58 protein-coding genes, 1 tRNA gene and 1 pseudogene (2 of these 60 running past the window's edge) are annotated in these 55694 nt (G+C 70.8%); 35 read left to right on the top strand and 25 right to left on the bottom strand.

Annotation, left to right across the window (positions count from 1 at the left end; all coding sequences use genetic code 11):
• A protein-coding gene (locus tag IRY44_RS02190) for an inositol monophosphatase family protein (protein ID WP_194798777.1) crosses the window boundary here: on the bottom strand, window positions 1–767 show its 5' portion. It extends 40 nt beyond the left edge of the window; the window shows 767 of its 807 coding nt (coding positions 1–767); its start codon is at window positions 765–767; its stop codon lies off the left edge, out of view.
• A gap of 14 nt (window positions 768–781) precedes the next feature.
• Between IRY44_RS02190 and IRY44_RS02185 the strand changes: the two genes are divergently transcribed.
• The 5 genes from IRY44_RS02185 (at window position 782) to IRY44_RS02165 (ending at window position 5387) form a co-directional block, all read left to right on the top strand.
• Window positions 782–1852, top strand: a complete 1071-nt coding sequence (locus IRY44_RS02185) for a Gfo/Idh/MocA family protein (protein WP_194798776.1) — start codon at window positions 782–784, stop codon at window positions 1850–1852.
• Window positions 1849–2781 (top strand): ribose-phosphate diphosphokinase, encoded by a 933-nt coding sequence (prs, locus tag IRY44_RS02180; protein WP_194798775.1) that lies wholly within the window; start codon window positions 1849–1851, stop codon window positions 2779–2781. The genes IRY44_RS02185 and prs overlap by 4 nt, the downstream gene beginning before the upstream one ends.
• Window positions 2781–3776, top strand: coding sequence for an isocitrate/isopropylmalate family dehydrogenase (locus IRY44_RS02175; protein WP_194798774.1), 996 nt, complete (start codon window positions 2781–2783; stop codon window positions 3774–3776). Before prs ends, IRY44_RS02175 begins: the two co-directional genes overlap by 1 nt.
• 106 nt (window positions 3777–3882) lie before the next feature.
• A complete protein-coding gene (locus IRY44_RS02170; RefSeq protein ID WP_194798773.1) occupies window positions 3883–4443 on the top strand; it encodes a hypothetical protein in 561 nt (186 codons plus the stop codon).
• Window positions 4440–5387, top strand: coding sequence for a type II glyceraldehyde-3-phosphate dehydrogenase (locus IRY44_RS02165; RefSeq protein WP_194798772.1), 948 nt, complete (start codon window positions 4440–4442; stop codon window positions 5385–5387). The genes IRY44_RS02170 and IRY44_RS02165 overlap by 4 nt, the downstream gene beginning before the upstream one ends.
• Window positions 5388–5460: 73 nt before the next feature.
• Here the strand turns inward: IRY44_RS02165 and IRY44_RS02160 are convergent, their stop codons facing one another.
• Window positions 5461–6744 carry a glucose-6-phosphate isomerase gene (locus IRY44_RS02160; RefSeq protein ID WP_370584822.1) on the bottom strand — a complete coding sequence of 428 codons (1284 nt, stop codon included), beginning with the start codon at window positions 6742–6744 and terminating at the stop codon, window positions 5461–5463.
• Window positions 6745–6819: 75 nt separating this feature from the next.
• Between IRY44_RS02160 and IRY44_RS31215 the strand changes: the two genes are divergently transcribed.
• The 7 genes from IRY44_RS31215 to IRY44_RS02125 all read left to right on the top strand — a co-directional run bounded on the left by IRY44_RS31215 (window position 6820) and on the right by IRY44_RS02125 (window position 14994).
• Window positions 6820–8355 (top strand): ArsR/SmtB family transcription factor, encoded by a 1536-nt coding sequence (locus IRY44_RS31215; protein WP_370584821.1) that lies wholly within the window; start codon window positions 6820–6822, stop codon window positions 8353–8355.
• Between the two features lie 278 nt (window positions 8356–8633).
• Window positions 8634–10829, top strand: a complete 2196-nt coding sequence (asnB, locus tag IRY44_RS02150) for an asparagine synthase (glutamine-hydrolyzing) (protein WP_194798770.1) — start codon at window positions 8634–8636, stop codon at window positions 10827–10829.
• Window positions 10822–11598, top strand: coding sequence for a hypothetical protein (locus IRY44_RS02145; protein WP_194798769.1), 777 nt, complete (start codon window positions 10822–10824; stop codon window positions 11596–11598). The genes asnB and IRY44_RS02145 overlap by 8 nt, the downstream gene beginning before the upstream one ends.
• Window positions 11599–11616: 18 nt before the next feature.
• Window positions 11617–12870 (top strand): MFS transporter, encoded by a 1254-nt coding sequence (locus IRY44_RS02140; protein ID WP_194798768.1) that lies wholly within the window; start codon window positions 11617–11619, stop codon window positions 12868–12870.
• 1 nt (window position 12871) lies between these two features.
• Window positions 12872–13876 (top strand): diiron oxygenase, encoded by a 1005-nt coding sequence (locus tag IRY44_RS02135; RefSeq protein WP_194798767.1) that lies wholly within the window; start codon window positions 12872–12874, stop codon window positions 13874–13876.
• Window positions 13877–13901: 25 nt separating this feature from the next.
• On the top strand, window positions 13902–14705 hold the full coding sequence (locus tag IRY44_RS02130) for a nucleotidyltransferase domain-containing protein (protein ID WP_194798766.1): 804 nt from the start codon (window positions 13902–13904) through the stop codon (window positions 14703–14705).
• Window positions 14689–14994 (top strand): PqqD family protein, encoded by a 306-nt coding sequence (locus IRY44_RS02125; RefSeq protein ID WP_194798765.1) that lies wholly within the window; start codon window positions 14689–14691, stop codon window positions 14992–14994. Before IRY44_RS02130 ends, IRY44_RS02125 begins: the two co-directional genes overlap by 17 nt.
• An 18-nt stretch (window positions 14995–15012) precedes the next feature.
• Here IRY44_RS02125 and tmk read toward each other — a convergent pair whose 3' ends face one another.
• Window positions 15013–15636: a dTMP kinase gene (gene tmk / locus IRY44_RS02120; protein ID WP_194798764.1), complete on the bottom strand. Its 624-nt coding sequence runs from the start codon at window positions 15634–15636 to the stop codon at window positions 15013–15015.
• A gap of 370 nt (window positions 15637–16006) precedes the next feature.
• Here tmk and IRY44_RS02115 point away from each other — a divergent pair, with 370 nt between their 5' ends.
• The 5 genes from IRY44_RS02115 to IRY44_RS02095 all read left to right on the top strand — a co-directional run bounded on the left by IRY44_RS02115 (window position 16007) and on the right by IRY44_RS02095 (window position 20654).
• The gene (locus tag IRY44_RS02115) at window positions 16007–16522 is read left to right on the top strand and encodes a peroxiredoxin (protein WP_194798763.1); all 516 of its coding nucleotides are present in this window, start codon (window positions 16007–16009) and stop codon (window positions 16520–16522) included.
• A 129-nt stretch (window positions 16523–16651) separates the two neighbouring features.
• The gene (locus IRY44_RS02110; RefSeq protein WP_194798762.1) at window positions 16652–17014 is read left to right on the top strand and encodes a hypothetical protein; all 363 of its coding nucleotides are present in this window, start codon (window positions 16652–16654) and stop codon (window positions 17012–17014) included.
• Window positions 17015–17055: 41 nt separating this feature from the next.
• Window positions 17056–17646: a SigE family RNA polymerase sigma factor gene (locus IRY44_RS02105; RefSeq protein ID WP_370584819.1), complete on the top strand. Its 591-nt coding sequence runs from the start codon at window positions 17056–17058 to the stop codon at window positions 17644–17646.
• A gap of 34 nt (window positions 17647–17680) precedes the next feature.
• Window positions 17681–18874 (top strand): hypothetical protein, encoded by a 1194-nt coding sequence (locus IRY44_RS02100; RefSeq protein ID WP_228531250.1) that lies wholly within the window; start codon window positions 17681–17683, stop codon window positions 18872–18874.
• Window positions 18875–19214: 340 nt separating this feature from the next.
• Window positions 19215–20654 carry an alpha/beta hydrolase gene (locus IRY44_RS02095; protein ID WP_194798760.1) on the top strand — a complete coding sequence of 480 codons (1440 nt, stop codon included), beginning with the start codon at window positions 19215–19217 and terminating at the stop codon, window positions 20652–20654.
• Between the two features lie 350 nt (window positions 20655–21004).
• On the opposite strand, the pseudogene IRY44_RS31210 reads toward IRY44_RS02095, so the two are convergent.
• Window positions 21005–21550 (bottom strand): annotated as a pseudogene (locus tag IRY44_RS31210) (hypothetical protein).
• A gap of 218 nt (window positions 21551–21768) precedes the next feature.
• Between IRY44_RS31210 and IRY44_RS02090 the strand changes: the two are divergent.
• Window positions 21769–21841 (top strand) — tRNA-Arg (locus IRY44_RS02090).
• 187 nt (window positions 21842–22028) lie between these two features.
• Here the strand turns inward: IRY44_RS02090 and IRY44_RS30570 are convergent.
• Window positions 22029–22196 (bottom strand): hypothetical protein, encoded by a 168-nt coding sequence (locus IRY44_RS30570; protein ID WP_228531249.1) that lies wholly within the window; start codon window positions 22194–22196, stop codon window positions 22029–22031.
• A 233-nt stretch (window positions 22197–22429) separates the two neighbouring features.
• On the opposite strand from IRY44_RS30570, the gene IRY44_RS02080 reads away from it, so the two are divergent.
• Window positions 22430–23122 (top strand): hypothetical protein, encoded by a 693-nt coding sequence (locus IRY44_RS02080; protein WP_194798759.1) that lies wholly within the window; start codon window positions 22430–22432, stop codon window positions 23120–23122.
• A 336-nt stretch (window positions 23123–23458) separates the two neighbouring features.
• Here IRY44_RS02080 and IRY44_RS02075 read toward each other — a convergent pair whose 3' ends face one another.
• The 5 genes from IRY44_RS02075 to IRY44_RS02055 all read right to left on the bottom strand — a co-directional run bounded on the left by IRY44_RS02075 (window position 23459) and on the right by IRY44_RS02055 (window position 26758).
• Window positions 23459–23848, bottom strand: coding sequence for a hypothetical protein (locus IRY44_RS02075; protein ID WP_194798758.1), 390 nt, complete (start codon window positions 23846–23848; stop codon window positions 23459–23461).
• A 173-nt stretch (window positions 23849–24021) separates the two neighbouring features.
• Window positions 24022–24321: a hypothetical protein gene (locus IRY44_RS02070; protein ID WP_194798757.1), complete on the bottom strand. Its 300-nt coding sequence runs from the start codon at window positions 24319–24321 to the stop codon at window positions 24022–24024.
• Between the two features lie 167 nt (window positions 24322–24488).
• The gene (locus IRY44_RS02065; RefSeq protein ID WP_194798756.1) at window positions 24489–25151 is read right to left on the bottom strand and encodes a DUF6882 domain-containing protein; all 663 of its coding nucleotides are present in this window, start codon (window positions 25149–25151) and stop codon (window positions 24489–24491) included.
• Window positions 25152–25225: 74 nt separating this feature from the next.
• The gene (locus IRY44_RS02060; RefSeq protein WP_013283846.1) at window positions 25226–25399 is read right to left on the bottom strand and encodes a hypothetical protein; all 174 of its coding nucleotides are present in this window, start codon (window positions 25397–25399) and stop codon (window positions 25226–25228) included.
• Window positions 25400–25687: 288 nt separating this feature from the next.
• Window positions 25688–26758, bottom strand: coding sequence for a family 43 glycosylhydrolase (locus IRY44_RS02055; protein WP_194798755.1), 1071 nt, complete (start codon window positions 26756–26758; stop codon window positions 25688–25690).
• A 231-nt stretch (window positions 26759–26989) separates the two neighbouring features.
• Here IRY44_RS02055 and IRY44_RS02050 point away from each other — a divergent pair, with 231 nt between their 5' ends.
• On the top strand, window positions 26990–27766 hold the full coding sequence (locus IRY44_RS02050) for an HAD-IIB family hydrolase (RefSeq protein WP_194798754.1): 777 nt from the start codon (window positions 26990–26992) through the stop codon (window positions 27764–27766).
• Between the two features lie 120 nt (window positions 27767–27886).
• Window positions 27887–29674, top strand: coding sequence for an adenylyl cyclase (locus tag IRY44_RS02045; RefSeq protein ID WP_194798753.1), 1788 nt, complete (start codon window positions 27887–27889; stop codon window positions 29672–29674).
• A gap of 50 nt (window positions 29675–29724) precedes the next feature.
• Here IRY44_RS02045 and IRY44_RS02040 read toward each other — a convergent pair whose 3' ends face one another.
• The 3 genes from IRY44_RS02040 to IRY44_RS02030 all read right to left on the bottom strand — a co-directional run bounded on the left by IRY44_RS02040 (window position 29725) and on the right by IRY44_RS02030 (window position 32388).
• Window positions 29725–30315 (bottom strand): ATP-dependent Clp protease proteolytic subunit, encoded by a 591-nt coding sequence (locus IRY44_RS02040; protein WP_194798752.1) that lies wholly within the window; start codon window positions 30313–30315, stop codon window positions 29725–29727.
• 126 nt (window positions 30316–30441) lie between these two features.
• Entirely contained in the window at window positions 30442–31083 is a 642-nt protein-coding gene (locus tag IRY44_RS02035; RefSeq protein ID WP_194798751.1) for a helix-turn-helix domain-containing protein, read from the bottom strand.
• A gap of 105 nt (window positions 31084–31188) precedes the next feature.
• Window positions 31189–32388, bottom strand: coding sequence for a hypothetical protein (locus tag IRY44_RS02030; RefSeq protein WP_194798750.1), 1200 nt, complete (start codon window positions 32386–32388; stop codon window positions 31189–31191).
• A gap of 174 nt (window positions 32389–32562) precedes the next feature.
• On the opposite strand from IRY44_RS02030, the gene IRY44_RS02025 reads away from it, so the two are divergent.
• The gene (locus IRY44_RS02025; protein WP_194798749.1) at window positions 32563–33576 is read left to right on the top strand and encodes a TrkA family potassium uptake protein; all 1014 of its coding nucleotides are present in this window, start codon (window positions 32563–32565) and stop codon (window positions 33574–33576) included.
• A gap of 25 nt (window positions 33577–33601) precedes the next feature.
• Here the strand turns inward: IRY44_RS02025 and IRY44_RS02020 are convergent, their stop codons facing one another.
• On the bottom strand, window positions 33602–34084 hold the full coding sequence (locus tag IRY44_RS02020) for a MarR family winged helix-turn-helix transcriptional regulator (protein ID WP_174361689.1): 483 nt from the start codon (window positions 34082–34084) through the stop codon (window positions 33602–33604).
• Window positions 34085–34170: 86 nt separating this feature from the next.
• On the opposite strand from IRY44_RS02020, the gene IRY44_RS02015 reads away from it, so the two are divergent.
• Window positions 34171–34818, top strand: a complete 648-nt coding sequence (locus IRY44_RS02015) for an FMN-dependent NADH-azoreductase (RefSeq protein WP_194798748.1) — start codon at window positions 34171–34173, stop codon at window positions 34816–34818.
• Window positions 34819–34898: 80 nt separating this feature from the next.
• Here the strand turns inward: IRY44_RS02015 and IRY44_RS02010 are convergent, their stop codons facing one another.
• The 3 genes from IRY44_RS02010 to IRY44_RS02000 form a co-directional block, all read right to left on the bottom strand.
• Entirely contained in the window at window positions 34899–35933 is a 1035-nt protein-coding gene (locus IRY44_RS02010; protein WP_194798747.1) for a 2-oxoacid:ferredoxin oxidoreductase subunit beta, read from the bottom strand.
• Window positions 35926–37773: a 2-oxoacid:acceptor oxidoreductase subunit alpha gene (locus tag IRY44_RS02005; protein WP_194798746.1), complete on the bottom strand. Its 1848-nt coding sequence runs from the start codon at window positions 37771–37773 to the stop codon at window positions 35926–35928. The genes IRY44_RS02010 and IRY44_RS02005 overlap by 8 nt, the downstream gene beginning before the upstream one ends.
• 196 nt (window positions 37774–37969) lie before the next feature.
• Entirely contained in the window at window positions 37970–39382 is a 1413-nt protein-coding gene (locus tag IRY44_RS02000; protein ID WP_194798745.1) for a hypothetical protein, read from the bottom strand.
• Window positions 39383–39507: 125 nt separating this feature from the next.
• On the opposite strand from IRY44_RS02000, the gene IRY44_RS01995 reads away from it, so the two are divergent.
• Window positions 39508–39885: an NADH-quinone oxidoreductase subunit A gene (locus IRY44_RS01995; protein WP_030273665.1), complete on the top strand. Its 378-nt coding sequence runs from the start codon at window positions 39508–39510 to the stop codon at window positions 39883–39885.
• Between the two features lie 17 nt (window positions 39886–39902).
• Here the strand turns inward: IRY44_RS01995 and folP are convergent, their stop codons facing one another.
• Window positions 39903–40772, bottom strand: coding sequence for a dihydropteroate synthase (folP, locus tag IRY44_RS01990; RefSeq protein ID WP_194798744.1), 870 nt, complete (start codon window positions 40770–40772; stop codon window positions 39903–39905).
• A 152-nt stretch (window positions 40773–40924) separates the two neighbouring features.
• Here folP and IRY44_RS01985 point away from each other — a divergent pair, with 152 nt between their 5' ends.
• The 5 genes from IRY44_RS01985 (at window position 40925) to IRY44_RS01965 (ending at window position 44178) form a co-directional block, all read left to right on the top strand.
• On the top strand, window positions 40925–41566 hold the full coding sequence (locus IRY44_RS01985; protein WP_194798743.1) for a DivIVA domain-containing protein: 642 nt from the start codon (window positions 40925–40927) through the stop codon (window positions 41564–41566).
• Complete coding sequence (locus IRY44_RS01980) at window positions 41563–42063, top strand: SRPBCC family protein (RefSeq protein ID WP_194798742.1); 501 nt, start codon at window positions 41563–41565, stop codon at window positions 42061–42063. Before IRY44_RS01985 ends, IRY44_RS01980 begins: the two co-directional genes overlap by 4 nt.
• Window positions 42064–42114: 51 nt before the next feature.
• Window positions 42115–42699, top strand: coding sequence for a DNA-3-methyladenine glycosylase I (locus tag IRY44_RS01975; RefSeq protein ID WP_194798741.1), 585 nt, complete (start codon window positions 42115–42117; stop codon window positions 42697–42699).
• Window positions 42700–42735: 36 nt separating this feature from the next.
• Window positions 42736–43359 carry a hypothetical protein gene (locus tag IRY44_RS01970; RefSeq protein ID WP_194798740.1) on the top strand — a complete coding sequence of 208 codons (624 nt, stop codon included), beginning with the start codon at window positions 42736–42738 and terminating at the stop codon, window positions 43357–43359.
• 66 nt (window positions 43360–43425) lie between these two features.
• Window positions 43426–44178: an SDR family NAD(P)-dependent oxidoreductase gene (locus tag IRY44_RS01965; RefSeq protein ID WP_194798739.1), complete on the top strand. Its 753-nt coding sequence runs from the start codon at window positions 43426–43428 to the stop codon at window positions 44176–44178.
• A gap of 28 nt (window positions 44179–44206) precedes the next feature.
• On the opposite strand, the gene IRY44_RS01960 is transcribed toward IRY44_RS01965, so the two are convergent.
• Together IRY44_RS01960 and IRY44_RS01955 are read right to left on the bottom strand one after the other, a co-directional pair.
• Window positions 44207–44998 (bottom strand): enoyl-CoA hydratase/isomerase family protein, encoded by a 792-nt coding sequence (locus IRY44_RS01960; protein ID WP_194798738.1) that lies wholly within the window; start codon window positions 44996–44998, stop codon window positions 44207–44209.
• A gap of 3 nt (window positions 44999–45001) precedes the next feature.
• The gene (locus IRY44_RS01955) at window positions 45002–45820 is read right to left on the bottom strand and encodes a PaaX family transcriptional regulator C-terminal domain-containing protein (RefSeq protein ID WP_018788949.1); all 819 of its coding nucleotides are present in this window, start codon (window positions 45818–45820) and stop codon (window positions 45002–45004) included.
• Window positions 45821–46010: 190 nt separating this feature from the next.
• On the opposite strand from IRY44_RS01955, the gene IRY44_RS01950 reads away from it, so the two are divergent.
• Entirely contained in the window at window positions 46011–46178 is a 168-nt protein-coding gene (locus tag IRY44_RS01950; protein WP_013283866.1) for a DUF3117 domain-containing protein, read from the top strand.
• Window positions 46179–46323: 145 nt separating this feature from the next.
• Complete coding sequence (locus IRY44_RS01945; protein ID WP_194798737.1) at window positions 46324–47823, top strand: M17 family metallopeptidase; 1500 nt, start codon at window positions 46324–46326, stop codon at window positions 47821–47823.
• A 66-nt stretch (window positions 47824–47889) separates the two neighbouring features.
• Here the strand turns inward: IRY44_RS01945 and IRY44_RS01940 are convergent, their stop codons facing one another.
• Window positions 47890–48540 carry an O-methyltransferase gene (locus tag IRY44_RS01940; RefSeq protein ID WP_082171245.1) on the bottom strand — a complete coding sequence of 217 codons (651 nt, stop codon included), beginning with the start codon at window positions 48538–48540 and terminating at the stop codon, window positions 47890–47892.
• Between the two features lie 212 nt (window positions 48541–48752).
• Between IRY44_RS01940 and IRY44_RS01935 the strand changes: the two genes are divergently transcribed.
• Window positions 48753–50057 (top strand): S1C family serine protease, encoded by a 1305-nt coding sequence (locus IRY44_RS01935; protein ID WP_194798736.1) that lies wholly within the window; start codon window positions 48753–48755, stop codon window positions 50055–50057.
• 72 nt (window positions 50058–50129) lie between these two features.
• Window positions 50130–50546, top strand: coding sequence for a preprotein translocase subunit TatB (locus IRY44_RS01930; RefSeq protein ID WP_194798735.1), 417 nt, complete (start codon window positions 50130–50132; stop codon window positions 50544–50546).
• Between the two features lie 155 nt (window positions 50547–50701).
• Here the strand turns inward: IRY44_RS01930 and IRY44_RS01925 are convergent, their stop codons facing one another.
• The 3 genes from IRY44_RS01925 to IRY44_RS01915 form a co-directional block, all read right to left on the bottom strand.
• The gene (locus IRY44_RS01925; RefSeq protein WP_013473894.1) at window positions 50702–51850 is read right to left on the bottom strand and encodes an Mrp/NBP35 family ATP-binding protein; all 1149 of its coding nucleotides are present in this window, start codon (window positions 51848–51850) and stop codon (window positions 50702–50704) included.
• Window positions 51851–51924: 74 nt separating this feature from the next.
• A complete protein-coding gene (locus IRY44_RS01920) occupies window positions 51925–52533 on the bottom strand; it encodes a DUF1003 domain-containing protein (protein ID WP_194798734.1) in 609 nt (202 codons plus the stop codon).
• Window positions 52526–53812, bottom strand: coding sequence for a magnesium transporter MgtE N-terminal domain-containing protein (locus IRY44_RS01915; RefSeq protein WP_194798733.1), 1287 nt, complete (start codon window positions 53810–53812; stop codon window positions 52526–52528). The genes IRY44_RS01920 and IRY44_RS01915 overlap by 8 nt, the downstream gene beginning before the upstream one ends.
• A gap of 33 nt (window positions 53813–53845) precedes the next feature.
• Between IRY44_RS01915 and IRY44_RS01910 the strand changes: the two genes are divergently transcribed.
• Together IRY44_RS01910 and IRY44_RS01905 are read left to right on the top strand one after the other, a co-directional pair.
• Window positions 53846–54715, top strand: a complete 870-nt coding sequence (locus tag IRY44_RS01910; protein ID WP_194798732.1) for a PhzF family phenazine biosynthesis protein — start codon at window positions 53846–53848, stop codon at window positions 54713–54715.
• A gap of 10 nt (window positions 54716–54725) precedes the next feature.
• Complete coding sequence (locus IRY44_RS01905) at window positions 54726–55259, top strand: hypothetical protein (protein WP_194798731.1); 534 nt, start codon at window positions 54726–54728, stop codon at window positions 55257–55259.
• Between the two features lie 58 nt (window positions 55260–55317).
• Here IRY44_RS01905 and IRY44_RS01900 read toward each other — a convergent pair whose 3' ends face one another.
• Window positions 55318–55694: the 3' portion of an HAD family hydrolase gene (locus tag IRY44_RS01900; protein WP_194798730.1), read on the bottom strand. The gene runs 319 nt beyond the window's last position; only the last 377 of its 696 coding nucleotides appear in the window; its start codon lies off the right edge, out of view; its stop codon occupies window positions 55318–55320.

Here is a 55694-nt window from a genome sequence, read left to right as displayed (position 1 = left end):
ATGACGATCTCACCCGGGGCCCACTCCCACGGGGAGCCGTCCAGCGAGGAGACGAGGTAGCCGGCCTCCTCGGTGACGAGCTGGCCGGCGGCGAGACCCCAGGTCGACAGGATGCCGTTGCGTTCGGTCACCGGCTTGACGAGTCCGGCGATCCGGCCCTCGACGATCCAGCAGAGCTTCAGCGAGGTGCACGCCATCCCCTCGACGAGGTAGCCGTGGCGGGACAGCTTCTCGGCAGCGAGCGCCATCGGCCCCGTCCGGTCGCGTTGCCGGATCGCCACCCGCCGCGACCCGGTGCGACGCGGCTCCAGCCGCCGGGAGCCGAGATACGCGCCGAGGCCCCGAGCCGCGGCGTAGGTGACCTGCTCGGCCGGGTGGTGCACGAGGCCGAAGAGGGGCCGGCCGTCGAGCAACGCGGCCAGCGTGATCGCGTACGTGGCGCTGCCGTCGGCGTACGAGCGCGACCCGTCGACCGGATCGAGCACCAGTTGCAGCCGTCCCGGCGTACCCACCGGGCGGCCGGTGCGGTGGAAGGTTTCCTCGGCGAGCACGCTGACGTCACCGAACTGCGCCCGCAGCAGCTCGATGAGGTCGCACTCGAGCTCGTACTCGAAGGCGCCGAGCGCCGCGGCGTCACTCATGAACATCTGCTGACGGACGACCAGCATTCCTCCCCAGTGGGTCAGACGGGCCAGCAGCGCCGGCCAGTCGATCGAGGTGGGCGTCGGCAGATCCACGAGGCAGGGCGGCACGTCATCGGCGGGCATGAATGGAGACTAACGTGACGAATGCCATTCCACTTGTACTCATCGGCGCGGGGCGGGTGGCCCACGCCGCCTACCTGCCGTCGCTCGTCCGGATGACCGACGAGTTCCGGCTGGTCTCGGTCGTCGAGCCGGATCCGGCCCGGGCGGGGGAGGTCACCGCGTTGTTCCCGTCGGTACGGGTCGACCCGGATGTCGCCGCCGCGGTGCGGGCCGGCGCCCGGGCGGCGATCTGCGCGACACCCTGGTACACCCACGTCGCCGTGGTCGGCGAATGCCTCGACGCGGGCATACCGGTCCTCTGCGAGAAGCCGGTCAGCGTGGACCCGGACGAGGTCGAGGCGTTACGCGAGCACAGCGTACGCACCGGCGTCCCCGTCGGCGTCGGCTACATGAAACGCCACTCGCAAGCGGTCGTGCGCTTCCTCCAGCAGGCGGAGCCGCTGGTGGAGGAGGCCCGCGAGGTGATCGTACGGGTGCTCGATCCCAACTCGCCCGCGCAGATCGAGCACCTCGTGCCCGAGATCGTACGGCGCCGGAGCCTGCCGCCCTCCTCGGCGATCGAGGTCGCAGCGCGAGTGGCCGGACCCGAACGGGCCGAGATCGTGATGCACGGGTTGGGTGGTTCGCTGGTCCATCACGTGAACCTGGCCCATGTTCTGCTGCGCAAGGCCGGCCTGGACCTGGTCGGAGGGGTGGCTTACGCGGCCTCCTGGGCGAACGGCTCGGCGGTGACCTGCGGCTGGCGTCCGCGCCCGGACCTCATGGTCCGGATGACCCACACCCGGGTGCCGGAACACGGACGCTACCGGGAAGTCGTGCAGCTCGTCGCCGACCGAGCCGTGGTGGAGCTGACCATGCCGTCGCCGTACGCGCACGACGGTGGCGCATGCTCCGTCACGCACTGGGACGCCGCGGGACGGGAGGAGACCGTCGTGTTCAGGTCCACCCGGCCGGAGTCCACCTTCGCCCGCCAGCTCCTCGCCTGGGCGGCGATGATACGAGGGAACGGCCCCGCCCTGCCGGACCTGGCCGAGGCGTGTGTCGATGCGCTGGCGATCCGGGAAGCCGCGAGGAGCTTGGCGTGAGCGGATCCTCCAGCCGCGCCATCGTGTTCGGGCCGGACGACCACTTCCGCGTCCGCGACCTGCCGGAACGGATCGACGCCGTGTTCGCCGATCGGCGCGTCTTCCCCGACGGCGAGCAGATCGTGTCCGTCCCGGACGGCACGGACCTGTCCGGTCGCGACGTCATGGTCGTGCACTCGACCTCCGGCAGTCAGGACGGTCGCCTGATCAGCCTGCTCCAGCTGCTCGACGCGGTGGCAGGCGTCGGGGGAGCCGCGCCGACGTGCTTCGTGCCGTACCTGGCGTACCAGCGGCAGGATCGGCGAATGCGCCCGGGTGAGCCGCGCAGCGGCCAGCTGGTGCTGGCCTTGCTCAGGGCGGCCGGCGTGACCACGCTGATCACGGTTGACCGGCACAGCGCGCGGCCGGCGGTGCCGGGGCTGACCGTTCGGGACATCGCCGCAGGTGAGGAGTTCGCCCGCCGGCCTCCCGACTGGGTGCGTGAGGTCGATGTGGTCGTCGCGCCGGACGCGGGAGCGGCGCTGCGGGCTTCGGAGGTCGCGCGGCTGCTCGGGCTCCCGGTGGTGGTTCTCGCCAAGTACAAGGACGCCTCGGGCACGTTCTACGCGCGGATCGGGGACGAGGTGCGGGGGAGGCACTGCCTTGTCGTGGAGGACGTCTGTTCCAGTGGGTCCACCTTGGTCCCGCTGCGCGACGCGCTGTTCGCGGCGGGCGCTCGGATGAGCGTGTTCGTCGCGCACCTGCTGGCCGGTCGCGAGGTGATCCGCACCCGACTCGGTCCGACGGTGCAGGTGGCGACCTCGGACACCGTCGGCGACGCCAAAGCCGAGGTGGCGCTGCTTGCCGCGGCGATCGACCAATGGTGCGGGAGTCCGCCCGGCGAGTGCCGGACGGGTGATGGCAAGGACGAGGAACGGGGGTCGCCGTAGTGCGTACGATCGTGAGAATTGCGGGTGACGGTGTCGGTCCCGAGCTGGTCGCCGCCGGCAGCCGGCTGGTCGAGGCGACCGGGCTGTCCGTCCACTGGCTCGACATGCCGGCCGGTCTGGGCGCGTACCATCAGTTCGGCGCCACTGCCCCGGCCGAGACCATCGAGGCGGTGCGACACCACGGAGCGGCGCTCAAGGGGCCTTTCGCGACACCCAGTGGCGGCTCGGTGCGTAGCGCCAACCACTATCTGCGGCGGGAACTCGACCTCTACGCGTGCATCCGTCCCATTCCCGTCGACCCTTCGCTGCCGATCCTGCTCGTGCGCGAGAACGTCGAGGACATGTACGCGGCCATTGAGTGGTGGGCGGCTCCCGGCGTCGCCCAGGCGGTCAAGATTGCTACTCGGCGCGGCTGCGAACGGATTGCCGAGACCGCCTTCGCGCTCGCCCGCCGGCAGGACCGCCGGAAGGTCACGCTCGTGCACAAGGCCAACAACCTCAAGCTCACCGAAGGGCTGTTCCTCGAGGTGGCCCGGGAGGTGTCCGGCCGCCATCCGGAGGTGGCGTTCGACGACATGCTGGCCGACACCGCGTGCTCCACCCTGGTGCTGGACCCCGGCGCCTTCGACGTCATCCTCACCTCGAACACCTTCGGCGACCTGCTGAGCAATCTCGGCGCGGCGGTCGCCGGCAGTCTGGGGCTGGTCGGAAGCCTCAACAGCGGGACCGGGGTACACATCGCCGAGGCGGCGCACGGCGACGCCGGCCACCTCGCGAACCGTCGGCAGGTGAACCCGATCGCCTTCTTCGAGAGCGTCGCCATGCTCCTCTCCGCACTCGGCGAGGATCGCCGCGGGGAGGCGGTCTCGGCGGCCATCCTCGCGGCGAAGAAGGACGGGCCGACCACGCTAGACCTCGGCGGCCTGGCGACCACCGACGCGGTGACCGACTTCGTCTGTGACTCCGTCACGAAGAGGATGGCAGAGGATGGCTGAACGGCGACATGTCCGTGTCGATCCCTCCTGGCCGCTGGCCCGCGCACTGACGTCGGTAGCCCACGGACGGGGCTGGGACGTCGCACCGGCCGAAGGTGCGGCGAGCGTGCTGTCGATCGGCGGGCGCCCGGTCGACCTACCGGACGGCGCCGATCTCGCGAGGCTGCGCATCGAGGTCATCCTCGGCGCCCTGATCGACGGCCTGGGCATCGAGCCCGTCTTCGGCTCCGCCACGGTGATCGCACCAGCAGCGGGAGTGTGCGGGCCCGCTACGGCGGGACCCGTCGACGCCGTACGGATCGGGGATTCGTGGTCGGGGGACACGGTCGGCGTGCGACCGGTCGCCTGGTCGGCGCGCGTGATCACGGTCCAGCAGTCGCGGTGCTGGCTGGTGGTGGCCGACTTCGTCGGCGGATGGCCGGACGGGACAGCGATCACCGGTGATCTGGCCGTGTTGCCTGCGATGGTGTGTGCGGACACCGCCCGCGCGAGCCAGTTTCAGCTCGACCGGGGTCGAGGCCCCGACTGGCCCGAGGCCCTGCTGCTCGACACCCCCCGGGCCCGCGGGCGTCGGCTTCCGGTTCTGGCCATGTGCAGCGACGGACTGGTGGCGGCCCAGATCCTCGACCGGGCCCTGTCGAAGGCGGAGGCGGTGGGTCGGGCATGAGGATCGCCGTACTGGGGATGGGTGTCATCGGGAAGCGTCTGGTGGACGCCGTGACCGAGCATCCGGATCTCGAGCTGGTCGGTGTCGGCATCCGTCGGCTCACCGGTGGGGTGCTCGCCCGACCGGACGTGCCTTACTTCCTTACCGACGACGGGACACCGGAGCGGTTCAAGGGCACCGGAATCACGGTCGCCGGGTCGTGGAACGACGCGCTCGCGCAGGCCGACCTGGTCGTCGACGCCGGGCCCAGCCGCAGCGGCGCCGGGCGTGCGGCCAGCTATCGAGCGGCGCGGGTCGCGGTGCGGTACTGCGGGGGCGAGCGCGATCGCTCACTCGGGCCGGTCCTGCACCCGGCCCTGAACCGGGAGATCGGATTCGGATTACGAAGTGCCCGGCTGGCCAGCTGCAACACCACGGCGATCGGGCGGACGCTGGCCGCGATCGGCGTCGGCCACATCGCGCGCGCTCACGCCACGATCATTCGGTGTTGCACGGACACCGACAAGGCGGCCAAGGGCGTGACCAACAGCGCGGTCTTCGACGCCCGCCCCTCGCACCACGCCACGGACCTGCGAGAGATCATCCCGGAGATGTCGCTGTCGACCAACGCGGTGACCGTGCCGATGGTGTCCGGACATGTCATCCTGCTGCGTCTGCACCTGACCGACTGCGAACTCGACGCCGCGGTCTCACGGCTCGGCGCAGCCCAGGGTGTGACCCTCCTGACGGAGGGCACGCATGACAGCGCGCTCATCCGGGAGCGGGCGATGCGGAGCGGCATGCCCCGTGGCGACCGGTACGACATCGCCGTGCAGGCGTGCCGGGACGGCGACGCGCTCAGCCTCGCGGTCTCCCTGGACAATGAGGCCATCACCGTTCCGGAGACGATCGACGCGATCCTCGCCTACGCGGCCACGCCGGCGGTTGCGGCGTCGCTGAGCTGACCGCGGGGCGAGCATGGGAACGTGGCGCGACGCATCGGCCGATCGCGGGTACCGCGTCGGTAGAACGGCCGGCTCACGACAGGTGGCGAGCCGCGGCGGTCAGCTCGTCGAGGCCGGCCCGGCGATCCCGCAGATGCATCCGGACAACGGGCCGGCCACGGCGGGCGAGCGCGAGTCGGTCGCCCTCGGCCTGCGCGGCCTGAAGCCGGGCGAGTCCGAACGGTCGGCCGGGCACCCGCACATCGTCCTGCGCCGCAGCAGTGATTTGCAGAAAGGCGCCGGTGGGCGGGCCGCCCTTGTGGAGCTGACCGGTGGAGTGCAGGAACCGCGGGCCCCAGCCGAAGGTCACCGGCCGGCTCGTGCGTTCGCGCAGCCGCTGCGCCACCTCGGCGACGCGCTGGTCGCCGGACCGGTCCAGGAAGGCCATGACGGCCAGGTAGCCGGCGGGTTCCGAGATCGTGAGAAGCCACTCGAACACTTCTTCCAGGCGCTCACACAGAGCAGGGCCGGCGGCCTGGCCCGGGTTGAGGTGCACCTCCACGGCATCGGTCACGATCAGGGGAACATCACCGCCGTCGCGATGGTCGCCGGCCAGCACCGCCTGAGTGTTTGCTTTGGACTCCTCGACGTTCGGCTGATCGAACGGATTCACCCCGAGCCGGTACGACGCCACGGTCGTCGCGTATTCCCAGAGGAGGAACTGCGCGCCCAGCGGGGCGTCGACGACGATGTCGGCGGTGCCGCGCGGGTCGACGCCGAGGACCACCCGGACGGCATCCGCGGGCGCGGCGGTCCGGGCCGAGCCGATCACCGGCAGGATGCCCCGGCCGTCCTTGCCGGTCGACTCCGATACCAGCTGCTCGATCCAGTTCGGCAGTGCGCGTACCGCGGCGCCCTCCGCGCACAGGAGCACCTTGTCCCGCCCACGTTCGGCCGCCGCGGCCAGCGCCGCGCCGAGCAGCAGTCCTGGATTGTCCGCGTCGTTCGCCAGCGAGGGCCGGACGGCTGCGGCCGCCCGGACGACGGCGGCGATGTCCGCGCCGAGCAGACCGGGCGCCACCAGGCCGAACGGTCCCAGGGCGCTGAACCGACCACCCACCATCGGATCGCTCAGCACGCAGGCGTAGGCCTCGCGCATAGCGGTCGCGTGCAGACGGGATCCGGGGTCGGTGATCACCACGATGTGTCGTGCCGTCGCGGCCTTGCCCAGGTGCCGGTGCAGGTGGTCGACGAACACGCGGCCGAGGCTCTCCGACTCGACGGTCTCACCGCTCTTGCTGGCGAGCACCACGAGGAGACGTGCGGGATCCTCGGCCAACGCCGCCCGGACCTGGTGCGGATCGGTGGTGTCCAGCACGCGCAGTGGTTGCTCCGCGGCCACGGCGACCACCTCCGCGGCCAGCGACGAGCCACCCATGCCGAGCAGTACGACGTGGTCGAGCTCCGCGCGTTCGGCGGCGAGCTCGTGCACGACCGAGGCCAGGTCGGCGGAGGACGCGGCGAGGTCGAGCCATGTCGTGCGACGCACGATGTCGGCCGCCACGGCCTGGGGCCACATCGACAGCCTCCGTTCGCTGAGGCTGGTCGGTACCCGCTCGTCGACGAACTGGTCACGCAGGTGTCCAGCGACCTCGGCGAGGGGAACGTGCACACCGACCCGGGCACCACCTGCGACCGCCTCGATCACTCGGCGACCATCCTTCCGCTGAGGCCTCGATCGCGGCCGGTGAGTGATGCTGCGGGCGTGGACGACGGCGACGGGCTCGCCGGAGCGGGCCGGCCGTCATCGCAGCATAGCTTCATCGATGCGTCCTTTCCGGACCAGAGACGAAAACCTAGGCTCGTACGCAGTCGGCGCGGAGACCACGAGGTGATCGATCCCGCCGCCCGCACAGGGCCGTCGATGCAGTCCGACAACACTTCGGGGGTGTCCGTGGGAGCAGCTCAACCATTGCCGTACGACGTGTGGACGGGTACGACGGGCGACCGCCAGGTGCAGGTCCTCATGGACGACGCCACGCTCGGCCGGATCCGGATCGCGTTCAGTCCCCTTTGGGAGCTGGCCGCGAGTCTGGTCAGCCTCCGTCGTGGCCCCCATTACATGCGCTGGCCGTTCAGTGACTGGGCACGCGCCGCCTGGCAGCACTTCCCACCCGAACTGGCTGAGCTCTACGCCGTCACGGCGCCGCAGCTACCCGGCTTCATCGCCCCCATTCCCGATGGATCGGCCAACGCGCCGGTCGACGAGCTGGCCAGGTCCACGGCGACCGCGCCGGACGAGGTACGTGCCGAGATCGTCCGGCTCTTTCCCGACGAGGTCCCGGCCCCGCTGGTCCGCTTCGTCGCTGATCCGGACGGATCGCTGCGGTGGTACACCGACGAGGTGTCACGCTTCTGGGAGCACGCGCTGGCCTCGCGGTGGGGAGCCATCCGCTCCGTCCTCGACGAGGAGCTGCTGCTGCGTTCCCGGATGCTGGCCACTCGGGGTGGAGCCAGCCTGCTCGCTGATCTGCACGGCATCTTCACATGGAACCCGCCCCTGCTGGAGGTGCCCGGGACCCTGGGCGCCGTCCCGAGCCGGGACGCCTGTCCGGTGCTCGTGCCGATGATGTTCGCTCGCGGCCTGAGGATGTCGGCGACCGATTCTCGTGGCCGGATCGCGATTCCGTTCCAGGCCCGGGGCGCTTCGGTGCTTAGCGACAGCCCGGACCTGACCCGACGGCTGCGGGAGGACGCTCTCACCATGCTCATCGGCGGTGGGCGAGCCTCCATCATGCGTGCCGTGGTCGTGCCCTGCACGACGTCGGTGCTGTCCCGCCGGCTCGCGCTCGCGAAGAGCACCGTCTCGGAGCACCTGAAGACGCTGCACGCCTGCGGTCTGGTGCTCCGAAGGAGGGTCGGGGGGCAGGTCCTCTACGAACTCGACCAGGCCGGACGCTCGCTTCTCGACCTGCTGGACCTCTGCTAATCCCGGCCCTGACGCGCGCGGCACCCGGACGACGTGTTCGGCGTGGACCGAATCGCTGGTGGGGATTCGCGCGGCCGACTTAGGGTTTCGTCGTCCCCGAGACATCGAAGGGAGGAATACCATGAAGAAGTACCAGAAGCCGGCCGCCACCAAGGTGACCTACGGCACCGTCCTGCGCGACAACAAGTGATGTATCCGGCGCTGCGGCTACCAGGCCGCAGCGCCGGCACATCGTAGACCACGGAACGATGTGATTCGCGGGAAGAAGGGGTGCGACCATGTGTGGTCTCGGAGGGCTTGCGCGTGTTGACGGGTGCCCGCTGACGGACGCGGCGGATGCCGTTCTCAGCACAATCGCGACCACCATCGGGCACCGTGGTCCGGACGACCGCGAAGTCACTCGCGAAGGCCCTGTGGGCCTCGCGTTCACGAGACTGTCCCTGATCGATCCGGAGGGTGGCGCACAGCCCCTGGTCAGCCCCGACGGGTCGTTGGTCCTGATCGCCAACGGCGAGGTCTACAATCATCGTCAGCTCGCAGCCGGTCAGGAATTGCTGACGGGGTCCGACTGTGAGGTCCTCCTGGGTCAGTACGCCCGTCATGGCATTCGGTTCCTGGAAAATGTGCACGGCATGTTCGCCGTCGTGCTGTGGGACCGGCGGGCCAACAAGCTCATCCTGGCTCGGGACCGTTTCGGGATCAAGCCGCTCTATTACCACCGCACTGCGGAGCGAATCATCTTTTCCTCCGAGATCAAAGCCTTGTTCGCTGATCCAGGCACGCCGCGGAAGGTCGACTGGGGTCGAGCCCTCGTCCATCCGATGATGTCGTCCGCCCCGGTGCTGGTGCCGATGGAACAGACCACCTGGTTCCAGGAAATCCACAGCGTACCCGCCGCCACCGTGATGGAGATCGATCTCGGCACGGGCGCCACCACGGAACGGCGCTACTGGGACTTCCCCACGGCTGGCGAGGGCGAGGGCATGTCGGACCGGGAGCTCACCGAGCGATACGGTGCGCTGTTGGCGGAGTCCGTGGCGGACTGCGCAACGGCAGACGCCGAGCTCGGGCTGTTCCTGTCCGGCGGCATCGACTCGAGCGCCGTCGCGGCCCTGGCCGTGGGGCGGAGCACCTCGCTGCACACGTTCACCGCCCTGAGCGGCAGCACCCACCTCAACGGTGATGCGGCGAACGCCCGTCGTGTCGCCGACCATCTGGGACTACCGAACCACCAGGTGGTCTTCGACGCCGCCCGGGTGCCCTCCGTCGACGAATGGAAGCGACTTCTGTGGCTGCTCGAGACCCCGCTCTGCGGCGTCGAGCAGTTCTACAAGCATGAACTGCACCGGTATGCCAGAACCGAACGCCCCGAGCTGCGCGGGATGCTGTTGGGCGCGGCGTCGGACGAGTTCAACGGCGGCTACTCGGTGGACTACGGCCTGGGGGGCGACTGGCACTCGTTCGAGGGTTCGCTGGCGACGATGATGCGCAACGGTGCCATCTACCAACGGCCCGAACTCGCCCCTTGGTGGAGCCAGCTGGCGGAGCCTATCCTCCGGGACGATGTCGTCTTCAGGCTTGGCGCCACCACCCCTCCCGATCCCTACCAGGCATTCCTCGAACGCGAGTACGCCAAGATCCAGCAGTACAACTGCTGGCACGAGGACCGAACCGCTGCGGGCAGCGGCATCGAGGCGCGCGTCCCGTTCCTCGACCATCGCCTCGTGGAGCTGGTGGTCGGCGTTCCCGCGGCTCAGCGCAGCCGCCTACTGTGGGACAAGCGCATCCTCCGCGACGCCACCCGGCACCTGCTGCCGGCCTCGATCGTAAATCGACCGAAGGTTCCGTTCTATTACGGCGTCGGTGAGCAGCACACGTACCGGATGCTGGCCCGCATGTTGTCGCAGGACGGCGGCGCGCTGGTCGAGGAGGCACTCGCGGGTGGCGATGCTGCCGACCACCTCGACGCCGCCGGCGTGCGGCAGCTCATGCATCGGATCACGGAGCGACCCGAGAGTCAGGATGTCGAGCTCGCCCTGCAGGCGATCAACCTCGGGCTGCTCGCGTCGATGGCGGCGGAGGTGCCGGCGCCGATCGTTACGCGTCCGCTGGACATCAAGCTGAGCGCCATCGATGGGGTCGACCTCTCTCCGGAGAGCGGGCACGTCGCGGAGCACTTGGGGTACCGACCGGTGGTGCACGACAAGGCGGTGCTCGAATTCGGCCCGGAGGCCCTCCTGCTGCGCTCGATGGACGACGAGGACTGGTTCCTCATCCTGAACGGCGAGATCGAGTACGTCATCGACACCGAGAGCCCTGTCTGGCGTCGATTCCTGGCCGGCGTGGACGGCGTCCGGTCGGTCGAGGACCTGCTCGACCTCGCGGGCGGCTCCTGGACGGATGTCGAGTCGTTCGTCTACGAGGCCGTGGAGCACCGGATCCTGCGTGTAGCTGGAGCGACCGTCGATGGCTGAGGACTACTCCGACCATCTCCTGGCGCTGGTGGAGCATGACCTGCTGCCGTCTCGCTACGAGGCGGTCTTCGTCGCCGGGTCCGTGGTGCAGGGCTGGGGAAACACCGGTAGCGACATCGACATCTATGTGATCTGCGACGAGGCGCCGAGCGGGGTGGAGACCGCCCATCGGGTGGGCCTTCAGCCCGACGCGGTGGCCGTGTCCCGGCTCATGACGAACGACCAGAAGCTGGACATCGAATACTGGCAGGACGGTCAGGTCGATCAGCTCCTGGACAAGGTCTCCTGGAAGGAGTTCTACTCCGGCGACGTGTCGGGCGACCGACTCAGTTGGCCCGAGCTTCGCTTCCTCGAGCGGGTCGACCACGCCGTGCCGATCGCGGGCGCGAGCTGGCTGGAGCGTCGGCGCGAGCAGACCCGGTCGACGGCCATCCGGTCGCTCATGGTCTCCCGGGCGTTGAATTACACCACCCTGTTCATCGAGGACGCGATCGGCCAGCTCGAATCCGACGACGTGGAGAGCGCCGTGCTGTCTGCCCGCCTGGCGTTCGGATACGTCATCGACGCGCTCCTGGCCGGTGAGGGAAAGTACGGCCAGAGCGGTAAATGGCGCGCTCGCCGCTTCCGCGCGGTGGAACAGGACGTCATCTCGTTCGAGGACTACTGGGCCGTCGAGACGATGCAGGACTTTCAGCCGGACGAACCCACGATCTGGGTTCGGCGGGTCGTGGCGACCTGCCGTCAGATCGCCCGGCAGGTCGTGGTCTGAGTGACGACCGATTCCACGATGGACAGCAGCTGGGCGCGCAGGACGTTCGCCCCCCTGCGGGACCGGCGTTTCCGACTTTACTGGACCGGGCTCTCGGTGTCCCAGCTGGGCAATGCGGTGAGCGCGATCGCTCTCACCCTCGGGATCATCAGCGCGACCGGTTCCGCAGCCGATCTCGGTATCGTGCTCGGCGCCGCGGCGCTGGCCGAACTCTCGATGACCCTGATCGGTGGCGTGTGGGCCGACCGGCTGCCCCGCCAGAAGATCATGATGGTGGCTGACGCGCTGCGGGCCGTGGCGCAGGTGATCGTGGCGGTCGAGCTGTTCTCCGGCCGTCCGAACATCGCGCACATCGCGGTGGCGTCGGCGCTCGCCGGTGGCGCGCTGGGCGTGTATCTGCCTGCGGCCAGCGGCATTGTGCCGGCGACGGTGGATCGCGAATACCTGCAGCAGGCGAACGCTCTGGCGAGTCTGGCGAGACGTTCGGCCTTCATGCTGGGCCCCGTCATCGGGACGACCCTGGTCGTGACCGTCGGGGCCGGATGGGCCCTCCTGTTCGACGCGTTGACGTTCGCGGTCAACCTCAGCCTGCTGTCGCTGCTGCGCATCCCGCACGTTCCCCGGGAACCGTCGACGTTCGTCAGCGATCTGGTCCAGGGCTGGCGGGCCGTGAGTAGCCGCACCTGGCTGTGGGCCAACCTGATCGTGTACTGCATCTGGAACCTGATGCGATGCTTCTACTTCGTCGTGGGACCGATGGTCATCATCAGCGGTCACGGCGGTGAAGTGGGTTGGGCGACCATCGTCCAGGGCGGGGCGATCGGTGCTCTGGCGGGCGCGCTCATCGGCTTGAACATTCGACCGCGGCGACCGCTCGTGGTCAGCAATCTGGCGAACTCGCTCGGGGCGCTACCGCTGATCATGATCGCCGTCGGCGCACCCGTGCTGGTCGTCGCGGTGGCGGCGGGCCTCATGTCGCTCGTGCTGGGCCTTGGTTCCATCTGGAGCACGACGTTGCAGCAACACATCCCGTCGAGCGAGATTTCACGTGTCTTCTCCTACGACTGGATGGTCTCGGTAGCGCTCATCCCGGTGGGTATGGCCGTGGCGGGTCCGGTGGCGGAGGTCGTCGGCGAGCGGCCGAGCCTCCTGGGCGCCGGCGTGGCCATCCTCGTGGCCAGCTTCGGCGTCCTGGCGATTCGGCAGGTACGGGACTTGGGCCCACGTCCGGAGACCAAGGTCGGCCAGGACGTCGTGGTTGGTGGGCACTGACATGGCCGAGGCGGTGTCGTATGGCGGGGTTGCCAGCATGGAGGCGAGGATCGCCGAGATCGCGGCCGCGGTGCGGGACGAACCGGTGTATCGGAGCCCGTTCAACAGTTGGGATGCCAAGGCCAGCGTTCGCAACGGTCCCCGCCGGCTGCTCGGCGAGGACGTCGACGGCTCCCTGTTCTTCCCGCCGGAGCTCGTGCCGAGCGCGAGTCACCCTCTTGTCACCGCCCGGGGCCCGGAGGTGGCCTCCGCGCTGCTCGTACAGCGTCTTTATCAGTACCTGCACTTCACCACCGAATTGGAGTCGGTCGCGGTCATCCCGGTGACCTCCATGATCGCGCGCAACCGGAGCGGCCTCGTGCTGCCGGATCGCATGAAGGCCGACGCGTTCGCGATCACCACCGACGAGGCCTGGCACGCCCAGTTCTCGGACGATCTGACACATCAGATCGAGAGGGCGCTCGAGCTGCCCAGCATCGTCCCGGCGGATCCCTATTTCGTCACCAGGCTCGACGAAATCCGCCACGAGCTCGGCGCGCAGGCCGCGGGATACGTCGACCTGGCGTTCTCAATCGTCAGTGAGACCCTGATCTCCACCATCCTGGCGGACCTGCCCAGAGATACCAGGCTGCCGAGGGCGGTACGCGATCTCGTCCAGGACCACGCTCTCGACGAGGGACGGCACCATGCCTATTTCCGGAAGTTGTTGACCTACTTCTGGGGCGCCCTGGACCGCAGGGACCGACAGCTGATCGGGCCGTGGTTTCCAGAGCTGATCAGGACCTTTCTGGCCCCGGACAACGGCGCGGGACTGCGCATGCTGGTCGGCGTCGGCCTGACGACCGCGGAGGCGACAACGGTGATCATGGAAACCCATGATGCTGCAGAGACCAACCGGCGTATCGCGGCGGCTGCCATGTCGACGGTGCGCTACCTGACTGAGGTCGGTGCGTTGGACGATCAGCGGACGCGTGAGTCCTTTATGGAAGCAGGTATGCTGCCGTGACGCCACAGACATTCATTGGGGAGCGATGACCGTGCAGGTGGATCTGTCAAAGGGCCTTGCTGTCCTGCACGAGCGCGGATTGTTGCCGGATTCGCATCTCTGCGCTTTCGCCGCAGGCTCTTTGGCGCGTGGATGGGGTAACGCCACGAGTGACGTCGACCTTTACGTGATCATGCCCGATCAACCCTCGGCACTGGGTGCCAGTAGCGAGGCCGTCGACTTGGATGTCGCCGAGATGGGGGTTGACGCCCTTGTCGTGGACGGCGTGCAATGGGACTTGAAGTACTGGCGGACGAGCCAGATCCGCCAGATCATCGAGCGGTTCTCCTGGAGTCGTTACGAGGCCGGGGACACCGGCGGCGCCAACGTGGACATGCGGCAGCGTGACCTGATCGAAAGGCTGTTGCACGCACTGCCCATATCCGGTCAGGAGTGGTACGACCGGAACGTCTTGGAGCCACTGCGGGAGTCGGCGATGATTCCTATTCTCGTCACTCACGCGCTGCAGACGTCGGATACGTTCATCGAGGACGCGGTGGGGCAGATGGCCGCGGATGACGTACACAACGCTATTCTTGCGGTGCGGACGGCATTTGAGATGTCGATCGAAGCCCTGCTGACGGCACACGGCGAACCGGGGCGTAGGCCGAAGTGGCGTCCGAACCGCTTTCGCAACGCTGACCAGAGTGTGCTGACTTTCGACGAGTACTGGGCGATCGAGACGATGCGTGACCTCGACGAGCGTTCACCAAAGCCCTGGATCATCAGCGTGATACGCCTGTGTCAGCGGATCGCCATGGAGGTAAATATCAATGACGCGCCGCGTTGACGTGACGTCCGCAGTTCCCTCCGTGCGGCTTGACGCGCGTCTCCGCCGTGTCGGCGGTGAGCTGATCGTTGCCGGCCCGGACCATGAGAAGGCCCACGGCCGCGAGCCGCTGACCCTTTCGTACACTGCCGAGGTCATTTTCCGTGGCATCGACGGATCGCGCAGTCTGGACCGAATAAGTGATCTCGTGGCCGCGGATTTCGAGATCCCTGCCGAGGAGATCGTGGACGATGTCGTCGAGCTGATCGACGAGCTCGTGCATGCGGGGGTCGTGGAGTACTTGAGTTGATGAGGACGCCTTCGACTCCTATCTGGGGTCGAAGGCATCGACCAGTTTATTGATTCGGGCACGAACCTCTTCCTGTGGGGCCGTACCGTCCAATACGTGATAATTGACATCGCCCCACGGATGAGTGAGAAAGTTGTCGCGAACGGCACGCATCCGATCGAGATCGAGTTCCTCCCGCTTCTTGGAAGAGCCGTCGCGCATGATGATTCGCTCGATCGCCAGTTCCGGGGGCACGTCGAGGAAGATGGTGAGGTCTGGCGCGGGAAGATATTGATAGATCGTGGTCAACCATTCGACGGTCATCCCGCGAGCCATCATGTAGGCGAACCCGGTGTAGACGTACCGATCCGTGACCACCGCCTTTCCGGCGCGCAACGCGGGCTTCACCACCTCGCGCACGTGTCGATAGCGGTCGAAGGCTGCCAGCAGGCCGATCTCGGGCAGCACGGACTCATCATCCTGCTCCATGTCGAGGACCGTGCGCACCACGGGGTCCTGACGATATAGATCTGTCGGTTGCCGGGTCCGTACGACTTCTCCCCGTTCCGCGAGCTTGCTCTCCAGGAACCCCACCTGAGTTGTCTTGCCGCTGCCGTCGATGCCGCAGACGGCCACGAAGAATCCGAGATTCGACCAGGTCATGTTAGGCTCCTCGCCTATTCCGTACCGATGATCGCACTGCTTCAAAAGGGCTTTTCGGGTATCAAGAGAGCATTCTCTGAAGTGTAAGGATGCGAACAAAGGATGTCAATATAGGTCGAAGTGTCGACCTGTGGTGAGAATCACGCCATATCGACTACGATGGTTCCGGCAAGGCTGGGAAGGGCGGCGGTGCGGTCGACTCGATCGTCGGCGCTTCCGTAGGATCGGCCGCACCTCCATCGTGTCCGGCCTGCGGATGAGGAACGTGTACACGGCGAACCTGAAGGTGCCGCTGCGCGGTCTCCAAGCGCACCGGCGCGTCGACGAGCGGTAGCGACAGCCCGGAGGCCGAGCATTGGAGCAGGAAGACGTGACCGAGAGCGTCCCGAGGGTCGGTACCGTGCTACCCGGCCTATCCTTGCGGGCAACCAGCGGCGGCCGGCTGGCCATCGACCGGGCGCCGAACGGCAGTCGCTACCTCGTGCTGTATGGCTATCCCAGGATCAGTTCGCCGGACGTCCAGATGCCCGAGTCCTGGGCCACGATCCCCGGTGCCGTCGGCTGCACCGCCGAGTCCTGTCGATTTCGCGACCTCGACCGCGACTTCGCCGCGTTGGACGCGGAGATCATCGGCGTCTCGACCCAGTCCCGGGAGGAGCAGCAGGCGGCCGTGGCGCGGCTTGGTCTGCCGTTTCCGTTGGTGAGTGACGAGGATCTGGAATTCACCCGGGCCCTGCGTCTACCCACCTTCACCGTGGCCGGAAGTACCATGCTCCGCCGGCAGACCCTGGTCGTTGAGGAGGGCAGGATCGCGCAGGTGTTCCACCCTATCGAGGACCCGGGCAGTCACCCGCATGACGTACTGCAGTGGATCCGGGGTCGATGACGCCAACGACGACTCATCTCTTCGTGCCCCGCCGTCAGCCGGGCCGGCATTGCTGCCGTCTTCCGGCTTCCCGGCCCGAGTCCGCCGGCGCGGCGCTGCCCGGCTGACGGCCGGCTCCACCGCGCCGTGGTGGCGCTCATCCTGGGGCTGACGGCGCTGGCCGGGCCACTCTTCGACCTCAGCACCGACGCCGCCGACATCTCCTGCGCCGTGCCCCGCGTGTCGAGGCCGCGTTTCCGGGTGTACGCAGTGAGCAGCCACCTGAACGCGCCGCTGACCCGCCGCGTCCGGTGGCGTTTCGGCAGGTGGATCCAGCCGGTCCCGCGGGCCCGGATCCCGGCGCGCTTCCTGCGTAGCCTGGTGGTCGCGCCCGCGCAGGTCACCTGCCTGGCGGTCCGGTTGGGGCACGTCCCGCGCGGGCCGGTCATTGCGGTGCGGCTACGGGTCAACACCGATCCCAACCCCACCCTCACGCCGAGGCGCTGTCCCTAACCCGCTCGATCATCCTGTCGATCCGCCCGCTTCTTCGAGCGGTGCAACTTTCCGGGTGGGCGGTTCCGTTCTACCTCCGTCACGAGGAGGCAGTGGACTTGATAGCCGAAGACGAGCAAGCATTCCGCGAGTTCGTGACGTCAGAAATGGCGTCACTGCGCAAGCTGGCGTACGTGACCTGCGGTGACTGGCACGCGGCGGAGGACGCCGTGGCCAATGCTCTGGTCAAGCTCTATCCCCGCTGGCGGAAGCTGGACCGGCCCGATCTCTACGTCAAGACCATGGTCTACCGGGCTGCGGTCGACGAGACCCGTCGGCCGTGGCGGCGCGAGCGGTCGGCCGGTGACGCCATGCCGGACATCGCGCTGCGCGACCCCGCCGGTGCGACCGACGAGCGGATGCGCCTGCGGGCGGCGCTCGACTCGGTGCCACCCCGGCAGCGAGCCGCAGTCGTGCTCCGGCACTACCTGGATCTGAGCCTCGAGGACACCGCCAGCGTCCTGAACTGCACGGTGGGCACGGCCAAGAGTCAGGTGTCCCGTGGCCTGGCGAAGCTTCGCGAGTCACTCGGCGACGACCGCGCCAATCTCAACAGACCATCGACAAAGGAGTGGACCCATGCGGTTGCATGATCTCGTGGACGCGGTAACTGGCGATGAGCCGCCGATGTCCCGCACCGTCGACGACATCATCACGGCAGGGCGGCGGGCGCAGCGCCGCCGTCGGGCCGGATTCGCGTCAGCCGGCGCGGCGGGCCTCGTCGTGGCCGTGGTCGCCGGTGCGTTCGTGGTACCGACCCTGGGTGCGCAGCAGAGCCCCCCGGCCGCGCCGTTCGTGGCCGGCGCGGCGGCGTCCAAGCCGGCCGGGGCCGAGTGGCCCGACCCCGCGTCGTTCACCTTCACCTTCACCGGGTACGACGCCGGCACGCTGCACGTGCAGGACCCGATTGTCGCGTCCACCGCGTACCAGATCGCTCCCGTCTACTCCGACGGCCACACCTCGAACGACAAGCCCATGACCGCCCAGGAGGTGGAGGGACAGGGCGACGCATTCGAGCGGAACAGGAAAAAGGCTGCCGCCGGGAAGCCGTCCCTCTGGGCCTACCTGACCGTCTACCGGCCCGGTGCCTTCGACCCGGCCAGGATCAAGGACGGCGCGAACGTCACCGTGGCCGGTCGCAGGGCTGTGCAGGCGACGCTGCCGGTCGGCCTTGACCCGCAGCGCCCGGTGGATGGCGGCAACAAGCTCTTCGCCTGGGAGTACGCCGACAACGCCTGGGCTGCTGTCACGTCGTACTCCGGCGACAAGGCCACGCCGAGCTTCGAGGAGCTGGGCGGCCTGGTCGAAGGCCTGAAGCCCAGCAGGCCGACGCCGGCCCTGTTGCCCTTCACGGTGGGCTACCTGCCGGACGGTTACGTGCCGTTGCAGATCGGCACCCACGCCACGGCGGGCCTCGGTGGCATTGCCGCGGCCCGCGCCGGCGACTACGGCGGCGCGACGTACACCAGGTCCGCCGCGCCCGCCACTGGACTGACCGCACCGTACGAGGCGACCGAGGGTGGCCTCAGAGACGGATTCCACATCTCCGTAATCCCGAGTAGCAGCGCGAACCAGACGCCGGAGCCCGGTGAGACCAAGTGCTACGACGTACCCGACCGGCCTGGGTGGGACGGCCCGCAGGTCGACATCTGGTGCCAGTTCCGGAGCGCCGACGGCGCAGTTGTAGTCGAGGTCAGCCCCGATAGGGCCGGTAACACGCCGCCGCGGGTCGAACTGGAGAAGATCGCCGAGGGAATCACGGTCGCCGACGTCACCGACGAGTCGACCTGGACTCCGGCCGCGACCGCCCTGCGGCCGTGACGGCCAGCGCCGGCACCACGACGGTGCTGTTCGGCAGGGCCGCTTCAGCGGCTCCTGCCGCAAAGAATGAGGGCTTGGAATGAAACGGAGAGCAAAGGCCGGTCTGATTGCCACGGCGACAGCGGCTCTGTGCGTGGCGGTGGTGCCTCTCGCCGAGGCGAACACCACGCCGAAGTCCGACGCGGTGCCGGTCGGACTGGCGGAGTTCTACGGGCAGCGTCCTGAGTGGGGACCCTGCCCCCGTCCGCCGGTGCCACCGAGGCGGTCACCGGCTGCTTCGCCGTCCGCGCTTCCCCGTGCCGAGAGCGCGTCCCCGGTGGTGGAATGCACGACTGTGCGGGTGCCGTTGGACTACCGGCGGCCGGACGGTCCCCGGGAGACCGTCGAGCTCTCCCGGCGCCTGGCGAGCGATCAGCCGAACCGGCTCGGCGTACTGGTCGAGGTCCCCGGCGGGCCGGGCGGGCAGGGAATCTACGCGTCGGAGGATCCGGCGTACGAGGCGCTGTCGGCGCGATACGACATCATCGGTTACAACCCGCGCGGCGTCGGGCAGTCGCAGCCTCTGCTGTGCGAGGGCACGAGCGTGCAGTTGTCCGGCAGGACTCGCTTCACCGACGCGCAGATGCGGGCGTACACCGAGGAGTTCCGCAGGCGTGATCAGCAATGCGAACGCGCGGACGGTGCCCGGCGTCCCTACTTCACCACCGCCAACAACGCCAGAGATCTCGACATCGTCCGCGCGGCCCTGGGTGAGCGTCAGCTGAACCTGATGGGGAAGTCCTACGGCACGTACGTGACGGCCGTCTACGGCACGCTTTTTCCGAAGCGACTGAACCGCAACGTCCTGGACTCCGCGATCCACCCGCAATGGATATGGCGGGAGGCGTGGAAGCAACAGGCAATCGCCCAACGCAGGACCGCCGACGCCTGGATGACGTGGGTGGCCGAGCGCAACGGAATCTACGGGCTGGGCACCACCCGGTCGCAGGTGCGCACCACGATCGAACGGACCCGGGCGAAGCTGGAGCAACACCCGATCGACCAGGGTGATTTCGTGTACGACGGCACCGAGTTCGACGGCCTCATCGGGGCCACCAACGAGGTGGCGTACTGGGACTTCTTCGCAGCGACGGCGAGCCGGCTGCGTCAGCAGGTCGAGACGTCCTCGGACGTGCCGGGTGACCTGGGCCGGGCGTTGGCTCTTCAGCAGGAGATCCAGGCCGACCCGCCGCCGACCAGCAACGGCGTCTGGGAGGCAGTCAACTGTGAGGCCGAATGGCCCGCCGACCTCGAGGTGTACTACGCGGACATGCGCTACTTCTCCGAGCACTTTCCCTACGGCTGGGGTGCGTCGGCGGTTTCTCCGCGTGAGTGCACCTTCGGCTCGGTGGAGCGTGTCGAGCCGCTGGTGAAGCTGCGCCGCAGCGGCTACCCGACAGGGCTGGTCGTGCAGGAGGAGTTCGACCCGCAAACACCGTACGAGGGCGGCCGGGCGATGGCGGACCTGCTCGGGCACCGGCTCCTCAGCGTTCCGCGCGACGGCTACCACGTCGTCCACGGCACCAACGCCTGCGTCGACGCCGCCATCGACGACTACCTACTGAACGGAAGGCTGCCGAAACGGGGAGCGGAGTGCGAGGGAACGCCGATCCCCGAGGTTCCGACGGATGGTTCGGCGCGGGTGGGCGAGGACGACCGCCCGTCCCTCGACGAGCAGACGAATCTCCTGTCCGGCCGGATCTCTCGTCCGCTTCAGGCTGGTGGTCGTGAGCCCTCCTGATGTCGACGCATGAGGGCTTGACATCCGCGCCGATTGGCCGAACGCCTCCGCAGTCTGCAGATTCCTTGGTACGTCGTGGCTGGCTAGGCGGTGGATCCCTGCCACGACGCGCAGACCTGCGGGCACGGCGACCTCCAGGTCGCCGTGCCCGCAGCGAACTTTGTGCCCGCGCCGCGGTAGATGTAGCCGGAGTACCTGTGCTGGATGATCACCTTGAGGCGGGTGTGGACCCGCTGTCCCCGCTGGCCTTGGCTTTCGATCTGCGGCACGGGATGGGTTCGATACGCGGTCATTTGATGTTCGATCTGCCGGCCGCGCGGGCGAGCCGGTTCGTGGAAGGGGTTCCATCGCTACGCCGCGTCGCTGCGGGTCGTGGCGAGTTCGGGAAAGGCGTCCTCCCAGCGCTGGCGGAGCTAAGGCGGCAGCCAGAGGCTGGGCCAGAGTCGCCGGAGGAGGTCAGCATCGAGCCACGTGTTCAGGTCCTCGACCGTGCTGGCTTCGGTGAGGACCACCTTGTACATGCTGGACAGGCGCGCGGTCCCTGGACCAGTCGAGGTGATGCGGGAGCGTCACCGTGCCGTCGGTCGGGCCGTGCAGCGCGGCGAGGGTTTCGGCAACCACATAGGGCTTCCGATCCCCGTAGGGCCGGTAGTCCGCCGGCGGTGCCGGGGTGATGTCCTGCGCCGGCTGATGTTGGCCGCCTGCCGGACCCCCGGTCGGAGTGCCTGCCGGATCGTCTCCCGGCTGTACCCGGTGACCCGCTGCAGATCCGCCGGCCGCCACCCGGCCGCGTGAAGCGCCCGCAACTGCTCGTCCCGCTCGGTCGACGCAGCCGCCCGCGTCGCCTCGTACCTGGTGACGACCGCCTGCAGCCCATCCTCTGAGAACCGGTCCACGCCGATGATGTGCGCGGTGTGTGCTCTCCAGCCGATGCCAACCCGGGTGAACCGGTGCCAACGCGGGTCACTCTGGGCGACCGCCGGTCGCAAACCGGGTCCGTGCGCTCGGGGTGTGCTCCTGGGCTGGGCGAACAGGGGTACGGGTGACGTGGGTGAACGCCTGCCACTCCCTGCCACCCCAGGTGAACCCTCAGGTCGCTAGACTGGTCCCTCGCGCCCTCGTAGCTCAGGGGATAGAGCATCGGTTTCCTAAACCGTGTGTCGCAGGTTCGAATCCTGCCGGGGGCACCTCGATACGCAGCAGGAACGTCGCCTGAGCTGGCAATCCGCACGCCGTTCAATTAGAACAGGTGTGCAAGCGTAGGTCACCGGAAGCCGCCGTTTGTCGTAGGTCGCGGAACAGGTGCGGAATGACCTTGAAGTCATCTGCCCAGGTCAGCCGACGTGATCGGGGAAAGATCCGGAACGACGGCGCTCATACGGGCCACGTCACGCCGGTCAGAGCCTCAGCGATCCGGTCGTTGACGGTGACCTCCGCGCCGTCGATGCACGTGGCGTAGACCTTCAGCAGCACGTCAACGGAGTGTCCGGCCCGCTCCGCTACCTCGGTCGCCGGCACGCCAGCGTTGAGCCACAGCGACACGGCAGCGTGTCGCAGGTCATACGGGCGACCAGCGAGCGGAGAGTCAACCTGACGCGGGTCAACGCCAATCGACGCGCCTTCACCCAGACGCGGGAGTACGTCGAGGCCGCAACCACGTTGCCCCGCTCGCTCTGGAACAGCCGGCCGTCCTTGGCGACCATGCTCACTGGCAATCGTTGACGCGTGTGTCCTAAGCTCGCGGGAACGGAGCACTAGGCTGCTGGGAAGTTCATGTGCACGTGCTCGACGACCCCGAAGGTCTGTCACCGAGAGCTCAGGCGTTCCTGTGCCGTGCCGGGACCCGGCAGCCGGAGCAGCCTCGACTGCTGACCGACTTTGTGCAAGTGCCGGCCCGGTCGGGATGGCTGATTGCGGCGCCCCTTGAGTTGACCGTCAGGCGGGAAGGCTTCGCCGCCCGCTTCGGCGGGTTGCGCTACGACGTTCGCCGCAGCGTCCGCATCGGCGACGAGCGCCGCGACACCCTCCGCTGCTGGCAATTCGACCTGCTCGACATGGTTCGGGCAGAGAGCATGGGGTGGTCATTTGCGTGGTACGGCGAGCGCGTGTCGTCACCCGTGCTCTACCTGGCGCACACTGACGGCCGATTCGGGGTGAGCGTGGGCGGTCCCTTCCTGGAGGTCTGTCCCTCGATCAATCACCTGATCGAGGGACACGCGCTCATGGACGAGCTGCACGACTGGGAGCCTGTGCCACCCAGCTCGCTGGAGGCGTGGGTCCCCAACGACATCACCAATGCACACCTTGGCGAGATCCTCGCCGCACTGCCACCCGTCCCTGAGGCATCGGGACCACATGATCAATGGTGGTGCTCCGACCATCTCGCAATCCGCCTGTTCCACGGATGGACCGATCGTCAACCGCGACCCACCGGCGTCATGATCTGGAGCCGGAACGGCCAGATCTGATGAGTCGGCGACAGCACTCGCTTGGTTCAACGGCATACTGCCGCCAACCTCGTCTGCCTCACCGCCGTTGACCGCACGCCTCTGGTGGGCCGTCGAGTCCGCCCAGCGACCGGCTGACTAGTAACTCTGTGTAACAGCGGCAGTCCGCCGCGCGGGAACCTGTAAGTAGTCGAGTGGAGCCGATGTGTCACGCATCAAGTGGAGCCCGACATCGGACTGCCGGTGTGCCGAGTCCCACCTCATGCTTGACGGATCCGTCCCAGCACATGCGCGACAGTCGGCCTTGGTTGCTCAGTTGCCCTGGTTGCTGTCAGTGCCCACCGCGCGGTCGCGCACCTACGCTTCTGGCCAGTCGGACACGATGACCAACGGGACTGAGTCCGGCGACCGGAAGTCGTCGCCAGGAAGGTACTCGATGTGCTGATGCCGGTGGACTGTCCGGTCATCGGCGGTCTCGGCTTGCTCAGCCACACCATCGAGCGCGTCCCAGATGATGTCGAGATACTCACGCCCGCCGGAGAAATGCACCGTTGTCCCGCCTTGCAGACTGACAAGCAGCGGACCCGCGGTCGCCTCTTGACTGACGGCCCCGTCGGTGACCGCCACCTCAAAGGGCTCAGCATGATGGCGTAGCAGGCGGCTGAGGGCGCGGAGCGCAGCCGGCGGACCGGCAAGCTCCAGCTCGTCATCGCTGACGGAGAGACGGCAGCGTTGGTGATCATCCATCGGCGCATTGTGTCTCACCGCGCGGCCCTTCCGTCGCCCACCGTGAAGGTCTCCGTGAGCGCCTGAGGATCATGTCGGACATCAGGTGGGACGCGAGCGTCAAGCATCTCCCGTGGCGGGACACATCGGACTGCCGGCGATGTCGGGTCTCGGGGGATCTCGTAAAGCGTCGGTCATACCGCCTGTAGATCGAGCCCGCTCCCAGGCTGTAGGACGGTCGCCGTGAACCTCATCGATCGTTCGGCTAGGGCCGTTTCCAGGGCGATCGTCTCCGTGTCGGCGAGGTGCAAATCGACCGGCGCGCTGCTCTGCCAGTCCAGATGAGCCCGTACCACGTGCCGGCCTGGCGTTACGTCGACGCTCTGGACGGCTCCACGGTTCAAGCGTGCCACTACCTTCCCATCGATCTCGATCGCAATACGGCGCAGAAGGCCACCGGTGTCCAGGGCGCGACGAACAATGATCCGCGGCATGGGGTTCCGCTCCCTTCCCTGTGGCGCGGCAGCACATTGGAATGCCTCAGCGCTGTGCGCGTCAAACCAACGGGAGGCAAGTGTGGCCGTCCGTACAGCCGAGCCGGGACTGGGAGCCCGCATGACGGCACAGGTGAAGCGAGGTCATTGCCCGGCACCGGATTGGCCTACGGGCTGACCGTTCCCGACATGTTGCTGACCCGGCCCATCGCATCGAAGTCGACACGCAGAACCGACCCACCCCGCTCCTGCGCCGTCACCGACATCGGCGCCCGATCCAGCCGCCACCCCTGCTGGTGCAGGAACGACTCGACGGCGACGCGGTGCTCCACCGGGAAGGACTGTAGGACCTGGGTCAGGACGGTCAGCACCCGCTCCGGCCGGACCGGCGCGGTGATCTGCGGCGGCGCGTCGTCGAGGTGGAAGAAGACGGCGCCGCCGTCGTACGGCCCGCGGTAGTAGCAGTGGCCGGTGAGGCCGGACGCCAGCATGGCGAGGCGGTGTCCGTCGGCGCGCTGGAGCGGGAACGTGGGTTCGGTGAGTTCGGCGACCCCTTGGCGGTGCCCGTACTCGCGAAGCCAGCCGGCCAGATGCAGTACCGACGGCGGGAGGTTGCTGGCCTCGTTGGCCCAGGCCCACAGCCAGGTGCCGTCGTTGTGGCTCTCGGTGCCGAGGAGCTGGACGCGGTACCGCAGGTCGGTTCCGAACGTCGCGACGCCGTCGGGCACGTCGAGCTGCCAGTCGCGCTCGCCGAGCAGGTCGGCCAGCGCCATCTGGCGGGCCAGGCCGGTGCCGACATGTTCGGCGAAGAGTCGATCAAACGTCGGCATCGCCGCAGTGTGCCAGACCTTTCAGCGCGGGACGGCCCCGCGTCCGGCCGGAGCCGGAGCGCGGGGCCGGCGGGTCAGCGGACCAGCGCTGCCACCAGTGTCCCGATGCAGGCGACGACGGCGGCGATGATCGGACTGAGCGTCTTGATGTACGCCAGGATGAGCCGGTGCCGGTCGGTCGGCTCGGCAACGGTTTCGTCCTCGTCCTCTGGTGTCTCGAAGTCTGACCCGTGAGGGATTACAGTCAACGTGACTCCTTCCGTTGCAGCGGTGGAGTCGAATGCGGCGTCCGGTGGCAGCCGGGCGCCGCCCTCTGTGTGAGGCGACGCAGTGCCGTTCGACGGTTCGAGCATCCTCCCGGCGGCCAGCTAGCACAAGAGTGGGCAATTCACTGTCGGGTACCTGACAAGCAGATGCATCGCATCGAGAAAATTTCGGTGCCATCTCTTGCCAAATGCAATTTTCCGTGAAGCAGTTCAACCCAGCGTGACCACGTCGAAGCGCATGGTGAGCAGTCGTGTCACCAGGCGCGCCGACTACGACACGACGAAGCCGGTCGACGGGCGGGTCAGGACGCCGGTCATCGGGAAGCGGGTGGAGCCGTTCCACCAGTGCCACACCACGCGCTCGCTGCCGTCGGCGGCGGCGAAGACGTCCATCCCGCCGGGGCCCTGGTGGTTGCCGGGCAGGCCGCTGATCGGGTTGAGTCCGGCGCTGCCGGTGTAGCCGAAGAAAGGCCGCGACACGCCTTCGCGGATGGGAGTGCATCGGGAGCCGGGCAGGGGACTGGCGCCACAGCGGGCGATGCCCGTGGCGTAGCGGGCGCTGTCCCAGTTGTTGCCCGAGTACATGAGGTACCAGTCGCCGTCGGCGGCCTTCCACATCGACGGGTTCTCCACCACGTGCGTACCGCCGCTGGTCTTGGCGGTGTCCCAGGTGATGTCGGTGCTCTTGAGCATGTCCCGGCGGGTGTCCCAGATCGCGCGGCCCTCGCCGTCGGTGCGGACGGTGGAGATGCCGGTCTCGGCTCCGGAGGCGATGGCGTCGTCCCGGTAGGTGACGTACAGGTTCCCGCCGGCCACGAAGGGGTTGGCGTCGAGTGCCCACCGGCCGGCGTCCGGGCAGGCCCACTCGCCCTGGTTCTGGAACGGGCCGCGGGCGCTGTCGGAGATCGCTCGTCCGATGCACTTCTGGCCCGTGCCCTTGCGGGAGGCGGTGTAGAACATGAAGAACCGGCTGCCGAAGCGGGCGACGCCCGGTGCCCAGATCGCGCCGCCGGGCTCGGCCCAGGCGCCCGGGCCGGACGGCAGGGCGTCGTGCGACGCGCAGTCGGCCATGCCGACGCTGTTGCCGGAGCCGTGGACGAGGACCGGTACGTACAGCCTGCCGGTCGCGCCGCAGCGCGCGCCGGTCCCGGCGCCGACCGTGGTGCCGTAGGTGACGTACGAGCCGTCCTTCGCCAGGAGGGTGTCCGGGTCGGCCAGCGGGAAGGTGGACGAGCTCGCCAGCGTGGACATGTCGTCGGCGGGCGCGGCGGCGGCCGGCACGATCGCCGCCGTGGTGGCTGCCAGGGCGGTCGCGGCGAGGGTGACGAGCCCTCCGCGCATTCGAAGGAATCTCACCGGTGCCCCCCATCGATGATGGTAATTTTCATCGAACGCTATCGACGGCCGACGATCCCGTCAACGTGGGCCGAGAGCGGGAAGCGGGGCCGCCCGGAGACCCGCCGGGTTACGCTCCGTCGAGGGGACGTGTCACCCGCCGGGCCCTCAGGCCGGTGCCAGGACCCGTCGGTACCCTGGCAGGTCCTGGCCTGTCCGCGACGACATGAGGTATTCGTGAACGATCTTCGAGTGGTGGCGTTCGATCTCGACGACACCCTGGCGATTTCCAAGTCCCAGATCGATCGTCGGATGGCGGAGTTGCTCGGCCACCTGCTCACCGAGGTGGACGTGCTGGTCATCTCCGGTGGCCGGTTCGAGCAGTTCCAGTCGCAGGTGCTCGCCCACCTCGACCTCACCGAGGAGCAGCGCGACCGGCTGCACCTGATGCCGACCTGCGGCACCCGCTACTACCGCTGGTCCGACGGGGACTGGCGGCAGGTCTACGCGGAGGACCTGACCGAGGCCGACAAGGCCCGTGTGGTCACTGCGCTCACCGAGTCGGCGCAGGCGCTCGGCCTGTGGGAGGCGAAGACCTGGGGCGACATCATCGAGGACCGGGGCAGTCAGATCACCTTCTCCGCACTGGGGCAGTCCGCGCCGCCGGCTGAGAAGTACGGCTGGGACCCGGACGGCGACAAGAAGCGGCGTCTGCGGGACGCGGTCGCGGCGAAGCTGCCCGACCTGGAGGTGCGCGGCGGCGGCTCGACGTCGATCGACGTCACCCGCAAGGGCGTCGACAAGGCGTACGGCATGCGGAAGCTGCTGGAGCACCTGGACCTGAAGATCGACAACGTGCTCTTCGTGGGTGACCGCCTGGACGTGGGTGGCAACGACTACCCGGTCAAGGCGATGGGCATCCGCTGCGTCGCGGTCACCCGTTGGGAGGAGACCGCCGACTACGTCGAGAAGCTGGTCGACGACCTGGTGAAGCGGCGCGCCGAGCGCGCCTGAACACAGCCCGCAGCAGAGCCCGCCGGTTCCGGAACCGGCGGGCTCTGGCGGTATCGACGGTGATGAGGTAGGAACAGCCGAGAGAGCGCTCTCCCGTCCCATCACCGAACAGGCAGGCAGATGCGATCACCCGACCCCTCCCGCCGCCGTTTCCTCACACTCACCGCGTCCGCGGCCTCGCTCACCGCCCTCGGCCTCCCGGCCGGCGCCGCTGCCGCATCGCCGGCCGCGCGACCCGCCCGCGAGCCCGACTTCGGCCCGAACGTCTTCGTGTGCGACCCGAGCACACCGGTGGAGGAGATCCAGTCCACGCTGGACCGGCTGTTCACCGCCCAGGAACGCAACGAGATGGGCTTCGACAGGTACGCCGTGCTGTTCAAGCCCGGCCGCTACGAGGTGGACGCCCGGCTCGGCTACTACACGACAGTCGCCGGTCTCGGCACCCACCCGGACGACGTGGAGATCCACGGCGCGGTCCGGGTGGTCGGGCAGCCCGACCCGAACTCGCCCGCCGGCATCTCCGCGCTCACCAACTTCTGGCGCTCGGCGGAGAACCTCGCTGTCACCCCGACCGACTGGTCGAACCAGTGGGCCGTCTCCCAGGCGTCACCGATGCGGCGGGTGCACGTCAAGGGCGTGCTGTGGCTGGAGCCCGGCAACGGCGGCTACTCCAGCGGCGGCTACATCGCCGACTCCAAGGTGGACGGCATCACCATCAACGGTTCCCAGCAGCAGTGGCTCACCCGGGACAGCGAACTCGGCGGCGAGTGGACGAACGGCGTGTGGAACCAGGTCTTCTCCGGCGTGATCGGCGCGCCCGCGCAGGGCTTCCCCGACCCGCCGTACACCACGCTGCCGACCAGCCCGGTCACCCGGGAGAAGCCGTACCTGTTCGTCGACGTCCGTGGGGCCTGGCGGGTCGCCGTACCGCGCCTGCGCCGCGACACCGCCGGCACCACCTGGGCCACCGGTGGCGCGCCGGTGCCGTCGCTGCCGCTGTCCGCGTTCTTCCTGGCCCGGCCCACCGACTCGGCCAAGCGCATCAACGCCGAACTGGCCCGAGGCAAGCACCTGCTGCTCACCCCCGGCGTCTACCACCTGGATCGGGCCCTGCGGGTACGCCGCCCGGACACCGTGGTGCTCGGCCTCGGCATGCCGAGCCTGGTGCCGGACCGCGGGGACGCGGCGCTGCGGATCGATGACGTGGACGGGGTCCGCATCGCCGGGGTGCTCGTGGACGCCGGGCCGGTCGAGTCGCCGGTGCTGGTCGAGGTCGGTACGCGGCACTGCCACCGGTCGCACGCCACGAACCCGATCTCGCTCCAGGACGTCTTCTTCCGCATCGGCGGTCCGTACGCCGGGCGGGCGGTGACCAGCCTGGTGGTGCACAGCCGGCACACGCTGATCGACAACATCTGGGCCTGGCGCGGCGACCACGGCCGGGCCGGCACGATCGGCTGGACCGTCAACACCGCCGCCACCGGCGTGATCGTCAACGGCGACGACGTGACCGCGTACGGGCTCTTCGTCGAGCACTACCAGCGTTGGCAGACGATCTGGAACGGCGAGCGCGGCCGGACCGTGTTCTACCAGAGCGAGCTGCCCTACGACCCGCCGAGCCAGGCGGCCTGGCGCAGCCCGACCGGCAACGGCTGGGCCTCGTACAAGGTGGCCGACCACGTCCGCACGCACGAGGCGTGGGGACTGGGCGTGTACTCGTACTTCAACCAGGGCGTGGACATCCGCTGCGACAGGGGGATCGAGGCGCCGCGCCGGGCCGGGGTGCGGTTCCACGACGCGATCACCGTGTTCCTGGACGGCAGCGGCGGCATCGAGCGCACGATCAACGACGTCGGCACCCCGGTCGTCGGCTCGTACGGCACCAGCACGGTGATCAGCTACCCCTGACCGGGCGAGGGGCGGCCCGGCCGGTGCGGGACCGGCCGGGCCGCGCCCGCTCACGCCGCGAGCTGGTCGACGCGGGTGAGCACCTGGTCGACGAGGCCGTACTCGCGGGCCTGCTCGGCGGTGAACCAGCGGTCGCGGTCCCAGTCGCGCTGGATCTCCTCCAGCGTGCGCCCGCTGTGCCGGGCGATCAGCTCCTGCATGGTGCGCTTCACGTGCAGCATGTTCTCGGCCTGGATGGTGATGTCCGCGGCGGTGCCGCCCATCCCGCCGGAGGGCTGGTGCATCATGATCCGCGAGTGCGGCAGCGCGAACCGCTTGCCCGCCGCACCGGCGCAGAGCAGGAACTGCCCCATCGACCCGGCCATCCCGAGCGCCAGCGTTGCCACGTCGTTCTTGACGTACCGCATGGTGTCGTAGACGGCCATGCCGGCGCTGACCGAGCCGCCCGGCGAGTTGATGTAGAGGAAGATGTCGCGCTCCGCGTCCTCGGCCGCGAGGAGCAGGATCTGCGCGCAGATCTGGTTGGCCGACGCGTCGGTGACCTCGGTGCCGAGGAAGATGATCCGCTCCTTCAGCAGCCGTTCGAAGACCCGGTCGCCGAACGCCGGCTGCCCCTCGTCGAGCATCCAGATGCCACTCATCGCCGCCCACCTCCGTGCCGCCGGTGGGCGGGGGACCGCCCGGGAACCCGGCGGTCTCCAGCGTCCGCCGGGCGCACCCGTGCGGCCCAGGCTTTCTGCCGGGGGCAGATTCGCCCTGGGCAGAAGCTACGCAGCGACCGGCCGCCGCCGGCCGGCGCGGGCCCGCCGCCGGGCCAGCGTGACGGAGGTACGCGGACGGGGGCGGACGGCCGGGGCGGAGGGAGCCGGCCAGATCCGGATGCCGCCGGCGAACCCGATCGGCGTGGCGGCGGCGAGGGGTGCACCGAGCGGCGCCGGCACCAGTCCGAAGGGCCGCAGCGCGCCGCCCAGCAGCGGCGTGGCGGTGACCGGGCGGCGGGCGACGTGCGGCCGGAGCGAGACGGCGGGCCGCCGGGTCACGTGCTGCCGGGGCGACACGGCCGGACGGCGGCTGACGGACAGCCGGGGCGGGCCGACCCGCAGCTGCGGCCCGGTGCGGGCGGTCGGCACCCGGTCGAAGCGGGCCGCCGAGATCCCGGGGCCGACCGGGGCCGGACGCTCCCGGCGCAGCTCGTCGCGGGCCTCTTCGAGCAGGTCGGCGAGGTGGATGCCGAGCGCGCGGCAGATCGCGGCGAGCACCTCGGAGGAGGCCTCCTTGCGGCCACGTTCGACCTCGGAGAGATAGGGCAGGGAGACGCCGGCGGCCTGGGCCACCTCGCGCAGCGTGCGGCCCTGGCGCAGGCGGATGCGCCGGAGCACCCCGCCGATCACCCGTCGCAGCAACGACATGCCGGCCTCCTCGCGGTCGGGCGTCCCGGACGTCCCCATCATGCCCCGTCCACACGCCTGGCACCTGCCCGGTCGGCCCCGTGGTACCGACCGGGCAGGTGCGGATCAACGCCAGACGACCGCTCGGAGCTGCCAGCTCGGCGAGGTGAAGGACACGTGACCGACGATCAGGCCGCTGTCGTTGACATTGATCGCGACGCTGCTCCCCGCCCCGTCCGGCAGGGGCAGCAGCTGGGACGCCGCGGTGGGTGAGGGCCAGATCATCGCGCGGCCGTCGGTGCCGTCGGTGCCGATCACCAGACCCGAGTCGTTCACGGCCTGCGCCGTCGGGGAGGCCGAAGCGGTGGCCAGCCGGTGCATCGTCGTACCGTCCCAGAAGAAGGCGGCGAACCGGCCGTCCGCGGTCCAGCTCGTGCCGACCACCTGACCGAGGTCGTTGATGCCGGTCGCGTCGCTCGTGGGCCCGCCCAGCGTGCCCAGCGATCGCAGGACGCCGTCGCGCCAGACGAATGCCTGGTTGACGAACGGTGGATCGGTCCAGTCCTTGTAGCCGTAGGTGCCCGCGACGGTGCCGGCCTCGTTCACCGCGAGCGCGCTCGCACCAGGCGGGGCGTCGATGGTGATCTCGGTGTTCCCGGTCCGGACGAACGCCCGCCGCCCGGAGAAGCTGTCGGTGACGTGGTAGACGCCGACCACCCGGTCGCCCGCGGTGTCGTACGCGATGGAGAAGATGCCCCCGGTCAGGCCGAGATCCTGGATCTTCCCGTCCACCCAGGCCACGGCGTGGCTGCTGCCGTCGGCCGCTTGGGCGGTGCCGACGATGCGTCCCCGCTTGTCGATCGCCTGGGCCTGGCTGTTCGGCCCGCCGAGCGTCCCCAGGTCCTCGATCCGCCCGTCCACCCAGCGCACCGCGTGCCAGTAGCCGCCGGCCACCTCCGCCGCTCCGACCACCACCCCGGCCGTGTCGACGTCGTACGCGATGCTGCCCCGGCCGTCCAGCGACGGCAGCACCACGGCGGTCCGCTTCGCCGTCGGCATCGGCGCCGGCGTGGTGGCGGTCGGCGTACCGGTGGGCGAGACGGTCGGCGTCGGGGAGGTGGTCGGTCTCGGTGTGGCGGTCGGCGTCGGTGTGGCGGTGGGTCGTGGGGAGAAGGTCGGCGACGGGACGACGGTGGGCTTCGGCCGGGTGGGCCGGGCCGTCCCGGGTGGGCCGTCCCCGGGCCGGTCCGCCACTGCGGGCGGCGCTCCGGCGACCACCATCCCGACTGCCACCGCAAGCGCGGTCAATGCCATGCGTGTACGCATCCCGACGTCCCCTCGCCACGATCGGTGAGTCATCAGTCTCACCCGCAGGCGCGTCGATGGATGTGACGAAATCCTTACCGCTGGTGGCCAGGAGGGCGGGCGCCCGGCCCAGCCAGCCGGCTCGCGGCGTAACCGCTATCTTGAGGGCGTGCAGGTGGCGGAGCAGGACCGACGGTGATCCATTTTCCCGCGCAACGGCGGGGGCCGCTGAGCGCGCTGAGTCTGCGCCTGCTCGCCGCCCTCGGCCTGGTCTTCGCCACCGTGGCGGTGGTCTGGCTCGACCGCGACGGCTACCGCGACGTGGACGAGAGCGGCCTGACCCTGCTCGACTGCTTCTACTACGTGGTGGTCTCGCTCTCCACCACCGGGTACGGCGACATCACGCCGGTCAGTTCGTCGGCGCGGCTGGCGAACGTCCTGTTCATCACCCCCGCCCGGGTGCTGTTCCTGATCATCCTGGTCGGCACCACCCTGGAAGTCCTGACCGAGCAGTACCGCACCGGCCGTCGCCTGTCGCGGTGGAGGAGAACCGTGAAGGACCACGTCATCATCTGCGGCTACGGCACCAAGGGTCGAAGCGCGGTCTCCGCCCTGCTGGAGAACGGCACGGACAAGTCCAAGATCGTGGTGGTCGAGCGGAGCGGGCCGGCGCTGCGGCAGGCCACCTCCAACGGGCTGGTGACGATCGAGGGTTCGGCGACCCGCTCGTCGGTGCTGGAACAGGCGCACGTGCGTACCGCGAAGTCGGTCATCATCGCGACGGACAGCGACGACGCGTCGGTACTGGTGGCGCTCACGGTCCGGCAGCTCACCGCCGGTCAGGTACGCATCATCGCGGCGGTCCGGGAGGCGGAGAACGCGCCGCTGCTCAAGCAGAGCGGCGCGCACCACGTGATCGTCTCGTCGGCCACGGCCGGGCGGCTGCTCGGCCTGTCCACCTCGGCCCCGCCCCTGATCGACGTGGTGGAGGACCTGCTCACTCCGGGTCAGGGCATGGCGCTGGCGATGCGGTCGGCCGAGCGCGACGAGGTGGGCCGCTCCCCGCGTGAGCTGGAGTCGCTGGTCATCGCGCTGGTCCGCCGGGGCAAGGTGGTCACGCTGAACGACCGCGCCGGCGCGGTGATCGAGACCGGCGACATGCTGGTCCACGTCCGGGACGACCGGCCGCAGGCCACCACCGCGATCTGACCCTCGCCCCGCTGAGCGCCCGCGGTCAGCAGGCGCCCGGGCCACCCTCCGCGATCACTTCACCGCAGGTCGACGACCGGCCCTGGGTGGCCCGTCGCAGCAGGTCGTAGAGCAGGTCCCGTTCGCCCGGTGCCAGCGCGCCGAGGACCTCCTCCTCCGCTCCGGCGAGCGCGCACTCGGCCTCGCGCAGCCGCTTCGTGCCCGCCTCGGTGAGGCGTACCTCGTGCCGGCGACGGTCCTCCGGGGAGCGGCGGCGCTCGGCCAGGCCGTCCGCCTCCAGGTCGTTGAGCAGCCCGACCACGTTCGTGCTGTCGATCTGGAGCGTGCCGGCGAGCGCCTGCTGGCTGATTCCGCCGGCGTCGCGCAGCACGGTGAGCGCCACCAGGTGGCGGGGGCGCAGACCCAGCGGGGCCAGCACCGACTCCGAGCGCAGCCGCATCCGCCGGGCCAGATGGTCGAGCAGGGGCCCGGAGCGGCGCTCGGACTCCTCGACCGGTGCGGCGGACATGTGACCCAGTTTACGCGGCCCGGGGAACATCGACCTGCTATAAATAGTTGGTCCTACACGAACGATCGTCGGAGGAGGAATCACCAATGGCACACCTACTGCACATCGACTCCAGCATCACCGGGGAGCGGTCGATCAGCCGGCGGCTCACCGCCCGCGCCGCCGCCGCGTGGCGCGCCGCCCACCCGGACGGCACGGTCACCTACCGCGACCTGGGTCGAAACCCGCTGCCGCACCTCGACACGGCGAGCGGCCTCGCGCGTATGGTGCCGCCGGATCAGCACACGCCCGAGCAGCGGGCGTCCTGGCGGCTGACCGAGGAGGTGGTGGCCGAGGTGAAGCAGGCCGACACCGTCCTGCTCGGGCTCCCGCTCTACAACTACGGCGCGCCCAGCAGCGTGAAGTCCTGGGTCGACCACCTGATCGCCCCCGGCATCGCGTACGACCCGGTGACGAACGCCGGGCTGCTCGGCGACCGCCAGTTCGTCGTCCTGGTCAGCCGCGGTGGCGGGTACGGCCCGGGCACCCCACGGGAGGGCTGGGACCACGCCGAGCCGTGGCTGCCGCACGGCCTCTCCCTGACCGGGCTGGAGCCGCGGTTCATCTGCGCCGAGCTGACCCTGGCCCCGGTCAACCCGGCGATGGCCGAGCTGATCCCGCTGTTCGAGCAGAGCCTCGCCGCAGCCGAGCGGGCCGTCGACGAGCTGTGGGTGCCCGCCTCGGCGGCCGCCTGACCGGGCCGACACACACGCGAAGGGCGGGCCGTTCCGCGGGGGAACGGCCCGCCCTTCGCGTGTGACGGGTCAGCGGCGGATCAGAGGATCGTCCAGGTGTCGCCGCTGCCGAGCAACGCGGCGAGCTGCTCCTCCGGGGTCTTGTCGACGGTGGCCTTGGCGGCCGCGACCTGCTCCTGCACCACGCTGTCGTAGGAAGGGCGGCCGACCGACCGGAACACCCCGATCGGGGTGTTGCTCAGGTCCAGGCCGGGCAGGCGGGACAGTGCGAACGCGTACGCCGGGTCGGCCACGCCCGCGTCGTGCACGACGATCTGGTCGGCAGGCGTGTTCGCGGTCTCCCGGACCTCCAGCCCGAAGCCACCGGGCGGGTGGACGACGCAGAACTGCCCGTCCTTGCCGAACGTGATCGGCTGGCCGTGCTCCAGCCGGATCAGGAAGTCGTCCCGGGTGGCCGGCTCCTTCAGCGGGTCGAACGCGCCGTCGTTGAAGATGTTGCAGTTCTGGTAGATCTCCACGAACGCCGAACCCTCGTGCTGGGCGGCGGCCCGCAGCACCGACTGGAGGTGCTTGCGGTCCGAGTCGATCGTCCGGGCCACGAACGTGGCCTCGGCGCCGAGCGCCAGCGACAGCGGGTTGAACGGGGCGTCCGCCGAGCCCACCGGCGTCGACTTGGTGATCTTGCCGACCTCGGACGTGGGCGAGTACTGGCCCTTGGTGAGCCCGTAGATCCGGTTGTTGAACAGCAGGATCTTGAGGTTCACGTTGCGGCGCAGCGCGTGGATCAGGTGGTTGCCGCCGATGGAGAGCGCGTCGCCGTCACCGGTGACCACCCAGACCGACAGGTCCGGCCGGGACACCGACAGGCCGGTGGCGATCGCCGGGGCGCGGCCGTGGATCGAGTGCATGCCGTACGTGTTCATGTAGTACGGGAAACGCGACGAGCAGCCGATGCCCGAGACGAAGACGATGTTCTCCCGGGGGATGTTCAGCTCCGGCATGAAGCCCTGTACGGCCGCCAGGATGGCGTAGTCGCCGCAACCGGGGCACCAGCGCACCTCCTGGTCGGACTTGAAGTCCTTGGCGGTGAGCTTGAGGGCGACGGGCTCAGACATTCTTCAGGACCTCTTCCAGCATCGTCTCCAGCTCGGCGGCGGTGAACGGCAGGCCGCGGACCTGGTTGTAGCCGATCGCGTCGACCAGGTACTTCGCCCGGATCACGTGGGCGAGCTGGCCGAGGTTCATCTCCGGCACGACCACCTTGTCGTAGCGGCTCAGCACCTCGCCGAGGTTGGCCGGCATCGGGGCCAGATGCCGCAGGTGGGCCTGGGCCACCGAGAGCCCGCGCTGACGCAGGCCACGGCAGGCCGCGCCGATCGGCCCGTACGTCGAGCCCCAGCCCAGCACCAGCACGCGGGCGTCGCCGTCCGGATCCTCCACCTCGACGTCCGGCACCGGGATCGTCTCGATCCGGGCCGCCCGGGTCCGCACCATGAAGTCGTGGTTGGCCGGGTCGTACGAGATGTCGCCGGTCTTGTCGGCCTTCTCCAGACCGCCGATCCGGTGCTCCAGGCCGGCCGTGCCGGGCACCGCCCACGGGCGGGCCAGCGTCTGCGGATCCCGCAGGTAAGGAAGGAACGTGGTGCCGTCCTCGCCGTTGGGCTCGGTGGCGAACTCGACCCGCAGGTCGGGCAGCGACTCGACGTCGGGCAGCAGCCACGGCTCGGAGCCGTTGGCGACGTAGTTGTCCGACAGCAGGATCACCGGGGTGCGATAGGTCAGCGCGATCCGGGCCGCCTCCAGCGCCGCGTGGAAGCAGTCCGACGGCGACTTCGGCGCGATCACGGCGACGGGCGCCTCGCCGTGCCGGCCGTACAGGGCCATGTTCAGGTCGGCCTGCTCGGTCTTGGTGGGCATGCCGGTGGAGGGACCGGCCCGCTGCACGTCGACGATGACCAGCGGCAGCTCCAGCGCCACCGCCAGGGAGATCGTCTCGCTCTTGAGCGCCACGCCCGGGCCGCTGGTGGTGGTGATGCCGAGAGCGCCGCCGTACGAGGCGCCGAGCGCCGCACCGACGGCGGCGATCTCGTCCTCGGCCTGCATGGTGACCACGCCGAACTTCTTGTGCTTGCTCAGCTCGTGCAGGATGTCCGAGGCCGGCGTGATCGGGTACGCGCCGAGGAACACCGGCAGCCCGGAACGCACGCCTGCCGCTACCAGGCCCAGCGACAGCGCCGCGTTGCCGGTGATGTTCCGGTAGGTGCCCGGCAGCATCTTGGCCGGCTTGACCTCGTACCGGACGGAGAAGTCCTCGGTGGTCTCGCCGAAGTTCCAGCCGGCCCGGAACGCTGCCACGTTCGCCGCCACCAGCTCGGGGCGGGCCGCGAACTTGCGCTCCAGGAAGCGCAGCGTGGACTCGTACGGGCGGGAGTACATCCAGCTCAGCAGCCCGAGCGCGAACATGTTCTTGGCCCGCTCGGCGTCCTTCTTGGACACGTCGAGTTCGGCCAGCGCGCCGATCGTCATCGAGGTGAGCGCCACCGGGTGCACCGCGTACCCGGCGAGCGAGTCGTCGTCGAGCGGGCTGGCCGCGTAGCCCACCTTGGCCAGGTTGCGCCGGGTGAACTCGTCGGTGTTGACGATGATGTCCGCCCCGCGCGGCAGGTCGGCCAGGTTGGCCTTCAGCGCGGCCGGGTTCATCGCCACCAGGACGTTCGGCGCGTCACCCGGGGTCAGGATGTCGTAGTCGGCGAAGTGCACCTGGAAGCTCGACACGCCGGGCAGGGTCCCGGCGGGAGCGCGGATCTCGGCGGGGAAGTTGGGCAACGTGGAGATGTCGTTGCCCAGTTGCGCCGTCTCCGAGGTGAACCGGTCGCCGGTGAGCTGCATGCCGTCGCCGGAGTCACCGGCGAACCGGATGACCACCCGGTCCAGCTGACGGATCTGCTTGGTCACACCCGCACCTCGCTTAACTGAGCGCCGTCGCCCTCGCCGGCCCGGCCCGCTCCGATTCTCACGTCAGAGCCTACGTCGCCACGTTAGGGCCACCTTGGTCGAGGTCCGACGTATGGGACTGGATCGGGCCGCTGTATGCCCTGCTTTGCAGCGTTTAGTACCTGGACCCGTAACCCAGATCACCACATATCCATGATCACCGGTCGGTGATCGGACGCTCCGGCACGGTGATGTCGCTGCGGCGGCGCAGCGAACGGGTCGCCAGCGTCAGCGCGAGCACGACCAGGAGACCGGACACGGCGATGAGCGCGACGGCGGTCCCCCGGACCGAGGTGTCGTCGCGGTCCCGTTCGCCGGCGGCGACGAGCACGCCCTGCGAACCGGTCGGAGCCGGCGCCCCGCCGGGCGGGACGGCGTCCGCCGCCGCGGCGCTGATCCGGAAGCTCATCTGCACCTGCCGGTCCCGCCCGCTACGCGGATCCAGCCGGCCGATCACCGCGCCGGACAGCGGCGCCCGCCGCTGCGCCTCCGCCGAGGCGGCCAACGTCAGGCGTACGGTGGCGGTCCGCCCGGCCGCCAGTGCGCCCAGCTCGCAGCGGGTCCGGTCGGCCGACACCGGGGCGCAGCCGCTCTCGGTGCCGGCCACTGTCACCCCTTCGGGCAGGAGCACCTCGATCCGGCCCGCGGCGTCGACCTTGCCGGTGTTGCCCAGCCGGACGGTGAGCGTGCTGGGCGCGCCGCTGATGTCGAACAGCACCTCCTCGGCGCGCAGCGAGATGCCGGGTACCGGCGGCCCGGGCGGGAACAGCACCGCGAAGCCCTCGTCGTCGTACGCCGCGCCGGTCACCCCGGGTGCGACGGCGGTGACCTGGATCGATCCGGCCAGCGGCATGGTCCGCCAGGCGTCGCCGTCGACCCGGACCCGGATGGTCGCGCTGAACCGGGCACCCGGCTCGGCGTCCCACCCGACGCAGCGGTGGTTGCCGTCGCCGGCCGGCTCGCAACCCGGGGTGCCCGCGTCGGTCAGCCCCGGCGGCAGCGTGTAGCCGAGGCTGATCCGCTCCGCCCGTCCGCCCGTGTTGGCCACCGTCACCAGCAGCGTGGCCACCGTGGCGTCGGCGTTCCAGTAGGCCGGCGGGAGGACCACGTCGCCGGTGGTCACGCGTACCCCCAGGGGCCCGCCGGCCGGCTGCGGCGGCGGTGGCGGCGGGGTCTTGACCGGCGGCACGACCGGCGGGGGCGCCGGTGCCGTGGTGGCCGGCGCGGCGGTGGTCGGCGCCGGTTCGGCGGGAGCGCTCGTCGGCGGCGGGGCCGGCGAGGTGGTGACCGGCGCCGGAGGCGTGGTCGGAGGCGGCGGTGGCTCGGTGGGCGGCGGGGCCGTCGCGGTGTCCGTCGGCTCGCCGGTGGGCGCGGGCTCGGTCGGCTCGCCGCCGGGGTCGCCGCCCGGCTCGACGGGCTCGATCACCCGGAGCGCGGCGGCCGGTCCCGGGTGAGCGACGGCCCCGGCCGGCACCACCGCCACCAGCGCCGCGACGAGCGCTGACGCCAGGAGTGCGAGGGTACGGCGGAGCGCGACCCGCCGAACGGGCGCAACGCGGGGGCGGGGCATCTGTCCTCCGGGACGATCAATGAGATCCCATTATTCGGTGATACTTGCCATCAAGCACTAGTCCTGCGAGGAAACGAATTCGTAACGTGTCCGGGACATCTGGACGGGACCGGTACGCTCCGGTCGTGACCGGATATCTCGGCTCGTACGCCACGCTCGGTCTGCTGCTGCTCGCCGCCGTGCTCTTCTTCGTGACGGCGTTCTCGGCGAACCGGGTGTTACGTCCGAGCCGGCCGGCCGAGCCGTGGGGCAAGCGGGCCTCGTACGAGTGCGGTCTCGACCCGGTCGGCGGCGACTGGGCCCAGATGCAGATCCGCTACTACGTCTACGCGTATCTGTACGTGCTCTTCGCGGTCGAGGCGGTGTTCCTGTTCCCCTGGGCGCTGGTCTTCGACCGGCCCGGCTTCGGCGCCACCACGGTCGTGGAGATGGGCGTCTTCGTGGCGATCGTCGCGCTCGGCATCCTCTACGCCTGGCGGCGCGGCGTCCTGCGCTGGACCTGACGCGCCGGGCCGGCCGGTCAGGCCAGCCCGCGCCGGGTCGCCGCCGGCGGCCGGTCGCCCCGGATCGACGCCACCATGTCCAGCACCCGGCGGGTCTCGCGGACCTGGTGGGCGCGGAACACCCGGGCGCCGAGCCAGGCCGAGACCGCCGTGGCGGCGAGCGTGCCCTCCAGCCGCTCGGGCACCGGCAGGTCGAGCGTCTCGCCGATGAAGTCCTTGTTCGACAACGCCACCAGAAGCGGCCAGCCGGTGCCGGTCAGCTCCGCCAACCGCCGCGTGATCTCCAGCGAGTGCCGGGTGTTCTTGCCGAAGTCGTGCGCCGGGTCGATCAGGATGCCGTCCCGGCGCACACCCAGCCCGGCCGCGCGTTCGGCCAGCCCGGTGACGGTGCCGACCACGTCGGCCACCACGTCGTCGAAGGCGGCCCGGTGCGGCCGGGTACGCGGGGCGAGCCCGCCCGCGTGCGAGCAGACCAGCCCGGCGCCGGTCGCCGCGGCGACCCGGGCCAGCGCCGGGTCCGCCCCCGACCAGGTGTCGTTGAGCAGGTCCGCGCCGGCCGCTACCGCCTCCACGGCCACCTCGGCACGCCAGGTGTCGATGGAGATGACCACATCGGGGAAGGCGGACCGGACCGCCGCGATGGTGTCCACCGTCCGGCGGATCTCCTCGGCCACGTCCACCTCGTCGCCCGGCCCGGCCTTCACCCCGCCGATGTCGATGATCTCGGCGCCCTCGTCCACCGCGCGTTCCACCGCGCGCAGCGCGCTGTCCTGGGCGAAGGTGGCACCCCGGTCGAAGAACGAGTCCGGCGTGCGGTTGACGATCGCCATCACCACCAGCTCACCGGGGGTGAACGTCCGTCCGCCCAGCCGCAACGCCCCGGTCATGCCCGCCTCCTCGCCGCCGGACCGCACCGGCCGGTCCGACGCTATCCGGTCCCGCCCGCGCCGCCCGTGCCGGTCCCGTGCGCCGGACGCATTTACCGACCGGACGTCCCGGAGGGCTCGCCCGATCCCGGCCCGCATGCCACGATCTGTGCATGGGTGAGGTTCTGCTCCTCTTGGTCGTCGCGCTGACCGTCGCGGCTGTGGTGTTCGGGGTGACGGTGCTGGTCTCCGGCAAGGATCCGGGCCTCACACCGGCCGAGCCGGACGGGCGGGCCGTGCCCCTGCCCGGCAGCCGTCCGCTCGACGAGTCGGACGTGTCCGACGTCCGCTTCGACACGGCGCTGCGCGGCTACCGGATGAGCCAGGTCGACGCGGCCCTGCGCCGGGCGGCGTACGACATCGGCTACAAGACCGAGCTGATCGGCGTCCTGGAGGCCGAGAACGCGGCCTTGCGGGACGGCCGTACCGAGGACGCCGACGCGCTGCGCCGGGCGCGCGAGGAGGCCGCCGCGACCCGCCCCGAGACCGAGCCGGCGCCCGGCCCGTCCACCCCCGAACCGGTGGTGATCGACCTGTCCGCGCCGGAGCAGCCGGCCCGTACCGACACCGACCGGCAGCCGGGCCGGACCGACGCCGACGCGCAACCGGGACGCGCCCCGGCCGAGGCGGGTGTGGCGGAGGCCCCCGCAGCGGCGGCGACCGAGGACACCGTCTCCCCGGCGAACGGGATCGCGGCCGGGCCGGCCGACGACGACCGGGAGCGCGGTTCGGTGGTCCGCTCGGAGTCGGCGTGACCGGCGCCGGCAGACCGGCCGACGACTTCACCGAGGCGTCCCGCCGGGGTGCCGCCGAGGTCACCGCCACGGTGATCGTCGAGGCGCCGGCCGACCGGGTGTTCGCCGCGCTCACCGCGTGGGAGCGGCAGTCGGACTGGATCCCGCTGACCCGGGTCCGGGTGGTCGAGGGCGACGGTGGCGAGGGCAGCCTGGTCGAGGCGGTCACCGCGCTCGGCCCGGCCGTGCTCCGCGACGAGATGCGTGTGGTCCGGGTCGACGCGCCGTACGAGGTCGGCGTGGTGCACTGCGGCAAGCTGCTGCGCGGCCCCGGCGTGCTGCGCTGTACCCCGATGGACCGCGACCGCACGCAGGTGGTCTGGCACGAGTGGTTCCACCTGCCGGGCGGGAAGGCCGGCCGGGTGGCCTGGCCGGTGCTCTGGCCCGGCTCGAAGTTCAGCCTGACCCAGGCGCTGAAGAAGTTCGCCCGGCTGGTCGAGCAGGGCCGCCTGCCCTGACCGGCGGTCGGCGCGGCGGGGCTGTCGGTGGCCCGGCCTATCGTGGACGCCGTGACTGACCTGGTGACCGGCGCGGACGGGCTGCCGCGCTGTGCGTGGGGGGCGAGCACCCCCGACTACGCCGTCTACCACGACGAGGAGTGGGGCCGGCCGCTGCGCGGCGACGACGCGCTCTACGAACGGCTGACGCTGGAGGCGTTCCAGTCCGGCCTGTCCTGGCTGACCATCCTGCGCAAACGGCAGGCGTTCCGGGACGCCTTCGCCGGCTTCCGGATCGATTCGGTGGCCCGCTACGGCGAGACCGACGTGACCCGGCTGATGGCCGACGCCGGAATCGTTCGCAACCGGGCCAAGATCGAGGCGGCGATCGCCAACGCCCGGGCCGCGTCGGAGCTGCCCGAGGGCCTGTCCGCGCTGCTCTGGTCGTTCGCGCCCCCGCCTCGGGCCGCGCGTCCCCGGTCCTTCGCCGAGGTGCCGGCCACCAGCCCCGAGTCCGTCGCGATGGCCAAGGCGCTCAAGAAGCGGGGCTTCCGGTTCGTCGGCCCCACGACTGCCTACGCGCTGATGCAGGCCACCGGCATGGTCGACGACCACCTGGCCGAGTGCCACGTGAGCGGTGACCGGGCCGGGGTGTGACGGAGCGCGCCACCTCCGGCGTGATGGGATTGGGGCATGACCGACACCGAGCCGCGTACGAGCGGGACGACAGACGGTGCGACCACTACCGGCGCCTGGGCGGTGCTGCTGCCCGCCGAGCGATTCGAGGCCGAGCGGCTGGTGCACCACGACCTGCTGGAGCTGACCGGGCTGTCCGAGGCGGCCCGCCCCCGGCCCGGCGACCGGGTGGCGGTGCTGGTCGATGAGCCGCTGCGGCTGGTCGCGCTCGGCCGGGTCGCGCCCGCGTCGTCCGAGACCGCCGAGGACCCGGACGATCCGCAGTCCGACGCGGTGGCCGGGCCGCTCGTGGTCACGTACACCCGGCGGGTGCTCGACGAGCCGGTGCCGGTCGACGGCCCGGCGCCGGACGGCCCGGTCGTGGCGCTCGACCCGGCCCGCTGGCGGTCGCTGGCCGACCGGCTCGGCCCGCCGCCCGCCCGCAGCAGCTGGCTGGTCAGCCTGGACCTGCCGATCGAGGCCGCGTCGCGCGCCGAGGCGGTCCGGATCTTCTGGTCCTACGTGCAGGAGCTGGGCCCGCGGGAGCTGCCGGCGTTCGTCTCGCCGTACGGCGACGAGCTGGCCATGCAGGCGTTCGTGCTGGGCGTCGAGGCCAACCAGGATCCGGAAGAGGACGACTGACCCCCCGTCACGGGCGGTAGCGTCCGGGAAGGGGCCGGCGCCGGCCGGCGTGGTGGAGGGGGTGCCATGCGGTTCCGGGACAAGGTCGTGCTGGTGACCGGTGGGGCGTCCGGCCTGGGCGAGGCGACGGCACGCCGGTTCGCCGCCGAGGGCGCCAAGCTGGTGATCGCCGACATCAACACCGAGGGCGCCGAGCGGGTGGCGGCGAGCCTGCCGGACGCGCTCGCGGTGACCGTGGACACCGGCGACGCCACCTCGGTCGAGCGCGGCATCGCCGAGGCGGTCGGCCGGTACGGCCGGCTCGACGTCGTCTTCAACAACGCCGGCATCGACGGGCAGCAGCAGGCGCTGCACGAGATGGACCTGGCGAACTGGGAGAAGGTCCGCCGGATCAACGGCGACGGGGTGTTCTACGTGTTGCGGTACGCCATCGACGCGATGCTGCGTACCGGCGGCGGCGCGATCGTCAACACCTCGTCGACTGCCGGGCTGACCGCGCAGGACAACATCTCGCCGTACACGTTCACCAAGGCCGGCATCGTCGGGCTGACCCGTTCCGCGGCGGTCGAGTACGCCGCCCGGGGGATTCGCGTCAACGCGGTCGCCCCGACCGTGGTGATGACGCCGCTCGTGGAGCACTTCATCGAGAACGCGCCGGACCCGGAGCAGATGCGCCGGCAGATGGAGTCGTTCAACCCGAAGCCCGGCATCCCCACCGCTGACGACGTGGCGGGCGTGGTCCTGTTCCTCGCCTCCGACGACGCGGCCTGGGTCACCGGGCACACCATCCCGATCGACGGCGGCTACGTGGCCCGCTGAGCGGGTGCGCGACGCGTTCCCGGTGCGGTCAGCGCCCCTCGAAGACCGGCTTCTGCTTGGCGACGAACGCTGCCGTGGCGGCCCGGTGGTCCGCGGTGGCGCCGCAGATCGCCTGCGCCTGTGCCTCGGCGGCCAGCGCGTCGGCGAGCGTGCCCGCGTCGGCGATGGAGAGCTGGCGCTTGATCGCCCCGTACGCGACGGTCGGGCCGGCGGCGAGCCGGGCGGCCAGTTCCTGCGCGGTCGGGAGCACCTGCTCGTCGTCGTCCACCAGCCTGGTCAGCAGGCCGAGCCGGCAGGCGTCGTCGGCGCCGACCGGCTCGGCGAGCATCAGCAACTCGACGGCCTTGGCGTGACCGACCAGCCGGGGCAGCGTCCAGGAGGCGCCGGTGTCGGCCGCGAGGCCCACGCCGGCGAACGCCATCAGGAACCGGGTCTTCGGGCCGCCGATGCGGAAGTCGGCCAGGAACGCCAGCGAGGCGCCGGCCCCGGCGGCCATCCCGCGTACCGCGGCGACGACCGGCTTGGGCAGGTTGGCCAGCCGGGCGGCGATCGGGTTGTAGTGCGCCCGGACCGTGGCCAGCGGGTCGGCGTCCGAGGTCTCCAGCGTCCGCACGTGCTCGCGCAGGTCCTGCCCGGCGCTGAACGAGCCGCCCGCGCCGGCGAGCACGACCGCCCGGCAGGATCTGTCGGTCTCCAGCTCGGCCAGCGTGTCCCGGAGCGCCTCCTTGAGCGCCACGTCGAGCGAGTTCATCGCCGTGGGGCGGTTCAGCGTCAGGGTGACGACGGCGTCGGTGCGGTCGACGAGCAGCGGCTCGGTCACGTTCTAACGACCCTTCTGTCGGGCGAGGCGGTTGCCGGCGTCGAGGCACTGCTCGACGTACCGGTCGGCGGCCGGCCGGAGCCGGGCCGCGTGCCGGTCGAAGAAACTGGCCGCGCTGGTGCCCGGCCAGCGCTCGGGCAGCAGTGCCGGGGGCAGTTGCGGATCCCGGAACAGGAACGTACGCCACGCGTGCACGAGCCGGAACCGGGCCGCGTACGCGTCCTCGTCGCTGCTGCGCACCGTGACGCCGGAGAGCAGCGGCTTCTGCTCGGCCACGAAGCGCTCGTACGCCCGCCCGATCTCGGCCAGGTCCCACGCGCGGCGGACCACGCCCATCGCGCCCGGTGTGCCGGCCGCGTGCGCGGCGGTGAACCGCTCGTAGCGCACGCCCGCCTCGTCGAGCAGCAGGTCGACGTCCTCACCCGGACGGGTGGCCACCCAGGTGCAGTCGTCGAGCGTGCCGTACCCGAGGAAGGCGAGGTTCGCGGCGAGCCGCTGCCGGTCCCGGCGGGAGGAGGGCGCGGTGAGCACCAGGAGATCGAACCGCCCGTCCCAGCTGTGCCGTCCGGTCCGGTAGATCCGGGACGCCGCCTCGTCGAGTCGACGAGCCGCTTTCGGGGTGATCGAATATCCCGGTCCGGACGCGAGCCGGAGCGGTTCCAGCCAGCCCTGGCGGACCATCCGGGAGACCGCGGTGCGTACCGCCGGTGGGGCGATCCCCAGCGGGGCGAGCAGCTTGACCAGGGCGGCGACCGGTGCGCGGCCACCCCGGGCCCGGAGGTGGTCGCCGTACAGGTCGAAGAGTGCCGACCGTGCCTGCATGACCGCACATTGTGACAGGCCTATCCAAGATAAGCTAGATGCTGTTACATCAATGCTGCTTCGGTTTGGGTCCGGCGGTGTTCATCAGGGAAAATCGTTGGTCGAGCCTTCCGCGATGGTTGCGGATGGCGATGGCGAAGTGGCTGTGGGGCAACTCACCGACCCTGGTGTAGGTCTGAGGGGAGACAACATGGCGGCGATGAAGCCGCGGACGGGCGACGGTCCGCTGGAAGTCACCAAGGAGGGCCGGGGCATCGTCATGCGAGTCCCGCTGGAGGGTGGTGGCCGGCTCGTCGTCGAGATGACTCCCGACGAGGCCACCGCGCTCGGTGACGCGCTGAAGGCGGCCGCGGGCTGATTCGAGGAGTGTCCCGCACGGCGTCCGCCGTGCGGGCGGTTCGTCCTACCCTGAGCCACCGGCGTGCCCGGTGGCTCAGGGTCTTTCCTCGGCAGGCGCGTGGCGAAATGCGCCTGTTCAACCCATTTCGGAGGTACGGTCCAGCGTGCTGGTCATTCGTCTGGTGAGCGGGCCCTCGGGGCCCGACGCTCTCGTCCTGCCCGTCCGTCCCGGAGGGTCGGACTCCCCGGACTCCCTGATCTCGCCGGACTCCACCGCCTCGCCCGAACCCGGACTGGTCCCGACCGCCGTGCCGATCGGCGGCGACGTCCGGGCCGAGGCCGCCGCCGTACTCCCCGCCACCCGGCTCACCGGCGCGGCCGGTGAGGTACGCGAGCACCTGCGCCCCGGTGGCTCCCCGGCGCGGCTGTGGCTGCTCGGCGTCGGCGACGGCGAGGAGCGTGACTGGCGTACCGCAGGCGCGGCGCTGGCCCGCGCGGCGAAGGATGAGACGCAGATCACCATCGCGCTTCCCGCCGACGCGACGGCGGCGCTGCGTGGCCTCGCCGAGGGGCTGCTGCTCGGCTCGTACCGCTTCCGCCTCACCGAGGCCGGCAAGCGGCCCGCCCTGGCCGAGGTGTCGGTGCTCGTCGACGACCCGGACGCGCTCGCCGGCACGCTCGACGCCGCCCGGGCCACCGCCGAGGCGACCCGGCTCGCCCGGGACCTGACGAACATGCCCTCGTCCACCAAGAACCCGGAGTGGTTCGCCGCCCAGGTGACCGAGGCCGCGTCCGGGCGCCCCGGCCTGCACCTGCGGGTACGCGGCCCGGAGGAGCTGGGGGCCGAGGGCTTCGGCGGTCTGCTGGCCGTCGGCGGCGGCTCCGCGAGCGGCCCGCGCCTGGTGGAACTGGACTGGCGGCCCGATGACGCGCGGACCCACGTGGTGCTCGTCGGCAAGGGCATCACGTTCGACACCGGCGGCATCTCGATCAAGCCGGTGCCGGCCATGAAGCTCATGCGAAAGGACATGGCCGGCGCCGCCGCGGTGATCGCCGCGACGCTCGGCGCCGCCGACCTGGGCCTGCCGGTCCGGGTCACCACGCTCGCCCCGCTCGCCGAGAACTCGGTCAGCGGCTCGGCGTACCGCCCCGGCGACGTGATCCGGCACTACGGCGGGCTGACCAGCGAGAGCACCAACTCCGACGCCGAGGGCCGGCTGGTGCTCGCCGACGCGCTGGCGTACGCGGTCCACGAGCTGAAGCCCGACCTGCTGATCGACCTGGCGACGCTGACCGGCGCGAACGCCGTGGCCCTGGGCAAGCGGCACGCCGCGCTCTACAGCGAGAACGACGCGCTCGCGACCCGCCTGCTCGACGCGATCACCGCGGCCGGCGAGCGGGCCTGGCGGATGCCGCTCGCCGACGACTACGTGGAATACCTGGCCAGCGAGATCGCGGACCTGCACAGCTCCCCGGCGCAGGGCGCCGGCTCGGTGGTCGCCGCGCTGTTCCTGCGGGAGTTCACCGGCGACCTGCGGGACCGATGGGCGCACCTGGACATGTCCGCGCCGTCGTGGTCCGACGACACGCACGGCGAGCTGGTCAAGGGCGCCACCGGCTGGGGTGTGCGCGGGCTGCTGCGCTGGCTGGCGACGCTGGGCTGAGTCAGGCGTGCAGGGCACGCCGGCCTGAGTCAGGCGTGCAGGGCACGCTGGGCTGAGCCGGCCTCGTCAGGCCTTCACGGCGGCGAGCAGGCCGTGGCCGACCGGCAGCAGCGCGGGCACCCAGTGCTCCGACTCGCGGATCGCCTTGATGGTCTCCCGCACGGTGACCGTCTCGGCGTCCCGCGCGGCCGGGTCGCCGATCCGGCCGGCCGCCAGCGCGCCGTTGAGCGCGAGCACGCCGCCGGGGCGCAGCAGCCGCAGCGCCGCGTCCACGTACGCGGCGAAGCCGGTCGCTACCGCGTCCACGAAGACCAGGTCGTAGGCGCCGTCCGCGAGCCGCGGCAGCACGTCGAGGGCCCGGCCGGTGATGATCCGGGTACGCCCCGACGGAAAGCCCGCCTCCTGGAACAGCCGCCGGGCGATGCGCTGGTATTCGACCTCGACGTCGATCGTGGTGAGCACACCGTCGGGGCGCATGCCGCGCAGCAGCCACACGCCGCTCACCCCGGTGCCGGTGCCGATCTCCACCACCGCCCGGGCGTTGCCGGCGGCGGCGAGCAGCCGCAGCGCGGCACCCGACCCGGGCGTGACCGCCTCCACCCCCACCTCGTGGGCGAGGGCGCGGGCCGTGCGCAGCACGAGATCCTCGGTGACGAAAGACTCGGCGAAGTGGAGCGCCTGGGCCGTCGAACTGCCGTGACCGGCGACCGTGGCGATGGGACACCTCCGAGGGGCGGACTGGTGCGAGGGGCGGTATGCACTGTGAGCGTAGAGGCGGGCCGGTAGCGGCGCAGCCGCGAGTCCGCCGTGGAGTGCTCACGGAGGGCAACCCCTGACCCCGTTCGCGTCATCCGTGTAATCCTGGATGGGTCCCGCGCGTCACTGTCGTCCGGCTCCGCCGGCCGCCGGCGCGGGGCCAGCGGGACGAAGTGGGAGGCACCGACGTGACCGACGGCTGGGACTGGCGGCGGCCCGGCGGATCGCCGGTGCCGGGTGGGCCGGCGTCCGGACGACCGCCGCAGGACGCGTCGGGTCGGACGGCGTCGCCGTGGTGGTCCGACGCGCTGGCCGACCCCTGGCGCGACCCGTACGCGCCCGCCGCCGTGGTGGTTCCGGCGGCGCCGGCACCGGGGGCGGGGGAGCCGGAACCGGTCACCGACCCGGACCTGCCGGCCCGGCCGGGGATGCGCCAGGTGGTGCTGATCTCCCTGGTCACGGCCCTGCTGGCCGGTTCGCTGGGCAGCGCCCTGACGTACGCGTTCCTGCGCGGCGGTGACGTGCCGACGATCGGCGCGCAGTCCGGCCAGGCCCCGGCGTTGGCCCAGCGCAAGCCCGAGTCGCTGGCCGGGGTGGCCGAGCGGGTCCTGCCCAGCGTGGTCACCATCCGGGTGGTCAGCCTCGGCGGCACCAGCGAGGGCTCCGGCTTCGTGGTGACCAGCGAGGGCCACATCGTCACCAACGACCACGTGGTCGCCGACGGCCCCGGCAAGGCCACCGTCGTGTTCAACGACGGCAGCACCGCCGCCGGCACCGTGGTCGGGCAGGATCCGGAGTCGGACCTCGCCGTGATCAAGGTCTCGCGCAGCGGGCTGACCCCGGTGCAGTTCGGCGACTCCGACGCGCTCGCGGTCGGTGACCCGGTGCTCGCCATCGGGTCGCCGTTGTCGCTCGCCAACACCGTCACCGCCGGCATCGTGAGCGCGCTGGACCGGACCATGCAGGCCGGCGAGCCGGGCGGGCCGACCCGCTACTACGCGGCGATCCAGACCGACGCCGCCGTCAACCACGGCAACTCGGGCGGCCCGCTGGTGGACGGCGCCGGGCGGGTGGTCGGCGTGAACTCCACGATCAAGTCGCTGGTGGCCGACGGGCAGGAGGCGGGCAACATCGGCCTCGCCTTCGCCATCCCGATCAACCAGGCGAAGCGGATCACCGAGGACATCATCGGCACCGGCAAGGCCCGGCGTACGGTGATCGGCGCCCAGGTGGGCGGCACCGGCGCCACCGGCGGCGGGGTACGCCTCAACGCGGTCGAGCCGGCGGGTCCGGCGGCGGCGGCCGGACTGCGTACCGGGGACGTGGTGCTCCGGCTGGACGGCCATCCGATGACCGATCCGACCGACCTGGTGGCCCTGGTGCGCAAGTACGCACCCGGTTCCGTGGTGACAGTCGAGTACCGGCGCGGGTCGGCGCGGCAGAACGCGTCGGTGACGCTCGCCGCGGATGCGAAGTGAGGACCCGTCACCCCCTCCCCGATGGTCACCTGACGTGCGTAGTCTGGCCCTGACACGGACGAGGAGGCCGCGGTGTTCGAGAACCTGAACTGGTGGGAGATCGGCGTCCTGCTGCTCCTGGCGCTGTTGATCTTCGGCGATCGGCTGCCCAACGTGATCAGCGACGGCCTCCGCATGGTCCGCAACCTGCGCAACATGGCGCGCAACGCGACCGGTGACCTGAGCCGCGAGCTGGGTACGGACATCCAGCTGGAGGATCTGCACCCCAAGGCGTTCATCCGCAAGCACCTGCTCAGCGAGGACGACGAGCAGGCGATCCGCAAGCCGCTGCAGAGCATGTACGACAACCTGCGCTCGGACGTCACAGGCGTGCACGACGAGCTGAAGGACGTCGCCAAGGCCGCCGACCTGCGTACCCCGAGCGTGGCGACCAGCACCCCCACCCCCGCGCCGCCGGCCCCCCGCCCGTCCTACGACGACGCCACCTGACCGAGCGCCCTCCCGCCGATCGTCCCCCGATCGCGCCGTCGATCATGAAGTTGACGGCGCGACACGCCGCCCCGGCGACCGTCAACCTCATGATCGACCCCGGCCCCGTCCCCGGGCCGGCCCGGGGACGGGGAGCGGCGGGAGCGGAGGCGGGGTCAGCGGCCGGCGGGCTTGAGGCCCAGGGGCTTGCCGAGCAGCGACTCGCGGCGTACGGCCAGGCGGTCGGCGACCTCGAACAGGGCCTTCGCGGCCGGGGCGTCCGGCTGCGCCAGCACGATCGGCTGACCGGCGTCGCCGCCCTCGCGGACCCGGGTGTCCAGCGGGATCTGCCCCAGCACCGGCACCTGCGCGCCGATCGTGCGGGTCAGCGACTCGGCCACCGCCGCGCCGCCACCGGCCCCGAAGACCTCCATCCGGGAACCGTCCGGCATCTCCAGCCAGGACATGTTCTCGATCACGCCGACCACCCGCTGGTGGGTCTGCAGCGAGATCGCGCCGGCCCGCTCGGCCACCTCGGCGGCGGCCGCCTGCGGCGTGGTGACGACGAGGATCTCCGCGTTCGGCAGCAACTGGGCCACCGAGATCGCGATGTCGCCGGTGCCCGGCGGCAGGTCGAGCAGCAGGACGTCCAGGTCACCCCAGTAGACGTCGGCGAGGAACTGCTGAAGCGCCCGGTGAAGCATCGGCCCGCGCCAGACCACCGCGGCGTTGCCGGGGGTGAACATGCCGATCGAGATGACCTTCACGCCGTGCGACTGCGGCGGCATGATCATGTCCTCGACGCGGGTCGGCGCGCCGTCGGCGCCGAGCATCCGCGGCACCGAGTGGCCGTAGATGTCCGCGTCCACCACGCCCACCGACAGGCCGCGCGAGGCCAGTGCGGCGGCCAGGTTGACGGTGACGCTGGACTTGCCGACACCGCCCTTGCCGCTGGCGACCGCGTAGACCCGGGTCCGCGAGCCCGGCTGGGCGAACGGGATCACCGGCTCGGCGGTGGCGCCGCCACCGCGCAGCTTCGACTGGAGCTCCTGGCGCTGCTCCGGGCTCATCACCCCGAAGATGATCTCGACACCGCTCACGCCGGGTACCGCGCCCACGGCGGCGGTGATGTCACTGCGCAGCTTGTCCTTCAGCGGGCAGCCGGCCACGGTGAGCAGCAGCTCCACCCGGACCACGCCGTCCTCGCCACGCTCGGCGGACTGGACCATGCCGAGTTCGGTGATCGGCCGGCGGATCTCCGGGTCGTTGACGGTGGCCAGGGCGGCCTGGATCGCGTCGGAGACGGTGCTGACGGGTGCTGACATGCCCGCAATGCTACGTCGCGGGTCATCGGCCACCGCCGCTGGCGGGGGCGGTGTGAGCGATTCGATGGCCGCGGTCAGCCCTCGTAGCGGCCGTCCCGCGCGTAGTCGCCGTCAAGATCGTCCCGGGGTTCGTCCAGCGGCTCGCCGCCGCCCGTCCGGCGGCCCTCCCGCTCCTGCTGCCGCCGCTCCAGCTTGCGCCGCCGCTCGGCCGCCTCGTCCAGCTCCTCACCCAGCCGGGTCAGCTCCGAGCGCAGGAAGTCCCGCGTCGCCACCTCACCCATCGCGATCCGCAGCGCGGCGATCTCCCGGGCCAGGTACTCCGTGTCGGCCTTCTGCAGCGTGGCCCGCCGCCGGTCCTCGTCCAGCGCGATCCGGTCCCGGTCCGCCTGCCGGTTCTGCGCGAGCAGGATCAGCGGCGCCGCGTACGACGCCTGCAGGGAGAGGATCAAGGTCAGGAACGTGAAGGTGTACGGGTCGAAGCGCAGATTCGCCGGCGCCAGCGTGTTCCACAGGAACCAGGCCACCAGGATCAGCGTCATGTAGACGAGGAAGTTCGCCGTACCCATGCCCCGGGCGATGCCCTCGGCCCAGCGGCCGAACGTCTCCGCGTCGATCCGCGGCAGGTGCAGGCTCCGCGGGGCGCGCGGCTGGTCGAGCCGGTCGCCGCGTCGCTGATCACTCATCGTCGCCGTCCAGGGTGCCGTCGTCGGTGGCGGACGAGGGGGAGGCCGCGTCCCGGTCCCGCCAGTCGCGCGGCAGGGAGTGGTCCAGCACGTCGTCCACTGTCACCGCGCCGACCAGCCGGTTGTTCCGGTCCACCACCGGCATCCCGACCATGTCGTACGTGGCCATCCGGCGGGTGATCTCGGGCAGCGGCGTCGACGTGCGCAGCGGGTCGATGTCGTTCACCACGATGCCGCCGAGCAGGTCGGCCGGCGGTTCGCGGAGCAACCGCTGGAAATGCACCATACCCAGGTAGCGGCCGGTCGGCGTGGTCAGCGGAGCACGGGCCACGAAGACCTGTGCCGCCACCGCGGGGGACAGCTGAGCCTCCCGGATCCGGGCCAGCGCCTCGGCCACCGTGGCGTCCGGCGGCAGGATCACCGGCTCCGAGGTCATCACGCTGCCGGCGGTGCCGGAGGCGTAGCGCAGCAACTGGCGTACCGGGTCGGCCTCGTCCGGCTCCATCAGGTCCAGCAGCACGTCCTGCTCCGGCGGGGGCAGCTCGTTCAGCAGGTCGGCCGCGTCGTCCGGCTCCATCTCCTCCAGCACGTCGGCGGCGCGCTGACGGTCCAGCGCGGCCAGGATCTCCACCTGGTCGCGCTCGGGCAGCTCGCTCAGCACGTCGGCGAGGCGTTCGTCGTCGAGCGCGGCGGCCACCTCGTTGCGCCGGGCGTCGGGCAGATCCTGGAGGGCGTTCGCCAGGTCGGCCGGGCGCATGTCCTCCAGGACGGCGAGCAGGTTCGCCGTACCCCGGTTGTCGCCGACCGCGCCCAGCCCGCGGACCCGGTCCCAGTCGACCTGGTGGAGGTGGCCGCGGCGGGTGAGCCGGCCGGTGTGCTCGCGCACGGCGACGCGGCTCAGCGCCCACTCGCCGCCGCGGCTGGACTCCATCGCCACGTCCACCACGGAGCCGGCCTGCCCGCTGTCGAGCTGGACCCGGCGGTCCAGGAGCTCCTGGAGCACCAGCAGCTCGTTCGGGCGCTTCTCGAACCGGCGCAGGTTGAGCGTGCCGCTGCCGAGCACCACCGCGTCCGTGTCGATGGAGGTGATCCGGTTGATGGACAGGAAGATGCGCCGCCGCATCGGCATCTCGGCGACCAGACCGACCACCTCCGGCGGTCGCTGGGTCGCCCGCATCCGGGCCACCGCGTCGCGGACGCGGCCGACCTGGTCGCCGTTGGGGTCGAAAACGGCGACTCCGGCGAGTCGAGCGAGGTAGACCCGGTTCGGCGTGCTCACGGCCACCAGCCTAAGGGCCTAGTCTCTAACAACATGTCGACCTTGGGCTACGAGATCGTGGACGTCTTCACCGACCGCCCGTTCGCCGGCAACCCGCTGGCCGTGGTGTTCGGCGCGGAAGGGCTGGCCACCGAGCAGATGCAGGCGCTCGCGCTGGAGTTCAACCTGTCCGAGACGGTCTTCGTGCTGCCGCCGACGCAGGTGGGCGCCACCTACCGGGCCCGGATCTTCACCCCGGCCGACGAGCTGCCCTTCGCCGGGCACCCGAGCGTCGGCGCGGCGGTGACCGCGAGCCGGCGCGGCGTCTTCGGCGCCGGCCGGATCACCCAGGAGTGCGGCGCCGGCGTCCTGCCGATCGAGGTGACAGCCACCGGCGCGACGCTCACCGGCGGCACGCCCACGCTCGGCCCGGAACTCGACCCGGAGCCGCTGCTGGAGATGGTCGGCCTCACCGGCCCCGACCACGTCGGCCCGCCACCGCGGGTCGCCGGGTGCGGCCTCGAATTCCCCTACCTTCCGGTACGCCCGGACGCGGTGGCCCGGGCACGGTTGAACACGACGGCGGCGCAGCGGTACGGAGTGGAGCACGTCAGCCTCTTCTCCTGGGAGCCCGATTCGCAAACCGCGCACGCCCGGGTCTTCGTGCCGGGGCTCGGCGTACCGGAGGACCCGGCGACCGGCTCGGCCGCCCTGGGACTGGGCGTGTGGCTGGTCGCCAGCGGTCTGCTGCCCGGCGAGGGCCGCGCGGAGTACACGGTCCGGCAGGGCATCGAGATCAACCGCCCGTCGACGCTCGCCTGCACGGTGACCGCGTCCGGCGGGCTGGCGGTGGGCGCGACCGTCTCCGGCCAGGTCATGCCGGTGGCCCGAGGCGAGATCACCGTCCCCCCGTTCATCGGCTGACCCGCGAGGGATGGGGCAGGATGGCGGGGTGAGTGACGAGGTGGACGAGCGGGTGACGCCGCCGCTTGTGGACGAGGCGGTGAAGAAGGCCGCGGTCTGCTGGGTGAGCACCGCCGGTGGCCCGGCCTACGCGCTGTGGTGCCTGCCGTTGGAGGGCACCCTGCTCGTGGTCACCGGCCCCGGCGAGCAGGCCGCACCAGGGCTCGCCGACAGCGACACGGCTGACGTGACGCTGCGCGGCGACCACGGCGGGCGGATCGTCACCTGGCCGGCGCGGGTGACCCGGCTGCGACCCGGCACCGAGGAGTGGGACACCGTCGCGCCGCTGGTCGCGGCGAAGCGGCTCAACGCCTCGGGCTCCGCCGCCGAGCTGGTGGAGCGGTGGGCGGCGCAGGGGTGCGCGCTCAACCGGCTCGCGCCCGCCGGCACCGCGGTGACCGGCGCGGACCTGCCGGACGGCTCGCTGAGTGAGCAGCCCCGACCGGCCCCTGTGGTGCGGGCCGTCCGCAAGCCGTTCCGCCTGCACCGCGTCCGCCGCCGCTGACGCCGCGCCCGACGGGCCGAGCCGCGTCCAGCGAGCGGGTCGCGGCCGCTGAGCCGGGTCAGGCGACGGGGACCGGGTCGAGCAGGTCGAGCACGTCCGTCAGTGAGGTCAGCGACGGCCCGTCGAAGCCGTGGTCGGCGTTGAGGACCACGTGGTCGGCGAGATCCGGCGCGGCCAGCCGAACCGCGCTCAGCCCGGCCCGTTCCGCGCCGGTCAGTTCCTGGCTGTCGCCGTCCCCGACGTAGAGGCAGTCGGCCGGGGACTGGCCGAGCCGGTAACACGCGGCCAGGTAGAGCGCCGGGTCCGGTTTGCAGCGTCCGAGGCGTACCGAGAAGACCTGGGCGTCGAGCAGCGGTGCGACGGCGAGCTGCGGCAGGAACGCCGGCAGTTCGTGCGTGCAGTCGCTGACCAGCCCGGTACGGACGCCCCGGTGGC

It is taken from the genome of Micromonospora sp. ANENR4 (genome assembly GCF_015354395.1).
GTDB classification, from domain to species: domain Bacteria; phylum Actinomycetota; class Actinomycetes; order Mycobacteriales; family Micromonosporaceae; genus Micromonospora; species Micromonospora aurantiaca.
Note: the sequence above shows the minus strand (reverse complement) of the source record. Positions and strands in the feature narration are given on the sequence as shown.

Excerpts from the sequence above, each read along its gene's own strand:
- IRY44_RS02065 (WP_194798756.1), bottom strand. The coding sequence starts at position 25,151 with ATGCCGACGTTTGATCGACTCTTCGCCGAACATGTCGGCACCGGCCTG.
- IRY44_RS01965 (WP_194798739.1), top strand. The coding sequence starts at position 43,426 with ATGCGGTTCCGGGACAAGGTCGTGCTGGTGACCGGTGGGGCGTCCGGC.
- IRY44_RS02035 (WP_194798751.1), bottom strand. The coding sequence starts at position 31,083 with ATGTCGTTGCTGCGACGGGTGATCGGCGGGGTGCTCCGGCGCATCCGC.
- tmk (WP_194798764.1), bottom strand. The coding sequence starts at position 15,636 with ATGACCTGGTCGAATCTCGGATTCTTCGTGGCCGTCTGCGGCATCGAC.
- IRY44_RS01950 (WP_013283866.1), top strand. The coding sequence starts at position 46,011 with ATGGCGGCGATGAAGCCGCGGACGGGCGACGGTCCGCTGGAAGTCACC.
- IRY44_RS01910 (WP_194798732.1), top strand. The coding sequence starts at position 53,846 with ATGTCGACCTTGGGCTACGAGATCGTGGACGTCTTCACCGACCGCCCG.
- IRY44_RS02165 (WP_194798772.1), top strand. The coding sequence starts at position 4,440 with ATGAGGATCGCCGTACTGGGGATGGGTGTCATCGGGAAGCGTCTGGTG.
- folP (WP_194798744.1), bottom strand. The coding sequence starts at position 40,772 with ATGACCGGGGCGTTGCGGCTGGGCGGACGGACGTTCACCCCCGGTGAG.
- IRY44_RS02130 (WP_194798766.1), top strand. The coding sequence starts at position 13,902 with ATGACCGTGCAGGTGGATCTGTCAAAGGGCCTTGCTGTCCTGCACGAG.
- IRY44_RS01905 (WP_194798731.1), top strand. The coding sequence starts at position 54,726 with ATGGGGCAGGATGGCGGGGTGAGTGACGAGGTGGACGAGCGGGTGACG.
- IRY44_RS01920 (WP_194798734.1), bottom strand. The coding sequence starts at position 52,533 with ATGAGTGATCAGCGACGCGGCGACCGGCTCGACCAGCCGCGCGCCCCG.
- asnB (WP_194798770.1), top strand. The coding sequence starts at position 8,634 with ATGTGTGGTCTCGGAGGGCTTGCGCGTGTTGACGGGTGCCCGCTGACG.
- IRY44_RS02040 (WP_194798752.1), bottom strand. The coding sequence starts at position 30,315 with ATGAGTGGCATCTGGATGCTCGACGAGGGGCAGCCGGCGTTCGGCGAC.
- IRY44_RS01925 (WP_013473894.1), bottom strand. The coding sequence starts at position 51,850 with ATGTCAGCACCCGTCAGCACCGTCTCCGACGCGATCCAGGCCGCCCTG.
- IRY44_RS02135 (WP_194798767.1), top strand. The coding sequence starts at position 12,872 with ATGGCCGAGGCGGTGTCGTATGGCGGGGTTGCCAGCATGGAGGCGAGG.
- IRY44_RS02125 (WP_194798765.1), top strand. The coding sequence starts at position 14,689 with ATGACGCGCCGCGTTGACGTGACGTCCGCAGTTCCCTCCGTGCGGCTT.
- IRY44_RS02075 (WP_194798758.1), bottom strand. The coding sequence starts at position 23,848 with ATGGATGATCACCAACGCTGCCGTCTCTCCGTCAGCGATGACGAGCTG.
- IRY44_RS02070 (WP_194798757.1), bottom strand. The coding sequence starts at position 24,321 with ATGCCGCGGATCATTGTTCGTCGCGCCCTGGACACCGGTGGCCTTCTG.
- IRY44_RS02045 (WP_194798753.1), top strand. The coding sequence starts at position 27,887 with ATGCGATCACCCGACCCCTCCCGCCGCCGTTTCCTCACACTCACCGCG.
- IRY44_RS01970 (WP_194798740.1), top strand. The coding sequence starts at position 42,736 with ATGACCGACACCGAGCCGCGTACGAGCGGGACGACAGACGGTGCGACC.
- IRY44_RS02000 (WP_194798745.1), bottom strand. The coding sequence starts at position 39,382 with ATGCCCCGCCCCCGCGTTGCGCCCGTTCGGCGGGTCGCGCTCCGCCGT.
- IRY44_RS02145 (WP_194798769.1), top strand. The coding sequence starts at position 10,822 with ATGGCTGAGGACTACTCCGACCATCTCCTGGCGCTGGTGGAGCATGAC.
- IRY44_RS02140 (WP_194798768.1), top strand. The coding sequence starts at position 11,617 with ATGGACAGCAGCTGGGCGCGCAGGACGTTCGCCCCCCTGCGGGACCGG.
- IRY44_RS01955 (WP_018788949.1), bottom strand. The coding sequence starts at position 45,820 with ATGCAGGCACGGTCGGCACTCTTCGACCTGTACGGCGACCACCTCCGG.
- IRY44_RS01985 (WP_194798743.1), top strand. The coding sequence starts at position 40,925 with ATGGGTGAGGTTCTGCTCCTCTTGGTCGTCGCGCTGACCGTCGCGGCT.
- IRY44_RS02030 (WP_194798750.1), bottom strand. The coding sequence starts at position 32,388 with ATGCGTACACGCATGGCATTGACCGCGCTTGCGGTGGCAGTCGGGATG.
- IRY44_RS02015 (WP_194798748.1), top strand. The coding sequence starts at position 34,171 with ATGGCACACCTACTGCACATCGACTCCAGCATCACCGGGGAGCGGTCG.
- IRY44_RS02055 (WP_194798755.1), bottom strand. The coding sequence starts at position 26,758 with ATGCGCGGAGGGCTCGTCACCCTCGCCGCGACCGCCCTGGCAGCCACC.
- IRY44_RS02010 (WP_194798747.1), bottom strand. The coding sequence starts at position 35,933 with ATGTCTGAGCCCGTCGCCCTCAAGCTCACCGCCAAGGACTTCAAGTCC.
- IRY44_RS02020 (WP_174361689.1), bottom strand. The coding sequence starts at position 34,084 with ATGTCCGCCGCACCGGTCGAGGAGTCCGAGCGCCGCTCCGGGCCCCTG.
- IRY44_RS02100 (WP_228531250.1), top strand. The coding sequence starts at position 17,681 with ATGTCCCGCACCGTCGACGACATCATCACGGCAGGGCGGCGGGCGCAG.